General features: G+C 53.0%; 47 protein-coding genes and 1 other annotated feature (2 of these 48 running past the window's edge). Of the genes, 27 read left to right on the forward strand and 20 right to left on the reverse strand.

Translation table 11 applies throughout. From position 1 onward, the window contains the following. Nucleotides 1-338: the 5' portion of an inosine/xanthosine triphosphatase gene (gene yjjX, locus V2154_RS02555; RefSeq protein WP_034786997.1), read on the reverse strand. It extends 196 nt beyond the left edge of the window; only the first 338 of its 534 coding nucleotides appear in the window; its start codon is at nt 336-338; its stop codon lies beyond the left edge, outside the window. A gap of 51 nt (nt 339-389) precedes the next feature. Between yjjX and gpmB the strand changes: the two genes are divergently transcribed. Beyond that, a complete protein-coding gene (gene gpmB / locus V2154_RS02560; protein ID WP_353500939.1) occupies nt 390-1,037 on the forward strand; it encodes a 2,3-diphosphoglycerate-dependent phosphoglycerate mutase GpmB in 648 nt (215 codons plus the stop codon). A 22-nt stretch (nt 1,038-1,059) separates the two neighbouring features. Here gpmB and robA read toward each other — a convergent pair whose 3' ends face one another. Continuing rightward, the gene (gene robA, locus V2154_RS02565; protein ID WP_353500940.1) at nt 1,060-1,926 is read right to left on the reverse strand and encodes an MDR efflux pump AcrAB transcriptional activator RobA; all 867 of its coding nucleotides are present in this window, start codon (nt 1,924-1,926) and stop codon (nt 1,060-1,062) included. A gap of 211 nt (nt 1,927-2,137) precedes the next feature. Between robA and creA the strand changes: the two genes are divergently transcribed. Next, nucleotides 2,138-2,614, forward strand: coding sequence for a protein CreA (gene creA / locus V2154_RS02570; RefSeq protein WP_353500941.1), 477 nt, complete (start codon nt 2,138-2,140; stop codon nt 2,612-2,614). Nucleotides 2,615-2,698: 84 nt separating this feature from the next. On the opposite strand, the gene arcA is transcribed toward creA, so the two are convergent. Continuing rightward, nucleotides 2,699-3,415, reverse strand: coding sequence for a two-component system response regulator ArcA (gene arcA / locus V2154_RS02575; protein ID WP_034787008.1), 717 nt, complete (start codon nt 3,413-3,415; stop codon nt 2,699-2,701). A gap of 664 nt (nt 3,416-4,079) precedes the next feature. Here arcA and V2154_RS02580 point away from each other — a divergent pair. From V2154_RS02580 to thrC, 5 genes are all read left to right on the forward strand, one after another. Beyond that, on the forward strand, nt 4,080-4,766 hold the full coding sequence (locus V2154_RS02580; RefSeq protein ID WP_353500942.1) for a tRNA/rRNA methyltransferase: 687 nt from the start codon (nt 4,080-4,082) through the stop codon (nt 4,764-4,766). A gap of 232 nt (nt 4,767-4,998) precedes the next feature. Beyond that, nucleotides 4,999-5,061 carry a thr operon leader peptide gene (thrL, locus tag V2154_RS02585; RefSeq protein ID WP_229333726.1) on the forward strand — a complete coding sequence of 21 codons (63 nt, stop codon included), beginning with the start codon at nt 4,999-5,001 and terminating at the stop codon, nt 5,059-5,061. Further along, nucleotides 5,000-5,117, forward strand: a sequence feature (Thr leader region). (Overlaps the previous gene by 62 nt.) 55 nt (nt 5,118-5,172) lie before the next feature. After that, complete coding sequence (thrA, locus tag V2154_RS02590) at nt 5,173-7,632, forward strand: bifunctional aspartate kinase/homoserine dehydrogenase I (RefSeq protein WP_353500943.1); 2,460 nt, start codon at nt 5,173-5,175, stop codon at nt 7,630-7,632. Between the two features lies 1 nt (nt 7,633). After that, complete coding sequence (gene thrB, locus V2154_RS02595) at nt 7,634-8,563, forward strand: homoserine kinase (protein ID WP_353500944.1); 930 nt, start codon at nt 7,634-7,636, stop codon at nt 8,561-8,563. A 3-nt stretch (nt 8,564-8,566) separates the two neighbouring features. Next, entirely contained in the window at nt 8,567-9,856 is a 1,290-nt protein-coding gene (gene thrC, locus V2154_RS02600; RefSeq protein WP_353503894.1) for a threonine synthase, read from the forward strand. A gap of 68 nt (nt 9,857-9,924) precedes the next feature. Here the strand turns inward: thrC and yaaA are convergent, their stop codons facing one another. Further along, nucleotides 9,925-10,698, reverse strand: a complete 774-nt coding sequence (gene yaaA / locus V2154_RS02605; RefSeq protein ID WP_353500945.1) for a peroxide stress protein YaaA — start codon at nt 10,696-10,698, stop codon at nt 9,925-9,927. A 137-nt stretch (nt 10,699-10,835) separates the two neighbouring features. Next, on the reverse strand, nt 10,836-12,281 hold the full coding sequence (locus V2154_RS02610; protein WP_353500946.1) for an alanine/glycine:cation symporter family protein: 1,446 nt from the start codon (nt 12,279-12,281) through the stop codon (nt 10,836-10,838). A gap of 282 nt (nt 12,282-12,563) precedes the next feature. Here V2154_RS02610 and tal point away from each other — a divergent pair, with 282 nt between their 5' ends. From tal to V2154_RS02625, 3 genes are all read left to right on the forward strand, one after another. After that, nucleotides 12,564-13,517 carry a transaldolase gene (gene tal / locus V2154_RS02615; protein WP_353500947.1) on the forward strand — a complete coding sequence of 318 codons (954 nt, stop codon included), beginning with the start codon at nt 12,564-12,566 and terminating at the stop codon, nt 13,515-13,517. 148 nt (nt 13,518-13,665) lie between these two features. Then, on the forward strand, nt 13,666-14,253 hold the full coding sequence (gene mog, locus V2154_RS02620) for a molybdopterin adenylyltransferase (protein ID WP_353500948.1): 588 nt from the start codon (nt 13,666-13,668) through the stop codon (nt 14,251-14,253). A gap of 127 nt (nt 14,254-14,380) precedes the next feature. Continuing rightward, nucleotides 14,381-15,697 carry an MFS transporter gene (locus tag V2154_RS02625; protein WP_353500949.1) on the forward strand — a complete coding sequence of 439 codons (1,317 nt, stop codon included), beginning with the start codon at nt 14,381-14,383 and terminating at the stop codon, nt 15,695-15,697. Between the two features lie 72 nt (nt 15,698-15,769). Here V2154_RS02625 and satP read toward each other — a convergent pair whose 3' ends face one another. Continuing rightward, nucleotides 15,770-16,342 carry an acetate uptake transporter gene (satP, locus tag V2154_RS02630; RefSeq protein WP_353500950.1) on the reverse strand — a complete coding sequence of 191 codons (573 nt, stop codon included), beginning with the start codon at nt 16,340-16,342 and terminating at the stop codon, nt 15,770-15,772. A 318-nt stretch (nt 16,343-16,660) separates the two neighbouring features. Between satP and dnaK the strand changes: the two genes are divergently transcribed. From dnaK to nhaR, 4 genes are all read left to right on the forward strand, one after another. Continuing rightward, complete coding sequence (gene dnaK / locus V2154_RS02635; RefSeq protein ID WP_353500951.1) at nt 16,661-18,562, forward strand: molecular chaperone DnaK; 1,902 nt, start codon at nt 16,661-16,663, stop codon at nt 18,560-18,562. Nucleotides 18,563-18,674: 112 nt separating this feature from the next. Next, nucleotides 18,675-19,808, forward strand: a complete 1,134-nt coding sequence (gene dnaJ, locus V2154_RS02640) for a molecular chaperone DnaJ (protein ID WP_353500952.1) — start codon at nt 18,675-18,677, stop codon at nt 19,806-19,808. 225 nt (nt 19,809-20,033) lie between these two features. After that, nucleotides 20,034-21,215: a Na+/H+ antiporter NhaA gene (gene nhaA / locus V2154_RS02645; protein WP_353500953.1), complete on the forward strand. Its 1,182-nt coding sequence runs from the start codon at nt 20,034-20,036 to the stop codon at nt 21,213-21,215. A 47-nt stretch (nt 21,216-21,262) separates the two neighbouring features. Then, the gene (gene nhaR / locus V2154_RS02650) at nt 21,263-22,153 is read left to right on the forward strand and encodes a transcriptional activator NhaR (RefSeq protein ID WP_353500954.1); all 891 of its coding nucleotides are present in this window, start codon (nt 21,263-21,265) and stop codon (nt 22,151-22,153) included. 97 nt (nt 22,154-22,250) lie between these two features. On the opposite strand, the gene rpsT is transcribed toward nhaR, so the two are convergent. Continuing rightward, nucleotides 22,251-22,514 carry a 30S ribosomal protein S20 gene (gene rpsT, locus V2154_RS02655; RefSeq protein WP_034787052.1) on the reverse strand — a complete coding sequence of 88 codons (264 nt, stop codon included), beginning with the start codon at nt 22,512-22,514 and terminating at the stop codon, nt 22,251-22,253. 509 nt (nt 22,515-23,023) lie between these two features. Between rpsT and ribF the strand changes: the two genes are divergently transcribed. The 5 genes from ribF to ispH all read left to right on the forward strand — a co-directional run bounded on the left by ribF (nt 23,024) and on the right by ispH (nt 28,764). Beyond that, nucleotides 23,024-23,962: a bifunctional riboflavin kinase/FAD synthetase gene (ribF, locus tag V2154_RS02660; RefSeq protein ID WP_353500955.1), complete on the forward strand. Its 939-nt coding sequence runs from the start codon at nt 23,024-23,026 to the stop codon at nt 23,960-23,962. Nucleotides 23,963-24,033: 71 nt separating this feature from the next. Then, nucleotides 24,034-26,850, forward strand: a complete 2,817-nt coding sequence (ileS, locus tag V2154_RS02665; protein WP_353500956.1) for an isoleucine--tRNA ligase — start codon at nt 24,034-24,036, stop codon at nt 26,848-26,850. Next, nucleotides 26,850-27,356 (forward strand): signal peptidase II, encoded by a 507-nt coding sequence (gene lspA / locus V2154_RS02670; RefSeq protein ID WP_353500957.1) that lies wholly within the window; start codon nt 26,850-26,852, stop codon nt 27,354-27,356. Before ileS ends, lspA begins: the two co-directional genes overlap by 1 nt. A gap of 3 nt (nt 27,357-27,359) precedes the next feature. Beyond that, nucleotides 27,360-27,830, forward strand: a complete 471-nt coding sequence (gene fkpB / locus V2154_RS02675; RefSeq protein WP_034787062.1) for an FKBP-type peptidyl-prolyl cis-trans isomerase — start codon at nt 27,360-27,362, stop codon at nt 27,828-27,830. Beyond that, complete coding sequence (gene ispH / locus V2154_RS02680; RefSeq protein WP_154145902.1) at nt 27,811-28,764, forward strand: 4-hydroxy-3-methylbut-2-enyl diphosphate reductase; 954 nt, start codon at nt 27,811-27,813, stop codon at nt 28,762-28,764. The genes fkpB and ispH overlap by 20 nt, the downstream gene beginning before the upstream one ends. A 76-nt stretch (nt 28,765-28,840) precedes the next feature. Here ispH and V2154_RS02685 read toward each other — a convergent pair whose 3' ends face one another. Beyond that, entirely contained in the window at nt 28,841-29,710 is an 870-nt protein-coding gene (locus V2154_RS02685; RefSeq protein ID WP_353500958.1) for an SMP-30/gluconolactonase/LRE family protein, read from the reverse strand. Nucleotides 29,711-29,850: 140 nt separating this feature from the next. Beyond that, nucleotides 29,851-31,002 carry a porin gene (locus tag V2154_RS02690; RefSeq protein ID WP_353500959.1) on the reverse strand — a complete coding sequence of 384 codons (1,152 nt, stop codon included), beginning with the start codon at nt 31,000-31,002 and terminating at the stop codon, nt 29,851-29,853. 608 nt (nt 31,003-31,610) lie between these two features. Between V2154_RS02690 and dapB the strand changes: the two genes are divergently transcribed. The 5 genes from dapB to kefC all read left to right on the forward strand — a co-directional run bounded on the left by dapB (nt 31,611) and on the right by kefC (nt 39,858). After that, nucleotides 31,611-32,432, forward strand: coding sequence for a 4-hydroxy-tetrahydrodipicolinate reductase (dapB, locus tag V2154_RS02695; RefSeq protein ID WP_353500960.1), 822 nt, complete (start codon nt 31,611-31,613; stop codon nt 32,430-32,432). Between the two features lie 477 nt (nt 32,433-32,909). Beyond that, the gene (carA, locus tag V2154_RS02700; protein WP_353500961.1) at nt 32,910-34,070 is read left to right on the forward strand and encodes a glutamine-hydrolyzing carbamoyl-phosphate synthase small subunit; all 1,161 of its coding nucleotides are present in this window, start codon (nt 32,910-32,912) and stop codon (nt 34,068-34,070) included. A gap of 17 nt (nt 34,071-34,087) precedes the next feature. Continuing rightward, a complete protein-coding gene (gene carB / locus V2154_RS02705) occupies nt 34,088-37,312 on the forward strand; it encodes a carbamoyl-phosphate synthase large subunit (protein WP_353500962.1) in 3,225 nt (1,074 codons plus the stop codon). Nucleotides 37,313-37,457: 145 nt separating this feature from the next. Then, nucleotides 37,458-38,018 carry a glutathione-regulated potassium-efflux system oxidoreductase KefF gene (gene kefF / locus V2154_RS02710; protein ID WP_353500963.1) on the forward strand — a complete coding sequence of 187 codons (561 nt, stop codon included), beginning with the start codon at nt 37,458-37,460 and terminating at the stop codon, nt 38,016-38,018. Then, nucleotides 38,005-39,858, forward strand: coding sequence for a glutathione-regulated potassium-efflux system protein KefC (kefC, locus tag V2154_RS02715; protein WP_353500964.1), 1,854 nt, complete (start codon nt 38,005-38,007; stop codon nt 39,856-39,858). The genes kefF and kefC overlap by 14 nt, the downstream gene beginning before the upstream one ends. An 82-nt stretch (nt 39,859-39,940) precedes the next feature. Here kefC and V2154_RS02720 read toward each other — a convergent pair whose 3' ends face one another. Beyond that, on the reverse strand, nt 39,941-40,555 hold the full coding sequence (locus tag V2154_RS02720; protein WP_353500965.1) for a LysE family translocator: 615 nt from the start codon (nt 40,553-40,555) through the stop codon (nt 39,941-39,943). Between the two features lie 421 nt (nt 40,556-40,976). On the opposite strand from V2154_RS02720, the gene folA reads away from it, so the two are divergent. Then, nucleotides 40,977-41,465: a type 3 dihydrofolate reductase gene (gene folA / locus V2154_RS02725; protein WP_353500966.1), complete on the forward strand. Its 489-nt coding sequence runs from the start codon at nt 40,977-40,979 to the stop codon at nt 41,463-41,465. A 66-nt stretch (nt 41,466-41,531) separates the two neighbouring features. Here the strand turns inward: folA and apaH are convergent, their stop codons facing one another. The 6 genes from apaH to lptD all read right to left on the reverse strand — a co-directional run bounded on the left by apaH (nt 41,532) and on the right by lptD (nt 48,438). After that, on the reverse strand, nt 41,532-42,386 hold the full coding sequence (gene apaH, locus V2154_RS02730; RefSeq protein ID WP_353500967.1) for a bis(5'-nucleosyl)-tetraphosphatase (symmetrical) ApaH: 855 nt from the start codon (nt 42,384-42,386) through the stop codon (nt 41,532-41,534). 5 nt (nt 42,387-42,391) lie between these two features. After that, nucleotides 42,392-42,769: a Co2+/Mg2+ efflux facilitator ApaG/CorD gene (apaG, locus tag V2154_RS02735; protein ID WP_353500968.1), complete on the reverse strand. Its 378-nt coding sequence runs from the start codon at nt 42,767-42,769 to the stop codon at nt 42,392-42,394. 80 nt (nt 42,770-42,849) lie between these two features. Then, on the reverse strand, nt 42,850-43,683 hold the full coding sequence (gene rsmA, locus V2154_RS02740; RefSeq protein ID WP_353500969.1) for a 16S rRNA (adenine(1518)-N(6)/adenine(1519)-N(6))-dimethyltransferase RsmA: 834 nt from the start codon (nt 43,681-43,683) through the stop codon (nt 42,850-42,852). Between the two features lie 20 nt (nt 43,684-43,703). Next, on the reverse strand, nt 43,704-44,711 hold the full coding sequence (gene pdxA / locus V2154_RS02745; protein WP_353500970.1) for a 4-hydroxythreonine-4-phosphate dehydrogenase PdxA: 1,008 nt from the start codon (nt 44,709-44,711) through the stop codon (nt 43,704-43,706). After that, the gene (gene surA / locus V2154_RS02750; RefSeq protein ID WP_353500971.1) at nt 44,701-45,996 is read right to left on the reverse strand and encodes a peptidylprolyl isomerase SurA; all 1,296 of its coding nucleotides are present in this window, start codon (nt 45,994-45,996) and stop codon (nt 44,701-44,703) included. Before surA ends, pdxA begins: the two co-directional genes overlap by 11 nt. A gap of 66 nt (nt 45,997-46,062) precedes the next feature. Continuing rightward, on the reverse strand, nt 46,063-48,438 hold the full coding sequence (lptD, locus tag V2154_RS02755; protein WP_353500972.1) for an LPS assembly protein LptD: 2,376 nt from the start codon (nt 48,436-48,438) through the stop codon (nt 46,063-46,065). Between the two features lie 182 nt (nt 48,439-48,620). Between lptD and djlA the strand changes: the two genes are divergently transcribed. After that, nucleotides 48,621-49,436: a co-chaperone DjlA gene (djlA, locus tag V2154_RS02760; protein WP_353500973.1), complete on the forward strand. Its 816-nt coding sequence runs from the start codon at nt 48,621-48,623 to the stop codon at nt 49,434-49,436. 58 nt (nt 49,437-49,494) lie between these two features. Here djlA and V2154_RS02765 read toward each other — a convergent pair whose 3' ends face one another. After that, complete coding sequence (locus V2154_RS02765) at nt 49,495-53,055, reverse strand: S6 family peptidase (protein WP_353500974.1); 3,561 nt, start codon at nt 53,053-53,055, stop codon at nt 49,495-49,497. A 16-nt stretch (nt 53,056-53,071) separates the two neighbouring features. Between V2154_RS02765 and V2154_RS02770 the strand changes: the two genes are divergently transcribed. Then, nucleotides 53,072-54,171 (forward strand): IS3 family transposase gene (locus tag V2154_RS02770; protein WP_088732386.1). Its coding sequence is split into 2 segments (ribosomal slippage): nt 53,072-53,333 and nt 53,333-54,171, totalling 1,101 coding nucleotides; the frame shifts between segments, so codons are not numbered across the junction. Here the strand turns inward: V2154_RS02770 and V2154_RS02775 are convergent. The 3 genes from V2154_RS02775 to rapA all read right to left on the reverse strand — a co-directional run. Beyond that, nucleotides 54,112-54,447 carry a S6 family peptidase gene (locus tag V2154_RS02775; RefSeq protein WP_353500975.1) on the reverse strand — a complete coding sequence of 112 codons (336 nt, stop codon included), beginning with the start codon at nt 54,445-54,447 and terminating at the stop codon, nt 54,112-54,114. The genes V2154_RS02770 and V2154_RS02775 overlap by 60 nt on opposite strands. Before the next feature lie 231 nt (nt 54,448-54,678). Further along, nucleotides 54,679-55,380, reverse strand: a complete 702-nt coding sequence (rluA, locus tag V2154_RS02780; protein WP_353500976.1) for a bifunctional tRNA pseudouridine(32) synthase/23S rRNA pseudouridine(746) synthase RluA — start codon at nt 55,378-55,380, stop codon at nt 54,679-54,681. A 66-nt stretch (nt 55,381-55,446) separates the two neighbouring features. Then, nucleotides 55,447-57,671: the 3' portion of an RNA polymerase-associated protein RapA gene (gene rapA, locus V2154_RS02785; RefSeq protein ID WP_353500977.1), read on the reverse strand. The gene runs 673 nt beyond the window's last position; only the last 2,225 of its 2,898 coding nucleotides appear in the window; the start codon falls outside the window, past its right edge; it ends in the stop codon at nt 55,447-55,449.

Consider the following 57,671-nt stretch of genomic DNA (forward strand, 5'->3'; position numbering starts at 1 on the left):
TCTTGTAATATAATTTCAGGCAACATCAGGCTGGCTGAACGGGATTCGCCGCGTTGATGCATGTTTTCGATGACCATCCAGGCGAAGGTCATGTTGTCTTCAATTCCGGCTTCAATGCCAACCCAAAAATCCGCTTCGGGACGCACTTGTCGTGCGCTGATGACGCGGTGTCGGGCACCAGTACGGGTTTCGCTGCTGCCAATAGGTTGGTTAGACACGCCGCTGTCGACATCTACGCCTTCGATACGGAACGAGTCAGTACCAAAAATGTCCTCAAATGCCAGAGCAATAGCTTTAATTTTTGCCGGGTTAGTGGTTGCAGCGACAACGTGGTACATAGAGTTTGAGCATCCTTTAGCAAATTTCACGCAGTATAACGGAAAACACTCATGTTACAGGTATATCTCGTCCGTCATGGCGAAACCGAATGGAATGCAGCACGCAAGATTCAGGGACAGTCAGACAGTCCGTTGACCCAAAAGGGCATTTTTCAGGCACAGCAGGTGGCCGAGCGCGTGCGCCGCGAAGGCATCACGCACGTCATCACCAGCGATCTGGGGCGTACTCGCGCCACGGCGCAAATCATCGCTGACGCCTGTGGTTGCGCTGTCACCGAGGAGCCGCGTCTGCGCGAGCTGCACATGGGCGTGCTGGAAACCCGCAATTTGGATGGCCTGAGTGCTGACGAAGAAACCTGGCGTAAGCAGATGGTTGATGGCACGCCGGATGGCCGCATTCCACAGGGCGAGAGTATGATTGAGCTGGCCGAGCGTATGCGCTCTGCACTCGACAGCTGCCTTGATTTACCGGCGGGCAGTAAACCGCTGCTGGTGAGCCACGGCATCGCGCTGGGTTGCCTTATCAGCACGATTTTAGGGCTTGAGCCTTATGCCGAGCGCCGCCTGCGCCTGCGCAACTGTTCCATTTCGCGTGTGGATCATCAGGAAAGTGCGTGGCTGGCGTCTGGCTGGATTGTGGAGACGGCGGGCGATATTTCGCATCTGGATCAGCCCGCATTAGATGAGCTGCAGCGTTAAACGCGGCAGCCTTACAGCAGAATTAACGGCGAATAGGGATAAGATAATCGCATTCTATTTCGGTCGGCGGCGTGGCGCTCGGCACTTTATGTTTGGTATAGAATCGCTCAATGTCTTGTCCCTTTCTGCGCGTCATTTTCAGCGACGGCAGACAGGTTCCGTACAGCGTCAGGATGAATTCCTGCAACAGTTCCGGTGAACCTTTGTAGTGGAACATCGCGTATTCACCTTCCTGCACGACAATCGGTTGACCTTCCACATTCTCTGGCAGATGCTTCGGTTCGATGGCCGTGGTGTACAACACTTCCTGCTCGTCATCTTTCTCCTGACTCGGGCGAGAGTGGTGCAAACCGTAGAGTACCGGCGGCAAGGTTTTAGCTTCACCAATGTACTGACGCCAGAAATGCAGGCGCATTTCATTACGGTAAGTGGTGATCTGTTCCAGCGTACAGGAGTAGCTCTGCGTAATGCCGATCAGATTTTGCTCCGGCAGCGAGACGAACTCTGGCTGTGGCAAAATGAAGGCGCCAAGGCGAATCGGCGGGCAGATCCCGAAAGAGTGCCAATCTTCTGAACGACGGTATAGCGCGGGCGTCTGTGCGAACTGTTTTTTGAATGCGCGAGTAAACGTCTGCTGAGAATCAAAACGGTATTGCAGGGCAATATCCAAAATTGGTCGGCTGGTCAATCGCAGAGCGACGGCAGCTTTTGACAGGCGACGAGCACGAATGTAAGCACCAATTGCGTTACTCGTGACATCCTTAAACATACGTTGCAGGTGCCATTTCGAATATCCGGCTTTGGCTGCGACGTTGTCGAGTGATAACGGCTGGTCTAAATGGGTTTCTAACCAGCTGAGAAGATCACGAATGATTCCTGCTTGATCCATAGATCGTCCTCGTTGAACTAAGATAAATGCACAGAATGTTGACGCCGCATAATAGCAACTTTTTCTGCTTAAAACTTCTTAAGATTTTTTTAGCTAAACGTGCTTTTTGCTCAGCTAACCGAATATTCCTACTACAAATTGTGAGCAAGGGCTTTGTTTAATATCGTCTTTGCTTGATCTCACCATTAGCAGCGTGCTGCGGAGTAACCTAATGAAAAAGTGTTGTATTTTTGTTTTTGGACTGTTCTTGATTTGTTCCAATTCGGCGTATGCGGAGCAGGTGGGCTCGGTGGATACCGTGTTCAAATTCCTAGGTCCAGACCACAAAATTGTGGTTGAAGCCTTTGATGATCCTGATATTAAAAATGTAACCTGTTATATCAGTCGGGCCAAAACGGGCGGGATAAAAGGCGGCTTAGGGCTGGCCGAAGACACCTCTGACGCGGCAATCTCTTGCCAGCAGGTTGGGCCAATCGAACTCAGCGATAAGATTAAGCAGGGTAAAGATAAGGGGACGGTGGTGTTCCAGAAACGCACCTCGCTGATATTCAAAAAGCTGCAGGTGGTACGTTTTTATGATGCTACCCGCAATGCGCTTATTTACCTGAGCTATTCCGACAAAGTGGTCGACGGCTCGCCAAAAAATGCCCTTAGCGCGGTGCCAATCATCCCTTGGGGTTCTCGCTAGTCGCCTGATTCCCAAAAGAAAAGGCCAGCATATGCTGGCCTTTTTCATTGACGATGACTGACAACAGGGTTGGCAACCTGCCGCTTAGTCTTCTAAATCACCACAGAAACGATAGCCTTCACCATGAATGGTGGCGATGATTTCTGGGGTATCCGGCGTGGCTTCGAAGTGTTTACGAATGCGACGGATAGTGACGTCAACGGTACGGTCATGAGGCTTAAGCTCACGGCCGGTCATTTTCTTCAGTAAGTCACCACGGGTTTGAATTTTGCCCGGATTCTCACAGAAATGCAGCATCGCGCGGAATTCACTGCGCGGCAGCTTGTATTGCTCGCCAGCCGGGCTCACCAGCGAACGGCTGTTGATGTCCAGTTCCCAACCGTTGAATTTGTAGCTTTCTACCAGACGGCGTTCTTCACCGGTGGTGCTCAGATTCATGGTGCGGGAGAGCAGGTTACGTGCGCGGATGGTCAGCTCACGCGGATTGAAAGGTTTGGTGATGTAATCATCAGCACCAATTTCCAAACCAAGAATTTTGTCGACTTCATTGTCGCGGCCGGTCAGGAACATCAGGGCAACGCTTGCTTGTTCGCGCAGTTCACGGGCCAGCAGCAAGCCATTTTTACCTGGCAGGTTGATGTCCATGATGACCAGATTGATGTCATGTTCCGACAAGATGTTGTGCATTTCTGCACCATCATTGGCTTCATGCACCATGTAGCCTTCTGCTTCAAAAATACTTTTTAGCGTATTACGGGTCACTAACTCGTCTTCGACGATCAGGATATGAGGAGTCTGCATGTTTGCTACCTAAGATTGCCAACAAATTGAAAATAGGAGTACAGAAGTCCTTGTTATTCCGATGAATTTTGACAGCGAATGCGCTATCTCACTCGTTACATGACTAAAGTACGTAAATGCGTTTCTGATGCGCTTTACATCAACACCAATGTCGTCGCCAGCTCTGTCGCGAAGCCCACTTTGTGACTTCCTATTGGGTGCTGGAATGGCGCTTATCCTAACCCTATTAACAGCAATATAACAGCGAGTGCCGACATTACCACCCAACAAAACTACGCTTTGTTGACATATATCAAATTCAATTGTAGCACGGTAACACTTTAGTGAAAAACACTTATAGGAATGCACGGTTAAGTCACATTTTGCGCAAAATTGGTCACGATTCAGCAGGTTATAATTTCCGCCCACTATATTGAGAGAATTGATTCTAATCATTCAATATATCAATATGATTAGTAAGGCTTATTTAATTTTATAAGTCATGTAGTAGTGGTTCATTTCTATTTTCTGGCTAATGGCAGATTTTACGGCATTTAGTTATTAGCCCATATTTGACTGTTAAGTTTATGTGAAAAGTTGATCATTTTGAGAAGTCACTTTTACTCAATTAAAAGCTCACTTAAGATCGACCGCAGATATTCCAATACGAACATTCAGAGGACTGATGCAACTTCATATTATTTTGGTTTCCCCGGCGCGGCCTGAAAATGTCGGCGCAGCGGCACGAGCAATGAAAACCATGGGGTTCGCGTCATTGCGTATTGTTGACAGTCAGGCTCATCTGCAACCCGAGGCGGGGTGGGTGGCGCACGCGTCCAATGAGATTCTGCATAATGCGCAACATTTCGAGACGCTTGAGGCGGCGCTGGCCGATATCGATTTCACCGTGGCGACCACAGCGCGCAGCCGCGCCCGTTTCCACTACTACAGCACGCCTGTGGAGCTGCTCGGCCAGTTAGAGGAGAAGCGTGGATGGATAAGCAACGCCGCGCTGGTCTTCGGGCGGGAAGATTCTGGGTTGACCAATGAAGAGCTGGATCTGGCCGATATTCTCACCGGCGTGCCGATGGTGGCGGATTATCCTTCGCTGAATCTTGGCCAGGCCGTAATGGTGTTCTGCTATCAGTTGTCGGCGCTAAACCAAATTTCGGCACCCGTGGCGGTTCAACCCGATGCCGGACAGTTGGGTGCGTTGCGCTCAAGAATTAACCGTTTATTGGACGCGGTAGAAGCCAGCAACGACCAAAAATTGTCAGATTGGGTGCAGCAGCGCGTAGGACTTTTACAGCAAAGAGATGCTGCAATGTTGCACACTTTGCTGCATGACATCGAAAAAAAGCTGACGAAGTGATCTGAGGCGCAGCGTGGTTTGTATGGGGAAATGCTCGGGCCTGTGCCTCACGACCTCTCTTTTTCACTGATTTAGGCCGTTTTGGCAGAGAATAATCTGTTTGTATTTCATTGCGACGCTTGGCGCAAAATCAGAAAAAAATTGACTTGTTGTGCCTGATGCTTTAGCTAATAGGGGCAGACAGAGTAAAAAACACAACATATAAACAGACAGACAGAAAATAAAAATGCGAATGATCAGCCTGAACACAACAATTATTACCACCACCGAAACCACTGGTTACGGGGCGGGCTGACGCGTACAGGAAAAACAGAAAAAAGCCCGCACCTAAACAGTGCGGGCTTTTTTTTTAGCGACTTTTTTAACGAATCGTCATCTACGAATGAGCTTCAGGAGAGTACCAGAAATGCGAGTGTTGAAATTTGGCGGGACTTCAGTAGCAAACGCGGAACGCTTCTTGCGCGTCGCGGACATCATGGAAAGCAATGCACGTCAGGGACAGGTTGCCACGGTACTTTCTGCGCCGGCCAAAATTACCAACCACCTCGTCGCGATGATTGAGCGAACGGTTGCTGGGCAAGAGATCCAGCCAATCATGAGCGATGCAGAACGCATTTTCTCCGAATTAATCACCGGCCTTGCTGAGAAAGTACCGGGCTTCGACTTGCCGAAAGTGAAAACCTTTATCGAGCAAGAGTTCGGCCAGCTTAAGCAATTACTGCATGGAATCAGTCTGTTAGGACAGTGTCCTGATAGCGTCAACGCGTCCATCATCTGCCGCGGTGAAAAGCTCTCTATCGCCATCATGGAAGCCCTATTCGTCGCCAAAGGCTATGGCGTCACTGTGATCAACCCAGTGGAAAAATTGCTGGCTCAGGGTAGCTATCTGGAATCCACCGTTGATATCAACGAATCGACTCTGCGCATCGCCGCCAGCGGTATTCCTGCTGATAATATCGTGCTGATGGCGGGCTTCACCGCCGGTAATGACAAAGGCGAGCTGGTGGTGCTGGGCCGTAATGGCTCCGACTACTCGGCGGCGGTATTGGCGGCCTGTCTGCGCGCCGACTGTTGTGAAATCTGGACTGATGTCGATGGTGTCTACACCTGCGATCCGCGCACCGTGCCCGATGCTCGCTTGCTGAAATCGATGTCCTATCAAGAGGCGATGGAGCTTTCTTACTTCGGCGCCAAAGTCCTTCACCCTCGCACTATCCTGCCCATCGCCCAATTCCAAATCCCTTGCCTGATTAAAAATACCACCAACCCGCAGGCGCCGGGCACCCTGATTGGCAGCGAAAGCCTTGATGACAATACGCCGGTCAAAGGCATCACCAACCTGAACAACATGGCGATGATCAATGTCTCCGGGCCGGGCATGAAAGGCATGGTCGGCATGGCGGCGCGGGTGTTCGCGGTGATGTCACGCTCGGGCATTTCGGTGGTGCTGATCACCCAGTCCTCCTCTGAATACAGCATCAGCTTCTGCGTGCCTCAGGGCGAACTGGAGCGCGCGCGTCGCGCACTGGAAGACGAATTCTATCTGGAGCTGAAAGACGGCCTGCTCGAGCCGCTGGACGTGATGGAGAAGCTGGCGGTTATCTCGGTCGTCGGCGACGGCATGCGCACGCTCCGCGGCATCTCGGCCAAGTTCTTCTCGGCACTGGCTCGCGCCAACATCAATATCGTGGCAATTGCCCAAGGCTCTTCCGAACGCTCAATCTCAGTGGTCGTCAATAACGAAGAGGCCACCACCGGCGTGCGCGTCAGCCACCAGATGCTGTTCAACACCGATCAGGTTATCGAAGTGTTCCTGATTGGCGTCGGCGGCGTCGGTGGGGCGCTTATCGAGCAGGTTCGCCGCCAGCAGGCGTGGCTTAAGGCCAAGCATATCGACCTGCGGGTGTGCGGCATCGCCAACTCGCGCGCTATGCTGACCAACATTCACGGCATCTCTTTGGACAACTGGAGTGACGAGCTGGGCGCGGCGAAAGAGCCGTTCAACCTTGGCCGCCTGATTCGTTTAGTTAAAGAGTATCACTTGCTTAACCCGGTGATTGTTGACTGTACCTCCAGCCAAGAAGTGGCTGATCAATATGCGGATTTCCTGGCTGACGGCTTCCATGTCGTGACGCCAAACAAGAAAGCCAACACCTCGTCGATGAACTATTACTATCAGTTGCGTAAAGCGGCTGAGCATTCACGCCGCAAATTCCTTTATGACACAAACGTCGGCGCGGGCCTGCCGGTGATTGAAAATCTGCAAAACCTGCTCAACGCGGGTGACGAGCTGGTGCGCTTCTCCGGCATCCTTTCTGGCTCGCTGTCCTACATTTTCGGCAAGCTGGATGAGGGAATGTCGCTGTCCGAGGCCACGCTTCAGGCGCGCGACATGGGTTATACCGAGCCAGACCCGCGTGATGACCTGTCGGGCATGGACGTTGCTCGCAAGCTATTGATTCTGGCCCGTGAAGCCGGTTACAAACTGGAACTCTCTGACATTGAAGTTGAATCCGTTCTGCCGTTATCCTTCGATTCTGAAGGCAGCGTGACCGACTTTGTGAGCCGCCTGCCGACGGTGGACGCTGATTTCGCCCAGCGCGTGGCCGATGCCACGGCACAGGATAAGGTTTTGCGCTACGTTGGTGCTATCGAAGAGGGGCGCTGCACGGTGAAGATCGAGGCCGTCGATGGTAACGATCCACTGTATAAAGTGAAAAATGGCGAGAATGCGTTGGCGTTCTACAGCCGTTATTATCAGCCTCTGCCATTAGTCTTACGCGGTTATGGCGCGGGCAATGACGTTACTGCTGCCGGCGTATTTGCCGATCTTTTGCGAACGCTGTCATGGAAGTTAGGAGTTTAATATGGTTAAGGTGTATGCCCCTGCCTCAATTGGCAATGTCAGCGTCGGTTTTGACGTGCTGGGCGCCGCGGTTTCTCCGGTTGACGGCACGCTGCTCGGCGACTGCGTGAGCGTAGAGGCAGCGTCAGAGTTCAGTTTGAAAAGCGAAGGTCGCTTCGTCTCCAAGTTACCGGATCGCATGGAAGACAATATCGTCTTCCAGTGCTGGCAGCGTTTCTGTCAGGAAATCGGTAAAGAGATCCCAGTCGCCATGACGCTGGAAAAGAATATGCCCATTGGCTCCGGCCTGGGTTCTAGCGCCTGTTCGGTGGTCGCTGGCTTGATGGCGATGAACGAGTTCTGCGGCAAGCCGCTGGATGAAAACACCATGCTTTCCCTGATGGGCGAGCTGGAAGGGCGCATTTCCGGCAGCGTGCACTTCGACAACGTCGCGCCATGCTATCTCGGCGGCATCCAGCTGATGCTGGAAGAGCTGGGTGTGATCAGCCAAAACGTGCCGAGCTTTGATGATTGGCTGTGGGTGATGGCGTATCCGGGCATCAAAGTGTCGACCGCCGAAGCGCGCGCGATTCTACCGGCCCAGTACCGCCGTCAGGACTGCATCAGCCACGGTCGCTATCTTGCTGGCTTCATTCACGCCTGCCATACGCAACAACCGGCGCTGGCTGCTAAATTAATGAAAGACGTAATTGCCGAGCCTTATCGCACGCGCCTGCTTCCGGGCTTTGCCGAAGCGCGCACCGCCGCTGAAGAAATTGGCGCTCTGGCTTGTGGTATTTCAGGCTCCGGCCCGACGCTGTTTGCCGTGTGCAACGACAGCGCAACCGCCAAACGTATGGCGGACTGGTTGCAGAATCACTATCTGCAAAATGATGAAGGCTTTGTTCATATTTGTCGTCTGGATACCGCAGGCGCGAGACTATTGGGATAAATGATGAAACTGTACAACCTGAAGGACCACAATGAGCAGGTCAGCTTTGCTCAGGCCGTTAAGCAAGGTTTAGGAAAGCAGCAGGGCCTGTTCTTTCCTCTCGAGTTGCCTGAGTTTGCGCTGAGTGACATCGACGGCCTGCTGGATCAAGACTTTGTTACCCGCAGCAGCCGCATTCTGTCCGCGTTCATTGGCGATGAAATTCCAGAAGACCAGCTCTACCAGCGCGTAAAAAGTGCTTTTGCTTTCCCAGCGCCGGTTGCCAAAGTGTCCGACGATATTGCCTGTCTGGAGCTGTTCCACGGCCCAACTCTGGCGTTCAAAGACTTCGGCGGCCGCTTTATGGCGCAGGTGCTGACACAGGTTTCTGGCGACCAGCCGGTGACCATTCTGACTGCGACTTCGGGTGACACCGGCGCGGCCGTTGCTCACGCTTTCCACGGCATGAAAAACGTTCGCGTAGTGATCCTCTATCCGAAAGGCAAAATCAGCCCGTTGCAGGAGAAGCTGTTCTGTACGCTGGGCGACAACATTCACACCGTGGCGATCGACGGCGACTTTGACCAGTGTCAGGCACTGGTGAAGCAGGCATTTGATGATGAAGAGCTGAAGCATGAGCTGAAACTGAACTCAGCAAACTCGATTAACATCAGTCGCTTGCTGGCGCAAATCTGCTACTACTTTGAAGCCGTGGCGCAACTGCCACAGGAAGCGCGCAACCAGCTGGTTATCTCCGTGCCGAGCGGCAACTTTGGTGATCTGACGGCTGGTCTGCTGGCGAAATCACTGGGCCTGCCGGTCAAACGCTTTATCGCAGCAACCAACGCCAATGACACCGTGCCGCGCTTTCTCGCCAATGGCGAATGGGCGCCGAAAACTACGGTGGCGACATTATCCAACGCGATGGACGTCAGCCAGCCAAACAACTGGCCGCGCGTGGAAGAGCTTTACCGCCGCAAAATTTGGAAGCTGAAAGACCTGGGCTTCGGCGCGGTGAGCGATGACACCACTGAAGACGCGATGCGCGAGCTGGCGGACATTGGCTACATCTCTGAACCTCACGCCGCGATTGCCTACCGCGTGCTGCGCGACCAACTTCAACCGGGCGAATTCGGCCTGTTCATCGGCACCGCGCATCCGGCCAAGTTCAAGGAGAGCGTGGAGGCGATTCTGGGTCAGGACATTGATTTGCCGAAAGAGCTGGCGGAGCGCGCGGATCTTCCGCTGCTGTCGCACGACTTGCCGGCTGATTTCAGCGAAATGCGTCGTTTCCTGATGGCGCTGCCAAAGTAACGATCTGCTGACTTTTAGAGACTAAAAAGCCCTCTTGCGAGGGCTTTTTTTATGGTTTGAAGCGCGGCTTACTGCTCTGGGCGGGTGAACACCAGCTCATTACCTTCTGAGCGGGCTGGGTCATACTCATAGCCTTCCAGATTGAAATCTCGCAGCTGACTGACCTTGCTCAGACGCTCTTTGATGATGAAACGACTCATCAGGCCACGGGCCTTTTTAGCGTAGAAGCTAATGACCTTGTAATTCCCCTTTTTCTGGTCGAGGAACACCGGCTTGATGATTTCACCGTCAAGCTTAGCCGGTTTCACGGCTTTGAAATACTCATCAGATGCCAGGTTAATCAAGACCTTATCGCCTTGTTCAGCCAATAATTTATTGAGCTTCTCCGTCAATAAATCGCCCCAGAAAGTATACAGATTCGACCCCTGCGGGTTCTCCAGGCGGATCCCCATCTCCAGACGATAAGGCATCATTAAGTCCAGCGGGCGCAGCAGGCCGTACAGACCAGAGAGCATGCGCAGATGGTCTTGGGCGAACTCGAAATCTTTCTCGCTGAAATCTTCCGCCTGCAAGCCGGTATACACATCACCTTTAAACGCCAAGATTGCCTGACGCGCGTTGTCCGGGCTGAAATCCGGCTGCCAATCGTTAAAGCGTTCGGCATTGAGCAGCGCCAGCTTGTCGCTGATGCCCATCAGGCTGGAGATCTGGGCTGGCGTCAGTTTGCGGGCAATGCTGATTAGCTGGCTCGACTTATCCAGTAATTCAGGTTGGGTAAAGCGTTTTGTGGCGAGCGGGCTTTCGTAGTCGAGCGTTTTAGCAGGAGAAATAATGGTCAGCATAGTCGCATCCGTTGGTCGGCTATCGGTTCATCGTGAGATCTTGGTTTCGTCTCTATTTTAGCAAAAATCTGCCCTGAGCCGGCCATAAAAATGGCGCAAAGGCCGGGCAGAACGGAAATTGCTGCAATAGGAAAAACTTAATGTTTCGCCTGAGGTGGGGTTTTCTGCCACACGTCGGGAGTGAGCTGTTCGCGGAATTCCGGGAAGTGGTCGGGGTTGAACACCGGCGTTCGCCCCATGCGGCGCTGGCGCTCGTAGTCCTTGATGACTTTCAGCGCAATGCCCGAAAGCAGCATCAGCGCGGTGAGGTTGATGATAGTCATGAGTGCCATGCTGATATCGGCCATTTTCCACACTGTTGGCAGTTTTGCCAGGCAGCCGAAAGCCACCATGCCCAGAACTAGCAGGCGGAAAACGTAGAGTTTGGCTTTCTCGCCACTGCGCAGGAATACCAAATTGTTCTCGGCATAAACATAGTTGGCGGAGATAGAGGAGAAGGCGAAAATAAACACAAAGGTCGCCACCAGATAATGGCCCAGCTCATTGCCGGTCGCGGTCGAGACGGCCTGCTGAATCAGCGCGATGCCCTTGAGCTGCTGGTCAGGGGCATCCAACAGGCCTGAGATGAGGATAATCAACGCCGTGGCGCTACAAATCACGATGGTATCGATAAATACGCCGAGCATTTGCGAGAAGCCCACCGCCGCCGGATGAGCGGGCTCGGGAGCGGCAAGGGCAGCGGCGTTGGGGGAAGAGCCCATGCCCGCCTCGTTGGAGAACAGACCGCGCTGCACCCCTTGGGTCAGCGCCTGTGTAATAGCAAAACCGACCGCGCCCGCGGCGACTTCCTGCAAGCCAAAGGCACTTTTAACTATCAGAACAAAGACTTGCGGCAGGCGTTCAACATTATGCCCAATCACCCAGGTAGCCATCAGCAGATAGCCCACCGCCATGACAGGCACCATCCATTGCGACAGTTTAGAGAAGCGTTTTAGGCCGCCAAACAGGGTGACGGCGGTCAGTAACACCAGACCTGCGGCGACGTAATGAGGATTACTGTCAAAAGAGAGGGCGGCCACCTGAGCAATCGCATTGGCCTGTAGCGCATTGAAAATTAAACCAAAAGAGAGCACCAGCATGATGGAAAACAGCACGCCCATCCAGCGCATGCCGAGGCCTTTCTCCATGTAATCCGCCGGACCGCCGCGATAATGACCTTTTAAATCACGCCCTTTAAACAGCTGGGCCAAGGTGTTTTCGAACAGTGCGGTCACCATGCTAATGAAGGCAACGACCCACATCCAGAAGATGGCTCCCGGCCCGCCTGCGGCAATAGCCAAGGCCACGCCCGCCACGTTGCCTGTACCAATACGGGCAGCAAGGCTGATACACAGGGCCTGAAAGGTTGAAATGCCGCGCGGGTTGGCGCTGTTTTTATGCAGATGTGAGGAGAAAATATGGCCAAACAGGCGGAACTGAATAAAACGCGTGCGCAGGCTAAAGTAAATGCCCGTCCCCAGCAGCAGGTAAATCAGGATTGAGCCCCAAAGAATGTTGTCGAAAAAATTCAGCATTTCGCTCATTGGGCGCCTTTGTTAATCAAGGTATTGATAGTTGACCCCTGCATGGGTGGTTGTATTTTAGCCATTTTGTATAGAGTGCTGGTTAACATAGCCTTTTTGCCCCCATGGGGACACTGTCATTTTGACTGAAAAATTAAGATTCTGCAGACGATAAACCCATTTTCGTCATGCCTATCGCACCGCCATATCTGCCTTGCGCGTGGCTTTTTGCATGTTATCATCAGGCAAAGGCAAGGCATGAAAATGCCTCAACGAAAATGTACAAACGATGAGATATGCCAAATGACCGATAAACTGACTTCCCTACGCCAACTCACTAAAGTTGTTGCAGACACCGGGGATATTGCGGCAATGAAACTGTACCAGCCGCAAGATGCTACGACCAACCCGTCTCTGATCCTCAACGCTGCACAAATTCCTGAATACCGTAAATTGATCGACGAAGCCATTGCATGGGCTAAAGATCAAAGCAGCGATCGTGACCAGCAGGTTACTGACGCGGCTGACAAACTGGCGGTAAACATTGGTCTGGAGATCCTGAAACTGGTCCCAGGCCGCATTTCTACCGAAGTCGACGCGCGTCTGTCCTATGACACTGAAGCGAGCGTGGCTAAAGCCCACCGTCTGATCAAACTTTATAACGATGCTGGCATCAGCAACGACCGTATCCTGATCAAACTGGCTTCAACCTGGCAGGGTATCCGTGCCGCAGAGCGTCTGGAAAAAGAAGGCATCAACTGTAACCTGACTCTGCTGTTCTCCTTCGCTCAGGCTCGTGCTTGTGCCGAAGCTGGCGTTTACCTGATTTCTCCGTTCGTTGGCCGTATCCTCGACTGGTACAAAGCTAACGGCGACAAAAAAGAGTTCGCGCCGCATGAAGATCCAGGCGTTATCTCTGTGACCGAAATCTACGAATACTACAAACAGCACGGCTACGAGACTGTGGTTATGGGCGCAAGCTTCCGTAACATCGGCGAAATCATCGAGTTGGCTGGTTGTGACCGTCTGACTATCGCACCTGCTCTGTTGAAAGAACTGGCAGAAAGCGAAGGTCCGCTGGAGCGTAAACTGTCCTACACTGGCGAAACCAAAGCACGTCCAGAGCCATTGACTGAAGCTCAGTTCTACTGGGATCACAGCCAAGACCCAATGGCTATCGACAAACTGGCGGATGGTATCCGTAAGTTTGCTATCGACCAGGGTAAACTGGAAAAAATGATCGCTGACCTGCTGTAATCACGGCACTCGGTATCAGAAAGGCGACTCATTGAGTCGCCTTTTTTAATGTCTGAAGAAAAAAATCTCGCCCCGACTTACCGATATACTTATCCTTTATCCCACTAACGGCTGGGTTGCCGAACAAATGCTTGGGGAGAAGAAAAGCATGGATAACTTACGAATTGGTTTGGTGTCGGTTTCGGACCGCGCTTCAAACGGCATTTATCAGGATAAAGGCATTCCGGCATTAGAAGCCTGGCTGGAAAAGGCGCTGATCACGCCCTTCAAGGTGGAGAAGCGATTGATCCCCGACGAGCAGCCGCTGATTGAGCAGGCGATTAGCGAATTGGTGGATGAAAGTGGCTGCCATTTGGTGCTGACCACCGGCGGTACAGGCCCCGCACGTCGCGACGTCACGCCGGATGCCACGCTGGCCGTTGCCGACCGCGAAATGCCAGGCTTTGGCGAGCAGATGCGTCAAATCAGCCTGCACTTTGTGCCCACAGCTATCCTTTCTCGTCAGGTTGGGGTTATCCGCAAACAGGCGCTGATTTTGAACCTGCCGGGCCAGCCAAAATCGATTCAGGAAACGCTTGAAGGCCTGAAAGATGAGTCGGGTAAGGTAATTGTTTCCGGCATTTTTGCCAGCGTGCCTTACTGCATTCAACTGCTCGACGGCCCGTATATTGAAACGCACGAGGACGTGGTAGCAGCTTTTCGTCCCAAAAGTGCCCGCCGCGATACAAAAAACTAAAGTTAGACTTTTTCTGACATAAGATTCAGCCCATCTGGTGCGCGAAACGTTTGCCGTTATAGTAATCATTCCTTTACAGGTAGCGGCTCGTTTTTTACACCTTCCACTTTGTGCTATACGGTATCTTATGCAACAGGCTAATAATCGTCGGCTTAACCGGCAAGATTTCAAGACACTGTCCCTTGCTGCACTAGGCGGCGCCCTCGAGTTCTACGACTTCATCATTTTTGTTTTCTTTGCTGCGGTCATCGGCGATCTGTTCTTTCCGGCGGATATGCCTGATTGGGTTCGGCAGGTGCAAACCTTCGGGATCTTCGCCGCTGGCTATCTGGCGCGCCCGCTGGGTGGTGTCATCATGGCGCACTTTGGCGATCTGATTGGCCGTAAGCGAATGTTTAGCTTCAGTATTCTCTTGATGGCGCTACCGACGCTGGCGATGGGCCTGCTGCCAACCTATTCCTCCATTGGTATTGCCGCACCTCTGTTACTGCTGCTGATGCGCCTGTTGCAAGGCGCGGCGGTGGGCGGGGAAGTGCCGGGAGCCTGGGTGTTTGTGGCCGAACACGTGCCGCGCAGGCACATCGGTTTTGCCTGCGGTACGCTGACGGCGGGCCTGACCGTCGGTATCCTGCTCGGCTCGCTGGTGGCGACCGTACTGCACAGCACGCTGTCAGCAGAGGCCGTGCGTGACTACGGCTGGCGCATTCCTTTCTTCATCGGCGGGATTTTCGGCCTGATTGCCATGTACCTGCGCCGCTGGCTGCAAGAGACGCCGATTTTCCTTGAGATGAAAGCCAAGAAAGCCCTGGCGGAAGTGCTGCCGCTGAAGTCAGTGGTGGTCAATCACAAAAAAGAAATTGTGATTTCAATGCTCTTGACCTGGCTGCTGTCGGCCTGTCTGGTGGTGGTTATTCTGATGACGCCAACCTATTTGCAAAAGCAGTTTGCTATCCCGGCGGCTCAGGCTTTGCAGGCTAACAGCATGGCGACCATTGCTCTGACCTTTGGCTGCATCGTGGCGGGCTGGATTATCGACCGCATCGGCGCCAGCAGGATGTTTATCTTCGGTAGCCTGTTCTTGGGCGTTTGTACTTGGGCCTTCTACCACGTGGTTGCCACTGACCCATCAAAACTGATGGTGATGTATGCGCTGGCGGGCTTTAGCGTCGGGCTGGTGGGGACGGTGCCTTATGTCATGGTTCGCGCCTTCCCGGCGGAGGTGCGTTTCACCGGCATCTCTTTCTCTTATAACGTCTCTTACGCCATTTTTGGCGGGCTGACGCCAATCTTCATCTCCTTTATTACGCACATTACGCCGATGGCACCGGCCTATTATATTCTCGCCATGGCGGTGGTTGGGGTGCTGATTGGTTTCTACCTGACGCGTGATTTGAACAGCGATGAGAAGAGTGAGTTTACTCGGCAGGCGGCCTCAGGCCGTTAATCGAAGCAGGTAGCGTGAAAGCAAAAAGCCCCGACGAAGATGCCGGGGCTTTTATTTTTGGAGCAAGCCCAATTAGGCTTTTTGCATCTCGCCAATCGGGAGCACGGTTCGGCCATACTGCTCGTTCAGCACTTCTGCCATCGCCAAATAAATGGCGCTCGCGCCGCAGAAGATCCCTTCGAATCCGGCGATATGCAGCACGTCCGCGTTACCGGTGATATTGCCCACGGCCAGCAAAGCGAACAGTACAGTCAGGCTGCCGAAAACCACCTGTAATCCGCGGTTTGCTTTCAAGGTGCCGAAAAACATGAAAAGGGTGAAGACGCCCCACAGACCAAGATAAACCCCTAAGAAGCTTTCGCTACTGGCATCTGCCACGCCCATGCGCGGCAGCATCAGAATGCCGACCAAGCTCAGCCAGAATGCGCCATAAGAGGTGAAGGCCGTGGTGCCAAAGGTATTGCCCTTTTTAAACTCCATGATGCCCGCAAATATCTGAATCAGGCCACCATAGAAAATCCCCATGCTGACGATGACGGCAGTCAGGGGGAAGAAACCGGCATTGTGTAAATTCAACAAGATAGTTGTCATGCCAAAACCCATCAGACCCAAGGGGCAGGGGTTGGCCATCATTTTGCTTTGCATAATTCCTCTGGACTATAAATGTCGCGAATAAATAACCGGGCTAGATTCACTTGTGAAAGGGGCAAAAAGGCCACATATCGTCACCAGCGCGCGGCATCATAAGGAGGTGTCAGCGAGCAAACATTGATCTGGCGTAACCGCAGTTGAAGATTTTTTTTCATTGAACCCCTTGATGCTGGCTCGCATGGCCCCATCTTATTCTCAACCGCAGTTGTTACCGCCAGTAAAAGGCAATATTGGGCAGTTGAAATTAAACAATTCGTCCACATATACAGTAACAACCTGACCGAATATGAATTTTTAGTGGAGACGTTTTAGATGGGTAAAATTATTGGGATCGACCTGGGTACCACCAACTCTTGTGTGGCTATTATGGATGGCACAACTGCACGTGTGCTGGAGAACGCAGAGGGTGATCGCACCACTCCTTCCATCATCGCTTATGCAGCAGATGGCGAAACTCTGGTGGGCTCACCAGCTAAGCGTCAGGCTGTCACTAACCCGCAAAACACCCTGTTTGCGATTAAGCGCCTGATTGGCCGTCGCTTCCAGGACGAAGAAGTACAGCGTGACAAAGGCATCATGCCTTACCAGATCGTTGGCGCAGATAACGGCGACGCATGGATCGACGTTAAAGGCCAAAAAATCGCACCTCCGCAGATTTCTGCAGAAGTGTTGAAGAAAATGAAGAAAACGGCTGAAGATTATCTGGGCGAACCAGTAACTGAAGCGGTTATCACTGTACCTGCTTACTTCAACGATGCTCAGCGTCAGGCAACCAAAGACGCCGGCCGTATCGCAGGTCTGGAAGTAAAACGTATCATCAACGAACCAACCGCTGCTGCTCTAGCATACGGTCTGGATCGTGAAGTCGGCAACCGCACCATCGCGGTATACGACTTGGGTGGTGGTACTTTCGATATTTCAATCATCGAAATCGATGAAGTTGATGGCGAGAAAACCTTCGAAGTTCTGGCAACCAACGGTGATACCCACCTGGGTGGTGAAGACTTCGATAGCCGTCTGATCAACTATCTGGTTGAAGAGTTCAAGAAAGAGCAAGGCATGGACCTGCGTAACGATCCGCTGGCTATGCAACGTCTGAAAGAAGCGGCTGAGAAAGCGAAAATCGAACTTTCTTCTGCACAACAGACTGACGTTAACCTGCCGTACATCACTGCTGATGCGACAGGTCCAAAACACATGAACATCAAAGTGACCCGTGCAAAACTGGAATCACTGGTTGAAGACTTGGTAGGTCGTTCTATCGAGCCACTGAAAGTAGCTCTGAAAGACGCTGGCCTGTCAGTTTCTGACATTCAAGACGTTATCTTGGTAGGCGGTCAGACCCGTATGCCAATGGTTCAGAAGAAAGTCGCAGACTTCTTCGGTAAAGAACCACGTAAAGACGTTAACCCGGACGAAGCGGTAGCTATCGGTGCTGCAGTTCAGGGCGGCGTGTTGTCTGGTGATGTTAAAGACGTTCTGTTGCTGGACGTGACTCCACTGTCTCTGGGTATCGAAACCATGGGCGGCGTGATGACTCCACTGATCACCAAGAACACCACCATCCCAACTAAGCACAGCCAGGTGTTCTCTACTGCGGAAGACAACCAGTCTGCAGTAACCATCCACGTGGTGCAGGGTGAGCGTAAACGTTCTAGCGATAACAAGTCTCTGGGTCAGTTCAACCTGGACGGCATCCAAGCTGCACCACGCGGTATGGCGCAGATCGAAGTCACCTTCGACCTGGATGCTGATGGTATCTTGCACGTTTCTGCTAAAGACAAAAATACCGGTCGCGAGCAGAAAATCACCATCAAGGCTTCTTCTGGTCTGAGCGAAGAAGAAATCCAGAAAATGGTGAACGATGCCGAAGCTAACGCCGAGTCTGACCGTAAGTTCGAAGAACTGGTCCAGACCCGTAACCAAGCGGATCACCTGATCCACGGTACGCGTAAGCAACTGGAAGAGTCTGGCGACAAGCTGCCAGCTGAAGATAAAACCGCGATTGAAGAAGCCCTGAAAGCACTGGAAGTTTCTGCTAAAGGCGAAGATAAAGCGGATATCGAAGCTAAGCTGCAGGCGCTGGTGCAGGTTTCTGGCAAGTTAGCAGAAATGGCACAGCCACAAGGCCAGGCCGAAGGCGGCGACGACAGCGCGAAGAAAGATGATGACGTTGTTGACGCTGAATTCGAAGAAGTTAAAGACAAGAAATAATCGCCCTTAAGCGGGCACAGTAAGAGTTCTTAACAAGACCTTTTATTGAAAACCAGCACGGGCGTCGAGGAAACTCTGCGCCCGTGCACGCATGTTGAGGGCAGGAAAAAGCATGGCGAAGCAAGATTATTACGAGCTGTTGGGCGTTTCCAAAACGGCCGACGAGCGCGAAATCAAAAAAGCCTATAAGCGGCTAGCGATGAAGCACCATCCTGATAGAAATCAGGGTGATAAAGAATCCGAAACCAAATTTAAAGAAATCAAAGAAGCTTACGAAATTCTGACTGACGCACAGAAACGTGCTGCTTACGACCAATATGGTCATGCTGCCTTCGAACAAGGCGGAATGGGCGGTGGCGGCGGCTACGGTGGCGGCGGTGCAGACTTTAGCGACATCTTTGGTGACGTCTTTGGCGACATCTTCGGTGGTGGACGCCGTCAGCGTGCCAGCCGAGGTTCAGATCTGCGTTACAACATGGATCTGACTTTGGAAGAGGCCGTTCGTGGTGTCACCAAAGAGATCCGCATTCCGACACTGGCCGAGTGTGACGTTTGCCACGGCAGCGGCGCGAAAGCCGGAAGCTCTCCGGTAACCTGTCCGACCTGTCACGGTGCCGGTCAAGTGCAGATGCGTCAGGGCTTCTTTACTGTGCAGCAGGCTTGTCCTACCTGCCAGGGCCGCGGCCAAATCATTAAAGATCCGTGCAACAAGTGTCACGGCCATGGTCGCGTAGAACGCTCGAAAACCCTGTCAGTGAAAATCCCTGCGGGTGTGGACACTGGCGACCGTATTCGTCTGGAAGGTGAAGGCGAAGCGGGCGAGCACGGTGCTCCGGCGGGCGACCTGTACGTTCAGGTTCAAGTCAAAGCGCACAAAATCTTTGAGCGCGAAGGCAACAACCTGTACTGCGAAGTGCCAATCAACTTCGCGATGGCGGCTTTGGGTGGCGAGATTGAAGTGCCAACCCTCGATGGCCGCGTGAAGCTGAAAGTGCCAGCAGAGACTCAGACCGGCAAGCTGTTCCGCATGCGCGGTCGCGGTGTGAAATCCGTGCGCGGTGGTGCTCAGGGCGACCTGCTGTGCCGCGTAGTGGTTGAGACGCCGGTTAGCCTTAACGAGAAACAGAAGCAGTTGCTGCGCGATCTGGAAGAGAGCTTCGGTGGCGCATCGGGCGAGAAAAACAGCCCGCGTTCTAAAAGCTTCTTAGATGGCGTGAAAAAGTTCTTTGATGATCTGACGCGTTAATCCCTTCAGACTCAAGACGTTAGTTAACACTTTTAATCCCCGTCAGCCTGTTCAGGCGGCGGGGATTTTTTTATGGCGGAGCTATAGGGCGTCTTGGCGTATAATTCGGTTAAACCGAGCTATGAAGCAGCAATAATCGATTTTTTCCGAGCTTTGCTATTGGCTATAATTTGCCGCAACTGCGCAGGAAATGGCTGCGTTAACGCATTTAACAGGAGTCTGAAAGTGTCGAATATTATTCGTCAGTTTTTACGTATGGAAGCCGCGGGCGGCATTGTATTGATTGTGGCCGCAATCATTGCACTGGTTATGGCCAACACGCCAATGCAGGGGCTTTACCAAGCCTTTCTCGACATTCCCGTCACGCTGCGCTTTGCTGACCTATTAATTGATAAACCGCTGCTGCTGTGGATAAACGACGGCCTGATGGCGGTGTTCTTCCTGATGATTGGCCTTGAGGTTAAGCGCGAACTGCGCGAAGGCAATCTGGCAAATCGCGAGCAGGCGCTGTTCCCGGCCATTGCGGCAGTGGGCGGTATGGTCGCCCCGGCGGTGATTTACCTGATGTTTAACGGAGCGGATGAGGTCGCGCGCCAAGGCTGGGCTATTCCGGCGGCGACTGATATCGCTTTCGCACTGGGCGTAATGGCGCTGCTGGGTTCGCGCGTGCCGACCGGGCTAAAGGTGTTCTTGCTGGCGCTCGCTATTATTGATGACCTTGGCGCTATCGTGATTATCGCGCTGTTCTACAGCCACGATATCTCGGGCATGGCGTTAGGGCTGGCGGCGTTGTCCATTGCCGTACTGGCATGGCTGAACTGGCGCGGCGTCGGCAAACTCACGCCGTATCTGCTGGTGGGTGCGGTGCTGTGGGTCTGCGTGCTGAAATCGGGTATCCATGCCACTCTGGCGGGCGTGATCCTCGGTTTCTTCATTCCGCTAGAGACAAGACAGAAAGTCTCTCCGGCTCGCCGTTTAGAGCATGGCATTCACCCTTACGTGGCTTGGTTTATCCTGCCGATATTTGCCTTTGCTAATGCCGGTGTCTCGCTGCAGGGCGTGTCGACGGAGAGTGTCTTCTCTCTGTTGCCGATGGGTATCGCGGCCGGTTTGTTACTTGGCAAGCCAATCGGCATCATGATTTTCAGCGGCATAGCGGTAAAACTTGGCATTGCGCGCTTGCCGGAAGGGATTAATTTCAAACAGATTGCCGGGGTATCCGTGCTCTGCGGTATTGGTTTTACGATGTCGATTTTCATCGCCTCGCTGGCCTTTGCCAAAGCCGATCCAGAGCTACTGACTTACTCGAAAATCGGTATTTTGCTCGGCTCCACCGTTTCGGCAGTTTTAGGTTATCTGTTACTGAATAAGTTATTGCCGAAGAGAGGCCATCGCCACGGCGCGTAGGCCAATGCTCACCTTGTGTGAACCTCGAATAGCCAGAAGGAGCAGGTATGTCGCATATCAATTTCAACCACCTGTACTACTTTTGGCAGGTTTGCAAAACCGGATCGATGGTGGGGGCGGCAGAGGCATTGTTTCTGACGCCGCAAACCATCACCGGTCAGATTAAGTCATTGGAAGAGCGTCTTGGCGGCAAGCTGTTTAAGCGTCAAGGGCGCGGGCTAGTGCCTTCTGAACTGGGGCAACTGGTCTTTCGCTACGCCGACAAGATGTTTGCCATGAGCCAGGAGATGCTGGATATCGTCAACTATCGCAAAGAGTCCAGCCTGCTGTTTGATGTCGGCGTGGCCGATGCGTTGTCGAAAAGATTGGTCAGCCGGGTGCTGGATGCCGCCGTGGTGGATAACCAAGATATCCATCTGCGCTGCTTCGAATCGACTCACGAGATGCTGCTGGAGCAGCTTAGCCAGCACAAGCTCGACATCATTCTGTCGGATTGTCCGGTGGACTCCACCCAGCAGGAAGGGCTGTTTTCAGTCAAGCTGGGGGAAAGCCCTATCAGCTTTTATTGCCGCCAGCCGGCAGAAAGTGAGGCTTTCCCCGAGTGCCTTGAGAAGCGCCCATTGCTGATCCCCGGCAGGCGCTCAATGCTTGGCCGCAAGCTGCTCAATTGGTTTAACACTCAGGGGCTGAAGGTGAAAATCTTGGGCGAGTTTGATGATGCCGCGCTGATGAAGGCTTTTGCCCAGAATCACAATGCGATCTTTGTCGCGCCGTCGGTGTATCTGACCGAGGTGTTTCACGGGGATGATATTGTCGAGGTAGGGCGGGTAGAGGGCTTACAGGAAGAGTACTACGTGATTTTCGCCGAGAGGATGATTCAGCACCCTTCGGTACAGCGGGTGTGTAACACCGACTTCTCAGGGCTGTTCACTGGCTGAGGGGGATTTGCGAAGTAATGAGCCGGGAAGCTCAAAAAACAGATATAAAAAAACCGGCAGAAGCCGGTTTTTTTATCAAGCAGACAACGAAATGCGATTATTGCATTGCGTTGATTTGCGCAGTCAAGTTTGACTTATGACGCGCTGCTTTGTTTTTGTGGATCAGGCCTTTGCAAGACTGACGGTCCACAATTGGTTGCATTTCGTTAAATGCATTTTGTGCAGCAGCTTTGTCGCCTGCTGCAATAGCCGCGTATACCTTCTTGATAAAGGTACGCACCATAGAACGACGGCTCGCGTTATGCTTACGACGTTTCTCTGACTGTACGGCGCGTTTCTTAGCTGATTTGATATTAGCCAAGGTCCAACTCCCAAATATTTTTCTATTGAGGACAATTCGAAGGCCGAGGAATATGCCTTTTCGGTCTTCTTTTGTCAATGGATTTGTGCAAATAAGCGCCGTTTCTATATTCAAATCGGATTCAAACTACAATCGGCGCTTGTTACGTTGTGATGGCGCAGGATTTTAACAGCTTCCCACCTTGGAATACAGTCTTTCGCAAGAAAATTCGACAGGAGAGTGGTTATTTAGCCAACGGGGGGCATTAACGCTTTGTTTCTACGAAAAGTCACGCTTTCCGTACATATATAGCCAAAATAATTCGAGCTACGGCTATCGCACCTGCAACTCGCACTCTGAAGGAGAGAAAGTAAGATTTTCCTCGGTGATGCCGTAATTGCGCCGTCAGATCTGCCGTATGGCGAAGAGATTGCGCTGATCCAGTGAATCGCTGGTTAACCTTGGAGGCTGTACAAGGTATAATCCGCCGATTTCCACCGTTATGAGTCAGCTATGGATTTGAGCCAGCTATGGAGCTAATTCGCGGGATACACAATATTCGGGCGCGCCATCATGGCTGCGTCCTTACTATTGGTAATTTTGATGGCGTGCATCGCGGCCATCAAGCACTGATTGAACAACTAAAGCTGGAAGGGCAGAAGCTTGGCGTTCCGGTAATGGTGATGATTTTTGAACCGCAACCTCTTGAGCTGTTTGCGGGCGATAAAGCGCCTGCTCGACTGACCAGTTTGCGAGATAAGGCCAAGTATCTTGCCGAATGCGGCGTTGATTACTTGCTATGTGTGCGCTTTGAACCGCGTTTTGCGGCTAACATTGCTCAGGCATTTATCTCCCAGCTATTGGTGGAGAAACTAGGCGTCAAATTCCTGACCGTGGGCGATGATTTTCGCTTTGGTGCTGGTCGTCTGGGCGATTTCGAATTGCTACAGAAAGCCGGCGCTGAATATGGTTTTGAAGTCATAAGCACCCAGACTTTCCGCGAAGGCGGCAGTCGCATTAGCAGTACGGCGATTCGTGACGCGCTGCGTGATGACGACTTAGCATTAGCCGAAACGCTGCTCGGCCACCCGTTCAGCATCTCCGGGCGCGTGGTTCATGGCGACAAACTAGGCCGCACCATCGGCTTCCCGACGGCCAACGTGCCGTTGAAGCGTTTGGTGTCTCCGGTGCGCGGCGTGTATGCCGTGGACGTGCTGGGTCTGGGCGATGAGCCTATTCCTGGCATTGCCAACATTGGTATTCGTCCGACGGTTGGCGGCGTGCGCAAGCAGCTTGAAGTGCACCTGCTCGATACCAATATCAATTTATATGGGCGCCACATAGACGTGGTGCTACGCGCAAAATTGCGCAATGAACAGCGTTTTTCGTCGCTTGATGCCTTAAAGCAACAAATTGCGAACGATGAGGTGACCGCCCGGGAGTTCTTTGGGCTGACAGCACCACGCTAATTATTTATGACAGGTTTACTGGCAGCCGCCATGGGCCTGACATCCAGCAGAAAAACGGAACCGAGAATCTAATGAGTGACTATAAGAACACCCTGAACTTGCCGGAAACAGGGTTCCCGATGCGTGGCGATTTGGCCAAGCGAGAACCTGACATGCTGAAAAACTGGTATGAACAGGATCTGTACGGGATTATTCGCGCAGCCAAAAAGGGCAAAAAGTCCTTTATTTTGCATGACGGCCCTCCGTATGCGAACGGCAGCATTCATATTGGTCACTCAGTTAACAAAATTCTCAAAGACATTATTGTTAAGTCCAAGGGCATGGCCGGTTTTGACTCGCCTTATGTGCCGGGCTGGGACTGCCACGGTCTGCCAATCGAGCTGAAAGTAGAACAGCTGATCGGCAAGCCGGGTGAGAAAGTCTCCGCTGCTGAATTCCGCGCAGCATGTCGCAAATACGCCGCTGAGCAGGTTGAAGGTCAGAAGAAAGACTTCATCCGCCTTGGCGTGCTGGGCGATTGGGACCACCCATACCTGACGATGGATTTCAAAACCGAAGCCAACATCATCCGTGCTTTGGGCAAAATCATCGGCAATGGCCATCTGCACAAAGGCGCTAAGCCTGTCCACTGGTGTGCGGACTGCGGCTCTTCTCTGGCTGAAGCCGAAGTGGAGTATTACGACAAAGTGTCGCCATCCATCGACGTGACCTTTAACGCCGTCGACCCAGCCGCCGTGGCGGCAAAATTTGGCGCGACCGCCTTCAATGGCCCGGTTTCTCTGGTTATCTGGACCACCACGCCGTGGACCATGCCAGCTAACCGCGCGATCTCATTGAATGCCGAGTTTGCTTACCAGTTGGTGCAGGTTGAAGGCCAGTGCCTGATTCTGGCAACCGACTTGGTGGAAAGCGTTATGAAGCGCGCGGGTATCGCTGAGTGGACCGTGCTGGGTGAGTGCAAAGGCGCTGACCTCGAGCTGCTGCGCTTCAAGCATCCGTTCCTCGACTTCGACGTGCCAGCGATTCTTGGCGACCACGTCACGCTGGATGCCGGTACGGGTGCTGTTCATACCGCGCCGGGCCACGGCCCAGATGACTTTGTTATCGGCCAGAAATACGGTTTGGAAGTGGCTAACCCGGTTGGCCCGAACGGCTGCTACCTGCCGGGCACCTATCCTTCACTGGATGGTAAATTCGTCTTCAAAGCCAACGACCTGATCGTTGAACTGCTGCGCGAGAAAGGCGCACTGCTGCACGTTGAGAAGCTGAATCATAGCTATCCGTGCTGCTGGCGTCACAAAACGCCAATTATCTTCCGCGCTACGCCGCAGTGGTTCGTCAGCATGGACCAGAAAGGTCTGCGCGCGAAATCTCTGGAAGAGATCAAAGGCGTGCAGTGGATCCCAGATTGGGGTCAGGCGCGTATCGAAAACATGGTCGCTAACCGTCCGGACTGGTGTATCTCCCGTCAGCGTACCTGGGGCGTGCCGATGTCTCTGTTCGTGCATAAAGATACTGAACAGCTACACCCGCGCACTCTGGAACTGATGGAAGAAGTGGCGAAACGCGTTGAAGTTGACGGTATTCAGGCTTGGTGGGATCTCGATCCTGCCGACATTCTGGGTGCTGACGCCGCAGATTACGTGAAAGTGCCTGACACGCTGGACGTGTGGTTCGACTCCGGTTCAACCAGCGCCTCGGTGGTTGCCGTGCGCCCTGAGTTCAACGGCCACGAAGCTGACATGTATCTGGAAGGCTCCGACCAACACCGTGGCTGGTTCATGTCATCTCTGATGATCTCAACCGCCATGAAAGGCAAAGCGCCATACAAACAAGTTCTGACTCACGGCTTCACCGTTGATGGTCAGGGCCGCAAAATGTCCAAGTCCATCGGCAACACCGTCAGTCCTCAGGACGTGATGAACAAGCTGGGCGGCGACATTCTGCGTCTGTGGGTTGCGTCAACTGACTACACCGGCGAAATCGCCGTGTCAGACGAGATCCTCAAGCGTTCCGCCGACTCTTATCGTCGTATCCGTAACACCGCGCGCTTCTTGCTGGCTAACCTGAATGGGTTTGATCCTGCGCTGCACTGCGTGAAGCCGGAAGAGATGGTGGTGCTGGATCGCTGGGCCGTCGGCCGTGCCAAAGCCGCTCAAGAAGAGATCATTGCCGCTTACGAGCGCTATGACTTCCACGAAGTGGTACAGCGCCTGATGCAGTTCTGCTCGGTTGAAATGGGGTCGTTCTATCTCGACATCATTAAAGACCGTCAGTACACCGCGAAAAGCGACAGCGTGGCTCGCCGCAGCTGCCAGACCGCGCTGTATTACATCTCTGAAGCCTTGGTGCGCTGGATGGCGCCAATCATGTCCTTCACCGCCGACGAAATCTGGGCCTTCCTGCCGGGTTCTCGCGAGAAGTTCGTCTTCACCGAAGAGTGGTTCGACGGCCTGTTTGGCCTGGCTGGCGACGAATCGATGAATGATGACTTCTGGGACGAGCTGCTGAAAGTGCGTGGCGAAGTGAACAAAGTTATCGAGCAGGCGCGTGCTGATAAGCGCGTGGGAGGATCGTTGGAAGCTGCGGTAACGCTGTACGCTGACGATAAACTGGCTGCTGACCTGCGTTCTCTGGGTAACGAGCTACGCTTTGTGTTACTGACGTCCGGCGCTCGCGTGGCGCCATTGGCGGATGCTGATGACAGCGCGCAGGCCAGTGAGTTGCTCAAGGGCCTGAAAATCGGTCTGGAAAAAGCAGAAGGCGACAAGTGCCCACGCTGCTGGCACTACACCACTGACGTCGGCCAGGACGCGGAACACAGCGAAATCTGTGGCCGTTGTGTGACTAACATTGCCGGCGACGGCGAAGAGCGTAAGTTTGCATAATGAGTAAACCTATTTGTTCTACCGGACTCCGCTGGCTTTGGCTGGCGGTTTTGGTTGTCATCCTTGATCTCGGCAGCAAGTTCTTGGTCATGGGGCATTTTCAGCTTGGCGAATCCATGCCGCTGATCCCGTTCTTTAACCTGACTTACGCCCATAATCCGGGGGCGGCGTTTAGCTTCCTGGCGGATAAAGGCGGCTGGCAGCGTTGGTTCTTTGCCCTGATTGCTCTGGCTATCGTGATTATTCTGCTGGTGCTGATGTACCGCAGCAGCGCCACTCAGCGCATGAATAACATCGCTTTTGCGATGATTATCGGCGGCGCGCTGGGCAACCTATTCGATCGCATGGTGCACGGTTTTGTCATCGACTTTATCGACTTCTACGTCAATGACTGGCATTACCCGATATTCAATCTGGCAGACAGCTTTATCTGTGTGGGTGCCGTGCTGGTGGTGCTGGAAGGCTTCTTAGCCAAACCCAATGCTGCCGCGAAGAGCAAAGGATAAAACATGTCTGAACAGGTAAAACACGACAGCGCGGTGCTGGTGCATTTCACCCTGAAGCTGGAAGATGGCTCAACGGCGGAATCCACCCGTGGTAATGGCAAACCGGCCCTGTTTCGACTGGGAGACGGCAGCCTGTCCGACGCGCTGGAGAATGAACTGCTCGGGTTAAAAGTGGGCGATAAGCACGCTTTTACGCTGGCACCTGAATCTGCTTTCGGCTCGAAAAGCCCTGATCTGGTTCAATATTTCTCGCGTCGAGATTTCCAAGAAACGGGCATTCCTGACGTGGGCACCATCATGTTATTTACTACCCGTGACGGCAGCGAAATGCCTGGCGTGGTGCGTGACGTGACCGAAGATTCCATCACCGTTGATTTCAATCATCCACTGGCGGGCCAGCATATCGATTTCGATATCGAAGTGCTGGAGATTGATCCGCAACTGGAGGAGAAAGATGCAAATACTGCTGGCTAACCCACGCGGGTTCTGCGCAGGCGTGGATCGTGCGATCAGCATCGTCGAGCGCGCCCTCGAGCTGTATGGCGCGCCGATCTATGTGCGTCATGAGGTGGTTCACAACCGTTACGTGGTTGATAGCCTGCGCCAGCGCGGCGCGGTGTTTATCGAGCAAATCAGCGAAGTGCCGGACGGCTCAATCCTGATTTTCTCAGCACACGGCGTTTCTCAGGCCGTGCGTGCCGAAGCCAAGGCGCGTGAGCTGACCATGCTGTTTGACGCCACCTGCCCATTAGTGACGAAGGTCCATATGGAAGTCGCACGTGCCAGCCGTAAGGGCACCGAGGCGATTTTGATTGGTCACGCCGGTCACCCAGAAGTGGAAGGCACCATGGGGCAGTACAGCAACCCTAATGGCGGCATGTACTTGGTCGAATCGCCAGCGGACGTCTATAAGCTGCAGGTGAAAGATGAAAGTAACCTGTGCTTCATGACGCAAACCACGCTGTCGGTGGATGATACTTCAGAAGTGATCGACGCCCTGCGCGACCGTTTCCCGAAAATCATTGGCCCACGCAAAGACGACATTTGCTACGCCACCACTAACCGTCAGGAGGCCGTGCGCCATCTGGCCGACGGGGCTGACGTGGTGCTGGTGGTCGGCTCGAAGAACTCGTCAAACTCTAACCGCCTGGCCGAACTGGCGCAGCGCGTTGGTGTGCCTTCTTACCTGATCGACTCCGCCGCTGATATCCAAGAGTCTTGGCTGAAAGACGCCAAGAGCATTGGCGTCACCGCCGGTGCTTCTGCTCCAGACATTCTGGTGCAGGACGTGATCAGCAAGCTGAAAGCCTTTGGCTGCGCGGATGTGATTAACGTGGAAGGGCGCGAAGAGAATATCGTTTTCGAAGTGCCGAAAGAGCTGCGGGTTGATGTGCGTCAGGTTGACTAAGTTCATCAGCTAATCGAGCAAGACGCGCAAGAGTAGAAAGCGGTCAGTGAAAACTGGCCGCTTTTTTTTATGATAATCAGTTGAGACGGAACAGGTTCTGCGGCGTACCCGTGGTGCCGGTCTGCACGTGGAGCAGGGCGCCGTCCAGTTCGCTTGGGTTCTCCAAGCCTTTGCGCGCCGAGGTGATGAACAGCTCGCTCATGTCCGGCCCGCCAAAGGTACAGCAGCTTGGCTGAGCGACGGGAAGGGCAATGGTGTCGAGGGTCAGCAACTCGCCCTGATTGATTTGCTGGCGTAACAGGCAGCTGCTGCCCCAGCAGGCAGTGAGCAGCAGGCCGTCCAAGGAGACTGCCGAGCCATCCGGCGTTTTATCCCCAGACGAGAAGCAGGCGATTTTCAGCGGATTGATGTGGCGGGCGTTGGCAGAGTAAAAACGCTTCTTCATGCTGTCGGCAAACCACACTTTGCTTTCATGCCACGCCAGCGTGTTGGGAATGCCCACGTTGTCCATCATCAGCTCGGGATGTGGCGCACCGCTCTCATAGCGATACCACCCGCCCAGCGTCTGCTCTTCCTTCACATCCATAGTGCTGAACCACAGGGAGCCGTCTGGCGCGATAGCGGCTTCATTGGTTCTGGTGCCTTCTCTGCCGACATAATCACAGATTTTCTCTGTCTTGCTGAAGGCATAGTCATACAGGTGCAGGCCATCTTGCGAGACCAGCAAAAAGCGATTCAGCGCGCTGGTTAACAGCACGGCGCTGGTTAACGAGGGCAGCTTGCGTACCTCGGTTTTGTGCTGGGACGGCCAGTAGCGCAGCAGTTTTAAGTTGAGAATATCGACCCACAGTAATGACTGCGTGCGTTGACACCATACCGGCGTCTCTCCCAGCTCGGCACGGTAGTCGTCTATCGCAGTGATGGCGGATCGTAAAAATGCTGACATCGTAAAGCTCTCCTTCATGGCAGTGTCTTTACATAGTCTAGTCTGGCTTTGCTGATGGAGGATAGAATAAAAGGCGTAAAAAGAAGGGGCCGGCCCGTTAATAAAACGTAAAGCCAGCCCCTGAGGTGAGTTAATGAGGGTTAGAAATCGTATCTCAGACGAACCAGGTTCATGTCGCCACGGTCGTCGGTGGTGGAGCTAAATACGTGTTCATAATCAACGCGGAAGCCGTAATCGAGTTGAACCGATACGCCTAAGCCATTATCGATACGCTGATAATCACGGCCGGAGACGTAGGTTAGTCGGTCACCCATGAAGTATGGCTGAACGGTTTTCACCGCGTACTGGTTGATTGGGAAGGCGTAGCCCAGGAAGTATTCCAGACCGTAGGCGTCGCCAGCAAAGTAGTTATTATCCGCTTTCTGCTTAGTCGTCAGGAAGTTGTTGTAATAACCGCCGCCGAAAGAGGCCGTCCAGTTGCCCGGTTTCCAGCTTAATGCGGTACCAATGATATTTTGGTCATAGTTGGTGGAGCTGTTGCCGCCCGGGTTTTTCATCTCAGCGTTGGTGTAGTTGTACGCCGTGCCCCAAGTCAGTTCTTTGGTGATGTGGTAATCCACGCCGATAGAGCCGCCGCCTTTACGTTTATAACGCAGGCCATCGCCGGTCAGCAGATCGGTATCGGCGAACAGGTAAGAGGCGTAGACATCAGCATCGCCGAAGGTGTTCTTGTATTTCAACATCTTGCGCGAACGATAAGAGCCGTCGTAGTCGCCATTCACGCCGTTCCCCGGCGCCTGAGCGAGCATGTCGTAGTCCCAGATGTCAGTTTTCACGCCAACCACGTCGTAATACACGCTGTTTTGCTGGCCGAAGGTCAACTGTCCGTAGGTTTTGCTTTTCAGGCCGGTGTAGAGTTGGCGGCGAGAGGTATTGCGCGCGCCGTCGGCATAGTGATTATCCCAGTCGAACAGGGCAGGGAAGTTGACACCCAGTTCGTAGTAGCTGACCCAGCTGATATCATCAAACAGGTAGTAATCCGCCGTGAAGCGAAAACGCGAGCCGCCGTCAAAGCCGTTGTTTTTGTAAGAGCCTTTATCTTTATTGCCCGTTTCCATATTCCACTGTGGGCGAATACTGCCGCCAACCTTGAAGTCGAGACGACTCAGCAGGTCATTTGGCTGCGGATCTTGCTTAATAAGGGTGATTTCAGCCTGTGAAGCGAAAGACGTCAGGCCAAAGAGTAGCCCGGCAGAAGCCACCTGTGTGACTCTGTTTAGTTTGAATTTCATCGTTGCCCCTGCGCCAACTCGATGATTTTAAGAGAATCATCAATGATGTTGGCTCATTATTATTTTATATTCCCTTTACCGGTGACTATCTGGCAAAGGTGAAAACGCGCCGAATTATTAACGCAACGAAATCAAGTTTCGCGGGTTAAAATTAGCGGGCTATTTATTACCATATTTATTGGTTTTATCAATATCATTTCGTTACATATAATGAAAAATTGATGTTTTAGATCGTTAAAAGTGCGCGTTTGTTGCTTTATGTAGCAATTAGCGAGGGGGATTGTGCTGCGTAAAGACAAATCGGGGATACGCCAACGGTGCTGTATGCCGCAGCCAAACTCTGTGCAACCCTATGCATAAAATTGAATGATTATGCGCGAGTGGGGAATGGCTATTTTCAGAAACGCGCCTTGCTTGCCCTGACGATTTTCATTGATGAGTAACATAAAATCATCAAATGGATAACTTTTGAGCTGATATGTTTTACTGATGTTAGCTGGGCTATATCATAATTTTCTAATTATGCCGCAATTTTGCTGGCTCCTCTCCTGAGGGGCCGATAACCTGCTGCTGTTATAAAGCAGAACACATTTATAAAGAGAGAGATTATGAGTAATGCTGAACTGCGCATGGCCATTGTGGGCGCGGGTGGAAGAATGGGACGCCAGCTTATTCAGGCGGTTTGCGAAGCTGATGGCGTAGTGCTGGGCGCCGCCATTCAGCGCCAAGGCTCCTCGCTGGTGGGAACTGACGCGGGCGAGCTGGCGGGCGTCGGCCGTTTGAATATCAAGGTGAGCGATAGCCTCGATGACGTGGTGAACGACTTCGACGTCTTGATCGACTTCACGCGTCCAGAAGCTTCTCTGGCTTATCTCGACTTCTGCGTGAAACACCGCAAAGGTATTGTTATCGGCACTACCGGCTTTGATGACGCCGGTAAGGCGGCAATCCAGCAGGCAGCCGAGTCTATTCCGGTCGTTTTCGCCGCGAACTTTAGCGTGGGTGTCAATCTGGTCCTCAAGCTGTTGGAAAAAGCCGCCGAGGTGATGGGCGACTACACGGATATCGAAATTATTGAAGCTCACCATCGCCATAAAGTTGACGCGCCTTCGGGCACGGCGTTAGCGATGGGTGAGGCGATTGCCGACACATTGGGTCGCAATCTCAAGGAGCACGGGGTGTTTTCCCGCGTCGGCCATACCGGCGAGCGTGATCCTAAGAGCATCGGTTTTGCGACCGTGCGTGCAGGAGACATCGTGGGTGAGCATACGGCGATTTTTGCCGATATCGGCGAACGCGTTGAGATTACCCATAAGGCGTCTAGCCGAATGACCTTTGCAAAAGGCGCGGTTCGTGCAGGAAAGTGGCTGGAAGGCGTTAAAGTTGGCTTATTCGATATGCGTGATGTGCTGAAATTAGATGATATTTAAGTTTTACACCATTGTGATGTGGTTGTTTTAATCATAGTTCTTTGATTATAGGGCAGTTCCTTGACTGCCCTTTTCTTTTTTATAAAAAAAATGAAGCTTGGCTCCTTTTTCTTGATTTGATGCCTATTTAAATGTGTTTTGTGAGTTTTTAAGCTCTTCGCTGACTACAAAACGACCTCCTCAACAGATCCGATGTGTAACATTTGCCGATTTCCCGCCTTTTTTCAGACAACCGCCCTCGCAAACGTTTACTATAGTGACTTAGCCCGTGCTTTTATGGCTGTGAGGTCGCTATTTCACTGAGTTCTGTATAAAACAGAGAAATATTGGTGCTTTTGGTAGACAAAGCGAGCGCCCATCATTAGAATGCGCGCAATTTGCCGAAAATTGGCTTCGAGGGCGATTTTTGCATTGATTTAGATCGGCTTATCTGAATTAATATGCAAATAATGTGATTGATTATTCCTGGAGGATGCTTTGATAAAGTCAGCGCTATTGGTTCTGGAAGACGGAACCCAATTCCACGGTCGGGCCATCGGGGCAGAAGGTACGGCAGTGGGGGAAGTGGTCTTCAATACGTCGATGACCGGTTATCAAGAAATCCTTACTGATCCTTCCTATTCCCGCCAAATTGTTACTCTTACTTATCCCCATATTGGTAATGTCGGCACTAACGCCGCTGATGAAGAATCCTCTGCAGTACACGCTCAAGGTTTGGTTATCCGCGATTTACCTCTTATTGCCAGCAACTACCGCAGTACCGAAAACCTTTCTGACTATCTCAAACGCCACAACATCGTCGCTATCGCCGACATTGATACCCGTAAACTGACTCGCGTGCTGCGTGAAAAAGGCGCACAAAACGGCTGCATCATCGCTGGCGACTCCGTGGACGCAGTGCTGGCACTTGAGAAAGCTAAAGCCTTCCCGGGCCTGAAAGGGATGGACTTGGCGAAAGAAGTGACCACCAAAGAGTCTTACAGCTGGCAGCAGGGCAGCTGGACATTAGAAGGCGAACTGCCTGAAGCGAAACCGGCTGAAGAGCTGAAATTCCACGTGGTGGCTTATGACTACGGCGCAAAACGCAACATCCTGCGCATGCTGGTTGACCGCGGCTGCCGCCTGACCGTGGTGCCGGCACAAACGCCAGCCGAAGACGTGTTAAAGCTCAATCCAGACGGCATCTTCCTGTCCAACGGACCGGGCGACCCGGAGCCATGCGACTACGCCATCGACGCCATCAAGGCCTTCCTCGAGACTGACATTCCGGTCTTCGGCATCTGTCTGGGCCACCAGTTACTGGCACTGGCCAGCGGCGCGAAAACGCTGAAAATGAAGCTTGGCCATCACGGTGGTAACCACCCGGTGAAAGATCTCGACAACAATGTGGTGATGATCACCGCGCAGAACCACGGCTTTGCGGTAGATGAAAATGGCCTGCCAGCCAACCTGCGCGTGACCCACAAGTCGCTGTTCGACCACACGGTTCAGGGGATTCATCGCACGGATAAAGCCGCGTTCAGCTTCCAGGGGCACCCAGAAGCCAGCCCGGGCCCGCACGACGCGGCACCGCTGTTCGACCACTTTATCGAGCTGATTGAGCAATACCGTTCTCACGCCACTCAGACTGGCAAATAAATCAGGAGCACTAAAACATGCCAAAACGTACAGACATAAAAAGCATCCTGATCCTCGGCGCTGGCCCGATTGTTATCGGTCAGGCTTGTGAGTTTGACTATTCCGGCGCGCAGGCCTGTAAAGCCCTGCGCGAAGAGGGTTACCGCGTCATTCTGGTGAACTCCAACCCGGCGACCATCATGACCGACCCGGAAATGGCCGATGCAACCTACATCGAGCCAATTCACTGGGAAGTGGTGCGTAAAATCATCGAGAAAGAGCGTCCAGATGCCGTGCTGCCAACCATGGGCGGCCAGACAGCACTGAACTGCGCACTCGAGCTGGAACGTCAGGGCGTGCTGGCGGAATTTGGCGTCACCATGATTGGTGCCACCGCCGACGCTATCGACAAAGCCGAAGACCGCCGCCGTTTCGACGTGGCGATGAAGAAGATTGGCCTCGACACCGCGCGTTCCGGCATTGCTCACAATATGGAAGAAGCGCTGGCGGTTGCCGCTGACGTTGGCTTCCCATGCATCATCCGCCCATCATTCACTATGGGCGGCACCGGCGGCGGTATCGCCTACAACCGCGAAGAGTTCGAAGAGATTTGCGAGCGCGGTCTGGACCTTTCCCCAACTAAAGAGCTGCTGATTGATGAGTCGCTGATTGGCTGGAAAGAGTACGAAATGGAAGTGGTGCGCGATAAGAACGACAACTGCATCATCGTCTGTTCAATCGAAAACTTCGACGCCATGGGCATCCACACCGGTGACTCCATCACCGTGGCTCCGGCGCAGACCCTGACCGACAAAGAATACCAAATCATGCGTAACGCCTCGATGGCGGTACTGCGTGAAATCGGCGTGGAAACCGGCGGTTCTAACGTGCAGTTCTCCGTGAACCCGAAAAACGGCCGCCTGATTGTTATCGAAATGAACCCGCGCGTGTCGCGCTCTTCTGCTCTGGCTTCTAAAGCAACCGGCTTCCCGATTGCCAAAGTGGCCGCCAAGCTGGCGGTAGGTTATACGCTGGACGAGCTGATGAACGACATCACCGGCGGCAAAACGCCGGCATCGTTCGAGCCATCAATCGACTACGTTGTCACCAAAATTCCTCGCTTCAACTTCGAGAAGTTTGCCGGTGCCAACGACCGTCTGACCACGCAGATGAAATCTGTCGGCGAAGTGATGGCGATTGGCCGCACCCAGCAAGAATCTCTGCAAAAAGCCCTGCGCGGCTTGGAAGTGGGCGCTAGCGGCTTCGACCCGAAAGTGAGTCTGGATGACCCAGAAGCCCTGACCAAGATCCGCCGCGAACTGAAAGAAGCCGGTTCAGACCGTATCTGGTACATCGCCGACGCCTTCCGCGCTGGCCTGTCTGTCGACGGTATCTTCAACCTGACCAACATCGACCGCTGGTTCCTGGTGCAGATTGAAGAGCTGGTGAAGCTGGAAAACGAAGTGGCCGAAGGCGGCTTCAACATCCTGACCCACGACTACCTGCGCATGTTGAAGCGCAAAGGCTTTGCCGACCTGCGCTTGGCGAAGTTGGTTGGCGTGTCAGAGAGCGAAGTGCGCAAACTGCGTCACAAATACAACCTGCACCCGGTCTACAAACGTGTTGATACCTGTGCGGCAGAATTCTCCACCGACACTGCCTACATGTACTCCACTTATGAAGAAGAGTGCGAGTCCAACCCGACTAACGATAAGCCAAAAATCATGGTGTTAGGCGGCGGGCCAAACCGTATCGGTCAGGGCATCGAGTTCGACTACTGCTGCGTTCACGCCTCGCTGGCGCTGCGCGAAGACGGTTACGAAACCATCATGGTGAACTGTAACCCTGAAACGGTTTCCACCGACTACGACACCTCTGATCGCCTGTACTTCGAGTCAGTGACGCTGGAAGACGTGCTGGAAATCGTGCGTATTGAGCAGCCAAAAGGCGTGATCGTGCAATACGGCGGGCAAACTCCGCTGAAACTGGCTCGCGAACTCGAAGCAGCGGGCGTGCCAATTATCGGCACCAGCCCTGACGCCATCGACCGCGCCGAAGACCGCGAGCGTTTCCAGCAGGCGGTTAACCGCCTGGGCCTGAAACAGCCCGCTAACGCCACGGTCGCGACCATTGAGCAAGCGGTAGAAAAAGCCAGCGGCATTGGTTATCCGCTGGTGGTGCGCCCGTCTTACGTGCTGGGCGGCCGTGCGATGGAAATCGTGTATGACGAAATCGACCTGCGTCGCTACTTCCAGAACGCGGTTAGCGTCTCTAACGACGCGCCGGTGCTGCTCGACCGTTTCCTTGATGACGCGGTAGAAGTGGACGTCGATGCTATCTGCGACGGTGAGCGCGTACTGATTGGCGGCATCATGGAGCACATCGAGCAAGCTGGCGTGCACTCCGGCGACTCCGCCTGTTCTCTGCCAGCCTACACGCTGAGCAAAGAGATTCAGGACGTGATGCGCCAACAGGTTGAGAAACTGGCCTTTGAGCTGAGCGTTCGCGGCCTGATGAACGTGCAGTTCGCGGTGAAAAACAATGAGGTTTACCTGATTGAGGTTAACCCACGCGCCGCGCGTACCGTGCCGTTCGTCTCTAAAGCCACGGGCATTCCGCTGGCGAAAGTGGCGGCTCGTGTGATGGCGGGGCAGACGCTGGCTCAGCAAGGCGTGACCGAAGAGATCATTCCACCGTACTACTCGGTGAAAGAAGTGGTGCTACCGTTCAACAAGTTCCCGGGCGTTGACCCAATCTTAGGGCCAGAAATGCGCTCAACCGGTGAAGTGATGGGCGTCGGTCGCACCTTCGCCGAAGCCTTCGCCAAGGCGCAGCTCGGCAGTAACTCCGGCATGAAGAAAGCCGGACGTGCACTGCTGTCAGTGCGCGAAGGGGATAAAGGTCGCGTGGTGGATTTGGCCGCCAAGCTGCTTAAACGCGGCTTCGAGCTGGACGCTACTCACGGTACTGCTGTGGTGCTGGGCGAAGCGGGGATTAACCCACGCCTGGTCAACAAGGTGCATGAAGGCCGCCCGCACATTCAGGACCGCATCAAAAACGGCGAGTATGTGTATATCGTGAACACCACGGCGGGTCGTCAGGCGATTGAGGATTCCAAGCTGATTCGCCGCAGCGCGCTGCAATACAAAGTGCACTATGACACCACCCTGAACGGCGGTTTCGCGACCGCAATGGCGCTCTCTTCCGACCCAACCGAGCAGGTGATTTCGGTTCAGGAAATGCACGCTAAAATTAAAAAGTAACCTTAAGACTTTAGTGTCTGGTACTGCGACGCCCGCAACCGAAAGGAAGCGGGCGTTTTTATTACTTTCGCTTGGCACTGGCGGCAGTTATAAACCGCAGAAATACTTTATGATTAATCTATGTTTTGACGATATGAGCTGACTGATGATTTTAATTGTTTACGCCCACCCTTATCCACGCCACTCCCGGGCCAATCAGCGCTTGCTGTCGGCAATCGCTGATCTTCCTGATGTCGAAGTCCGCTCTCTTTACGATCTCTATCCCGATTTCAGCATTGATATCAGCGCTGAGCAGGCGGCGGTCGAGCGCGCCGATCTGGTGGTTTTCCAACATCCTCTTCAGTGGTACAGCATGCCGCCGCTGCTAAAACTGTGGATTGATAAAGTGCTGGAGCACGGTTGGGCCTATGGCCATGAAGGCAATGCCTTGAATGGTAAACACTGTCTGTGGGCGGTGACCACCGGCGGCAATGAGCATCACTTTGAGCTGGGCGACCATCCTGATTTCGACGTTCTAGCCCAGCCGCTGCAGGCCACGGCAGTTTACTGCGGGATGAACTGGTTGCCGTATTTTGCCGTACATAACACCTTTATTTGCGACGAGGTGGCGCTGAAAGCCTCCGGCGAAGAGTATCGCCGCCGCCTGTCGGCTTGTCTGAGTTTGAAAGAAACCGCGCCAGTGGGAGGCAGCGATGGAAAACCATAATTTGCTGCTTGAAGGGCTGCTCTACCTCGGCTCCGCCGCGCTATTTGTGCCGATTGCCGTGCGCCTTGGCTTAGGCTCGGTGCTGGGCTATCTGATTGCGGGCTGCATCATCGGCCCGTGGGGGCTAAAACTGGTTTCCGACCCTGAGTCGATTCTGACCTTTGCGGAGATCGGCGTGGTGCTGATGCTGTTTATCATCGGCCTTGAGCTGGACCCGAAACGCCTCTGGACCCTGCGCGCCTCGGTATTCGGCGGTGGCAGTATCCAGATGGGCGGCTGTGGTTTACTGCTCAGCCTGTTCTGTTATTTGCTGGGTCTGGACTGGAAAGTCGCTTTGCTGATTGGCCTGACGTTGGCGCTTTCCTCCACCGCCATCGCCATGCAGGCCATGAGCGAGCGCAGCCTGACCACTTCTCCCATTGGCCGTAGCGCCTTTGCCGTGCTGCTGTTTCAGGATATCGCGGCCATTCCGCTGGTTGCCATGATCCCTTTATTGGCGAGCACCGGAGAAGCCACTACGCTGGCAAGCTTTGGGCTATCCGCCGCGAAAGTGATTGGCGCACTGGCAGCGGTTATTCTGCTCGGGCGCTACGTGGCGCGGCCCTTGCTGCACTTTGTTGCCCGTTCGGGTATGCGCGAAGTGTTCAGCGCCGTGGCGCTTTTTCTGGTATTCGGCTTTGGTATTTTGCTCGAAACGGCGGGCCTGTCGATGGCGATGGGGGCGTTTTTGGCAGGTGTGATGCTGGCGAGTTCGGAATACCGCCACGCGCTGGAAAGCGATATTCAGCCCTTTAAAGGCTTGCTGCTTGGGCTGTTCTTCATCGGCGTCGGCATGTCTATCGACTTCGGCACGCTGGTGCATCAGCCGCTGTTAATTGCCACTTTGCTGGTGGGCTTCATGCTGCTGAAAGCCGCGCTGCTGTGGCTTATTGGGCCGATGCTCGGCGTGCCAAAACGCCAGCGCGGCCTGTTTGCCATTCTTATCGGGCAGGGCAGTGAATTCGCTTTCGTGATTTTCAGCACCGCGCAGATGGCCGGTGTGCTGCCAGTAGAGTGGGCGAAAGCCCTGACGCTGGCGGTGGCGCTTTCCATGGCGGTCACGCCGCTGCTGCTGGTGCTGGCGAGCCGTCTGGAGCGCAACGCGCCGAAAGACAATCGCCCTGACGATACCATTGATGATGAAAATGCCACGGTGATCATTGCCGGATTTGGGCGTTTCGGGCAGATCGCCGGCCGTCTGTTGCTGGCCAATAACGTGCATACTGTGGTTTTGGATCACGACCCGGACCATATCGAAACGCTGCGCAAGTTCGGCACAAAAGTGTTTTACGGCGACGCCACCCGCGTTGACCTGCTGGAGTCCGCTGGTGCGGGGCAGGCCAAGGTGCTGATCAACGCGATTGACGACGTTGAGGCCAATCTCCAGCTCACCGAGCTGGCAAAAGAGCATTTCCCGAACCTGAAAATTATCGCCCGCGCTCGCGACGTCGACCACTGGTATCAGCTGCGTCGCCTTGGCGTTGAGGCGCCTGAGCGTGAGCTGTTTGAAGGCTCGCTGCGCGTCGGGCGTGAGACGCTGGAGTTCCTGGGATTAGATGCATACGAGGCGCGGGAAAAAGCCGATCTGTTCCGTCGCTACAACCTTAAAATGCTCGAAGCCACTATCGAGAATTATGAGGATACCGAGTTCCGCGTTGCCAGTATGCAGCGTGCCAAAGATATGCTGACGGACGCCATCGAGCAGGATCAGAAGCGTCTGGCCTCAGGGCAGCAGCAGGGCTGGCGTGGAAGTATTGACGGTAAAGCGCCGGAAGATGAGGTGATTGAAGCCAAGGGATAAGGCGAACTTGAAGAGATAAGAAGTTTATTATTAAACGGGCGGTGCGCAGGCATCGCCCGTTTTGCGTTAAGGCCGCGGGGTATTAGCTCAGCGCGACTTTAATCCCTAAACCAATCAGCACGCCACCGAGCAGCTTATCGACAATCTTCTGTGCTTTTGCCAGACCACGGCGCACCGGCGCGCTTTGGATCAGCAGGGAGAGCAGCGGCCACCAAATGGCTGACAGCCCAATGATAATCGAGGCATACCACAGCTTTTCGCCCACGCTGGAGTTCACTTGCAGCACCTGAGTGAACATCGCCAGGAAGAACAGAGTGGCCTTAGGGTTGAGCAAATTGCACAAGTAGCCCTGAATGAAAGCTTTGTGCAGCTTGATTTGTTGCTGCTCTAAGCCGTCCAGATTCATTTTGCTATTGGAGCGCGAGAACAGCGCCTGAATGCCGACCCAAATCAGGTAAGCCGCGCCGACATACTTCAGCATGTCGAACAGCCACGGCGTGGTGGTGATCACTACCGCCAGCCCGGCCACGCAGTAAGACATATGGGTTATCACCCCGCAAATTACACCCAGAGACGTCATCAGCGCCGCCACTTTCGGATAGCGCGCCGCATTCTTTATCACCAGAAAGAAATCTGGGCCGGGGGAGAGCATGCCGAGCAGGGAGATGCTGGCGACAAATAGGGAGGTTTCAAGCATGGTAATAACCGTCGTTGATTCAATAGCAGATAGGGCGGCATCATACGCCAATCCTGAAAGTCATAAACTACGGGCGACGCTTTTTTTTTGTGTTTCGTATAAAGTCGCGTCGGCGGAGTGGTGAGGGCTGTACGGCCCTGTACGCGAATGACGCCAGCATGTAAGCCGCACTGTACAAGCTCTGAAGAGTCTGGAATTCGTATAAGTGATATATACCGTTTTAAGATAATTATCCGTTATATATGACGTGGATTAAGGTGCCGAATTGGAACTTTTATAATGATAAATCGCGCATGACTAAGAGCCATCTTATATCTGTAGGTTGGGCAGTTATCGCTATCGACGGCTTGAGGGGCTTTCCGTATAGTGTCTGCACTTTTTTGAGTCACCGTAAATATCCTCTTCTACACAGGGTTTCATAATGATTATCAGCCTGATCGCCGCACTGGCGGCGGATCGCGTTATTGGCATGGAAAACGCCATGCCTTGGCATTTACCGGCTGACCTGGCTTGGTTTAAGCATAATACGCTGAACAAACCGGTCATCATGGGACGCAAAACGTTCGAGTCTATTGGTCGTCCTTTGCCTGGTCGCTTAAATATCGTGATCAGTTCACAACCGGGCACGCACGACGGCGTCACCTGGGTTACCTCCATTGATGCTGCTATTGCTGCGGCGGGCGATGTTGAGGAAGTGATGGTCATGGGTGGTGGTCACGTATACGACCAGTTCCTGGCGCGCGCTGACCGTTTATACCTGACGCACATTGATGCCGAAGTAGAAGGGGACACGCACTTCCCCGACTACGAGCCGGATGAGTGGGAAAGCACCTTCAGCGAATTCCACGACGCTGACGATCAGAACTCTCACGGCTTCTGCTTTGAAATTCTGGACAGAAACCGCGGCTAAGCCCCAACGCCGGCTAAATAAAAAAGGCACCTGAAAAGGTGCCTTTTTTGATCTGCCCAAGGGTACTCAGGACGCGGTAGGTGCCGCAACCTGCTCTTTGTCGCTGCGGCGATTAGAGCGTTGGGTGAAATATTGCTTATCTTCCCAACGAATCATGGTCAATACGCCACCCCAGCAGCAGCCGGTATCCAGCGCATAAACGCCTTCCGGCGCGCCTTTACCTTCCAGAGAAGCCCAGTGCCCAAAGGCGATACTGTATCCGGCCTGGCGGATCGGGCTTTCAATATCAAACCAAGGTTTAAGTGGGCGCGGCGCGTTCTCCGGCGTGTCCTTGCACATCATGTCCAACTGACCATTCGGGAAGCAGTAGCGCATGCGGGTAAGGGCATTGGTGCTAAAACGCAGGCGGGCTAAGCCGCTCAGTTCTGGCGACCAGTTGTTCGGCATATCGCCATACATGGCGTCGAGGAACAGTGGGTAGGTGTCGCTGCTCAGCACGGCTTCCACTTCACGGGCGCACATCTGCGCGGTTTCCAAGTCCCACTGCGGCGTGATGCCCGCATGAGCCATCACCAGCTTCAGCTCTTCATCAACCTGCAATACCGGTTGACGACGCAGCCAGTTGATCAGCTCATCGGCGTCTTCGGCTTCCAACAGCGGATTGAGACGATCTTTGGGTTTGTTAAAGCTGATCCCCGCATAGATCGCCAGCAAGTGCAGGTCATGATTTCCCAGCACCATGCGCACTGACTCACCCAAGGCGCTGACATAGCGCAGCACTTCGAGCGAGTTGGGACCGCGCGCCACGAGGTCGCCCGTCAGCCATAATCGGTCTTGTTCAGGATTGAAATTGACTTGCGCCAATAGCGCTTTGAGTTCATCGATACAGCCGTGAACATCACCAATAAGATATGTCGACATGAGAGTTAATTTATCAGCGTTGGGATTGCGAGGCGAAAAACAGGGATAGGGACACGGAATAATTCACCGTCCTCTGCGACCATTTCGTAATGCCCTTCCATGGTACCCAGTGGCGTTTCAAGCACGGCGCCACTGGTGTAATGGAATTCGTTACCAGGAAGAATAAGCGGTTGTTCACCGACCACACCTTCACCCTGAACTTCTATCTGCCGGGCATTACTGTCAGTAATCAACCAGTAACGGCGGAGTAACTGTACGTTGAAGCGGCCAAGATTACGGATGGTCACGGTGTAGGAGAAGACATAGCGCTCTTCTTCAGGTATCGACTGCGATTCAATGTAGACACTTTGCACCTGAACACATACGCGTGGTGAATCAAGCATAGCGTTACTCCTCGCTTCCTTTATGTTTCGAGGCGCAGTGCTTTGGCACTTGCGCCCCTTATCATATTGGCTCAGTACGATTATTGTTCTGGCTGCGGCTGGCCGTTTTTTGGCCGGGTAGATAAGCGATTAGCCAGTTTGCAGTACATCTCAACAGAAATATTCTCTGCGCGCATCTGTAAATCCAGACCCAGCTCTACCATCTCTTCAACGGTGAACAAATGGCCGAGGCTGTTACGCACGGTTTTGCGACGCTGGTTAAAGGCATCGGTGGTCAAACGACTCAGAATACGGATGTCGTCAACCGGATAAGGGATTTCAGCGTGCGGAATTAAACGCACCACTGCAGATTCCACTTTTGGCGCTGGCGTAAAGGATTCCGGCGGAACTTCCAGCACGGGAATAATATGGCAGTAGTACTGCGCCATCACGCTCAGGCGGCCGTAAGCTTTGCTGTTCGGCCCGGCAACCAGACGGTTAACCACTTCTTTTTGCAACATAAAGTGCATGTCGCGAATAGCATTCGTATAGAGGAACAGGTGGAACATCAGCGGCGTGGAGATGTTATACGGCAAGTTGCCGAACACGCGCAGCGGCTGGCCCAGCTCTTTCGACAGCTCGCCGAAGTCGACTTTCATGGCGTCAGACTGGATCACACGCAGCTTGCCGGCCATCTTCGGATTGGTCTCCAGACGGGCGGCCAAATCGCGGTCAAGCTCGACCACGGTCATACTATTAAGGCGCGAGGCAACCGGCTCTGTTAAAGCAGCCAGGCCGGGACCGATTTCGACAACGGCCTGATCGGGCAATGGATGGATAGCCGATACGATGCTGTCGATAACAAACTGATCGGTTAAAAAGTTTTGCCCGAAACGTTTACGAGCAAAGTGGCCTTGGTGTACACGATTATTCATTGTAGTTGTTTTACTTTTCTTTATAGAACAGCAGAATTGGTTGCCATGCGAATGGCGAGATTTATTGCAGTCTTGAAGCTGCCTGCATCGGCAGTGCCGGTGGCGGCCAGTTCAAGTGCGGTACCGTGATCAACGGAGGTCCGGATAAAGGGCAGGCCGAGTGTGATATTCACTGCGCGGCCGAATCCTTGGTATTTTAGCACCGGAAGGCCCTGATCGTGATACATCGATAACACCGCGTCGGCGTGTTGCAGATATTTCGGCTGGAACAGCGTATCTGCTGGCAGCGGACCAATCAGACTCATTCCCTTTTCGCGCAGTTCATTCAGCGCAGGAATGATGGTATCAATCTCTTCATGCCCCATGTGACCGCCTTCCCCCGCGTGCGGGTTGAGACCACAGACATAAATTTGCGGATCGACAATACCAAATTTGGTCTGCAAGTCATGATGCAAAATGGTGATCACTTCATGCAAGCTTTGACGAGTGATCGCTGCGGGGACGTCCATCAGCGGCAGATGCGTCGTCGCCAGAGCAACGCGCAGCTCTTCCGTCGCCAACATCATCACCACGCGATTGCATTGGCTGCGATCGGCGAAGAACTCGGTATGGCCGATAAACGGAATTCCGGCATCATTGATAATGCTTTTCTGCACCGGACCGGTCACTAAGCCGGCGAATTCGCCGTTGATAGCGCCGTCACAGGCGCGAGCCAGCGTTTCCACCACGTAACCTGCATTAGCTACGTTAAGCTGACCAGCGATCACTGGAACCGCGGTTTTCACCGGCAAAACGGTCAGCGTGCCCGCAGCCTGAGGCTGAGGCGCCGCGCCCGGCTGGTAATCACGTAACTCGATTTTCAATCCCAAAATCTGGGCGCGCTCAAGTAACAAAGCCGGATCGGCACAAACCACTAATTCAACAGGCCACGCCTGTTGAGCCAGAGCAAGTACCAGATCCGGCCCAACCCCGGCTGGCTCGCCGGGGGTGATGACCAAACTTTTTGTCGCTAAAGAATTATTGTCCATTACCGTCCAGAATCTTCACGTACGCATTGGCACGTTGTTCCTGCATCCAGGTCTGAGCTTCTTCAGAGAATTTACGGTTGAACAGCATGCGATACGCGCGCTCTTTCTGCGCTGCGTCGGTTTTATCCACCTGACGGGTATCGAGTAACTGAATCAAGTGCCAGCCGAATGAGGAGTGAACTGGTGCGCTGAGTTCGCCTTTTTTCAGGTTCATCAGGGCGTCACGGAACGCCGGATCGTACATATCAGGAGATGCCCAGCCTAAGTCGCCGCCCTGATTCGCTGAACCTGGGTCCTGAGAAAGCTGCTTCGCTTCATCAGCAAACTTGGCTTTACCGCTGCGAATATCCGCCGCGACCTGCTCAAGCTTCGCGCGAGCCTGATCGTCAGTCATGACCACCGACGGCTTCAGCAAGATGTGACGTGCGTGAACTTCGGTAACAGAAACGGTTTTGTTGTCGCCACGGATATCGTTAACTTTCAGGATATGGAAGCCGACGCCGGAACGGATTGGACCGATGATTTGGCCTTTCTGCGCGGTGCTCAGTGCCTGAGCAAACAGCGTTGGCAGCTCCTGCAATTTGCCCCAACCCATGTTGCCGCCTTTCAGCGCCTGGGAGTCAGCAGAGTAGGCGATCGCCATTTTGCCGAAGTCGCCACCGTTGTTCAGTTCAGCTACCAGTTTCTTGGCTAAAGCTTCAGCCGTATCGACCTGGTCCTGCGTTGGGTTTTCCGGCAGAGGGAGCAAAATGTGGCTCAGGTTGAACTCAGCGTCGCCGCCGTTTTGTGCGCCAACCTGTTTGGCCAGTGCATCAACTTCCTGTGGCAGAACGGTAACGCGACGACGAACTTCGCTGTTACGCACTTCGCTGATCATCATCTCTTTACGGATCTGGGCACGGTAAGTGCTGTAGTTCAGACCGTCGTAGGCCAGGCGGCTACGCAGTTGGTCAACCGTCAGTTTGTTCTGTGCGGCAATCCCCGCGATGGCTTTATCAACGTCTTCATCAGTTAGTTTGATGCCCATTTTATCGGCCATCTGTAACTGGATCTTGTCCATGATCAGGCGATCAAGGATTTGGTGGCGCAGCGTTGCGTCATCAGGTAATTGCTGATTTGCCTCTTTAGCCTGCTGTTTAACAGATTGCATCAGGCTGTTGACATCACTGTCCAGGACCACGCCGTTATCCACCACGGCGGCCACTTTATCAACCTCTTGAGGGGCTGCAAACGCGGTGCTGGCACAAAGCGTTACGCCGAGGAGAAGTGTTCTCCAGTTCTTCATACATTTTCCATTTGTTTAATCCGCAATTGCGGATGCAAGTTCACTGAGTTCAACATGTCGTCGGTCTTAGAATGCACGTTGATAAGGCAATATACCGCGGCCCAGCATTTCTGCGGTTCCGAGGGTATGACTATTACTCAGGCCACGAAGTTCAAGAGTGAGTGAAATCTTGTTGTCATACTTACTTTCTGCGTTGACGTTATCAAAGTTGGTGATTTTACGCTCGTAGCCAAAGCCAACCGCCCAACAGCAGGTATTGTATTGCAGACCGAGCAATTGATCAGCCGGTTGCTGTGCTTTGGTGTCGTAATAATAGGCACCCACGATGGCCCAACGATCGGCGATTGGCCAGCTGGCGATGCCGCCCACTTGCGAAATACCTTGCTGATAACCCGGGTTTTGCACGTTTGGCAGCGTAGCCTGAATATACTCTGGGCTGGCATAACGGTAGCTCAACTGAACCATTTTGTCCGAATCAGCACGGTATTCAAGCACCGCATCACCCAGCGCTAAGGCATCAAGGCGTGTGTCATACTGCGCACCGCCGCGAACACCCCAGAAGTCGTTGATTTTATAGTAAGTGTCACCCGCCCACACCAGGCTGCCAGTATCATCATTCTTGTCCAGAACGCTGTTCTGATCGCCAGTGCGCGGAGGGGTGAAGTAGTAAATCTGCCCCAATGACGCGTTAAAGCGTTCAACCAAACCATCATCGTAAATACGGGTGGTTAAACCACTCGCCACTTGGTTAGCTGAAGCAATGCGGTCAAGGCCACTGTAACTCTTATCGCGGAACAGGCCGGTGTAGTCGGACTGTAGCAGCGTGGAGTCATAGGTGTTGATCCCACTCTGGTCTCGGTAAGGAATATAAAGATACTGGGCGCGTGGTTCGAGGGTTTGGGTATAGCCCGCGTTCCAATCCATGGTGCGTTCAAACACCATCTTGCCGTCAGATTTAAACTCAGGCAGCGTGCGGTTTACCGAGCTTTGCAGCTTAGAGTTAGGGTTAGCAGCAAAGAACGAGTCAGGAATATCCTGCTGATAATGGGTCGTCATTAATTTGACTTCATTATCCAGGCTACCCAGCCTGTTACTCAGCGGCAGGCTTAATGTTGGCTCTAAGTGCAGTCGCGTGGCTTCCGGGTTATCCGGATTCACGCTGGTGAACTTGGCGGCCTGGCCGTAAACATGAAGGTCAAACGGACCGAGATCGTTTTTGTAGTAGTTGACGTCAAACTGCGGCATTGCGCGGTATGCGTTGGTGTTACCTGCGCCGTTAAAGATTTGGAACTGCTTACTGGCTAAGGTCGCGTCCCAGTTCTGATTGGCATAGCCGACGCTGAATTTCTGCGCCGCATAGCCGTCGGTGGTTGAGCCATACTTGGAGTCAAAGTCGGTGAAGTAGTACGGATCGCTGACCTTGGTATAGTCAACGTTGAAACGCCAGACTTGATCCACGACGCCTGAGTGCGCCCAGTAGTACATCCAGCGCTTGGTTTTATCGCTGGTACGCGCCTGACTCTTCACATAATCGTCGTCAATTTTTTTGTCATTGCCCAAATAATCGAACTCCATCATACCCGCGCCGAGGCCGGTCAGATAACGGAACTCGTTCTGCAATTGCAGTCCACGGTTGCTCATGTAGTTTGGGGTGATGGTGGCGTCGTAGTTAGGCGCGATATTCCAGTAATAAGGAATAGTAACGCCGAAGCCATTAGTGTTGCTGTAGTTGGCGTTCGGGATTAAGAAACCAGAACGGCGGCGGTCGCCGATAGGCAACTGCATATAGGGACTGTAGAACACCGGCACCGGGCCAATATGGAAGCGCGCATTCCAGATTTCAGCCACTTCTTCCTGACGATCTTCAATGATGGTCGAACCCACCACGCTCCAGCTATTATCGCCGGGCAGACAGGAAGTAAAGGTACCGTTATCCAAGATGGTGTAGCGGTTGCTGTCACGCTGCTTCATCTTATCTGCCGTACCGCGACCTTGGCGGCCTACCATCTGGTAGTCACCTTTTTCCAGATCGGTATCTTTGGTGGTTAGATTCGAGAAACCTTTAGGGCCGTTCAGTTTGATCTGCGGATCGCTATATCTCACGTCACCGGTTGCGGTCACGGTGCGAAGTGGCGTGGCTTCGCCAGGGGTTGTCACCTGGTTAAGCTGCACCTGATCGGCAGTAAGAGAGCTGTTACCCTGCTCGACATTAACGCTACCGCTAAACAGCGCGTTGTCGGGATAGTTGCCGGTGGCCTGATCCGCCTGAATATTAACAGGAAGCTTATTCGGATCACCGGTTACCAGAGGTTTATCATAAGTAGGCACGCCGAGCATACACTGCGCAGCGAGATCAGCTAAAGCGCCATGGCTGTACAGGGCCGTCCAAATAGTGGTGGCCAGCAGCGTGGGGAAGCGTGTTTTCAGACGTCTGTTTTTCATACGTAAAATGGTGTTCCGTCATCAGAGGCATCATGCCGGCAAACGGTCAGAGACTATATTACTCATCATCGTTGCGCTAGTGTTAAATCCAACCGGTAAACGTCGTCGCCGTTAGGCACAACGATAAATGCCAGTTATGATAAAGCAATTTTTCGACGACGCCATGGTGAATTGAGGAGTATATGCAGTATTGGGGAAAGCTGCTCGGGCTTGTGCTGGGTTTAATGTCCGGCGTGGGATTCTGGGGAATCGTTATAGGACTGTTGATTGGGCATATGTTCGACAAGGCGCGCTCGGCTAAAAGCCGCGGCTATTTTGCCGATCAACAGACAAGACAAACACTATTTTTCCGCACCACCTTTGAGGTGATGGGGCATTTAACGAAATCAAAGGGGCGTGTTACCGAGGCTGATATTCAGATTGCCAGCCTTTATATGGACAGAATGCAGCTGCACGGCGAGAACCGAAATGCGGCACAGCGCGCATTCCAGAGTGGTAAAGAGTCGAGTTATCCACTGCGTGAGAAGATGCGCGAACTGCGCAGCGTCTGTTTTGGGCGTTTCGACCTAATCCGGACTTTTCTGGAAATTCAGATCCAGGCCGCCTTTGCCGATGGCTCGCTGCATCCTAATGAACGGCAGGTGCTGTACGTCATCGCCGAAGAGTTAGGCATCTCCCGCCAGCAGTTCGACCAGTTCCTCAGCATGATGGAGGGCGGTCAGCAATTTGGCGGGCAGCAGGGGCATTACTCACAGGGCGGATTCCGGCGGGCTCCGCAAGGGCCGACGCTGGCCGATGCTTGTAAAGTGCTGGGTGTCAGTCCGTCAGACGATAGCGCCGTCATTAAGCGCGCCTATCGCAAGCTGATGAGCGAACATCATCCCGACAAGCTGGTGGCGAAAGGCCTGCCGCCGGAAATGATGGAGATGGCGAAAGAGAAGGCGCAGGCGATTCAGGCGGCTTATGACCTGATTAAACGCGAGAAAGGTTTTAAATAAGCATCCATGCAAAAGGCACCTAAAAAGGTGCCTTTTTTACTTCCCAGCTTTCTAATTATTAGAAGCTAATCTTAACCCCCGCAACCCCTTGCCAGTAATTCACACCTTCGTTATCCAATCTGCGCTGATACTGCACACCGGCATTCAGTGAGATGTTGGCGACAGGATTATTAATAATCCCCACATCGATCATCCCAGAGCTACCGGTTGAGCCGCTGATGAAGCTATTAGTGCGACTATTGAAGGTACTGCCGATATCCAGCGTTGCATCACTACTGAGATCCTTAATAAAGGTGGTATTAGCTATCAACGCCCATTTTCCGGTTTTTGAGGTATCCCAGTTGTAACGATAACGTAGCCCAGTGCGAATGGTAGGGCGATTTATGTCGTTATAATCCACCTTAGTGTTATCGACGTCAGTCACATCATCGATTTGCAGATGCTGGATACCCACGCCGACCAGAGGAGTGAGCTGATGATTACCAAGCTTAAATTTACGACCTACATCCAGCGTAGCGCCGATTGATTTTGCATGAATATCAGCTACGTCACCACCGCGTAGATCGGTAGAAACATTACCGTCGTACTTCGCAATATCAGCACTGAGGTCAACCGTGATGCCACTGTTGTGTTCATAAGAAGCCAAAGATGAGATACCCCAAGCTGTGTACTGGATTTTGCTATTTCCGTCAGCAGCCTGCGGTGTGACATCAAGCTGGGTGTTGGAGAGACCGAGATTAATGTCCAACGAGTGAGTATCATTTGCTAAGTGCAGGGCTTTTCCACCCAGCAGCCAACCACTCTGTTTCTGCGTATAGTCGTAGCCATAATTCATAAAGCCTAGCGAAGAATGATATTTGTCTTCTCCGTTAAGATACTGGAAGAAAATGTTCAGCTTAGTATCTTGAGTCGCCAGAACCTGATTGCGGAAGGTTTCATTCAGCCGCGAACTGTAGTTCAAAATGGCAGATGACAGTGAAAGATATGATGGGATCTGCGGCGTCACGGCTTTCCGAGAGGCTTTTGATGAATTTTGTTTTGCTAGCCTGCTGCCATCGTTGCCAGATTTTAGAGCTAGTTCCTCAATCAAACCGTTACTTGGTTCCGGCGCAGGCCTCTCATCCCAATAAGCCTCGTTCTGAGGGATCGCATTTTCTCCTTCGCTCAGCAGGGTGTTTTGCAGACGATAATCCCAATACTGGTTACCGAAACCTTCAACTTCACGTTGCTTTGCTGAACTCTTCCCAGGTGCAAACGCGTATAGACCATAGGCATAGGCTCCGCGTGCGACATAGCCTTGAGCCAGTTTAAAGCTGTTTTTCGATGCCTGGCCAGCTACCTGGATAAGCGACAAGCCTTCATCATTATCCGCATGACCCAGATTATGAAAGTCAGTCAGCAGCCCGTTTCCCGATAGCGAAATTCGCACTGAAATAGGCTCTTTGGTGATCACATCGCCTTTTATCAGCAGTTTGTCGGTTTGTGCAGACTGTCTATCTAAATGGGTACGTAGGCTGAGAAGCGTATTATTGCCTGTAGTGAGATTGCCGTTAATTCTCTGCACCGCAGGGTTGAAGTTATAACCATCACTCGTGGCCGTCCTGCTAGGTGCCCATCGCACATTGTCTTTAAAGATAAGGTCAGAGAATAAGGTGCCACTACCGTAGAGTTGGGTGTTATCTCCCATCGTCAAAGTAGAGTGCAGCGAACCATTGAGTACGAGCGAACCGCCGTTGATGTCCGTGGAGCCAGTAAAGGGACTAAAGCTGTTGAAATACAGGGTGCCTGGCCCGCCTTTCACCAGTTTCCCATCACCGCGGATTTCAGCATCAATAACTACATCATTCCCGCCGTCAGTACTGGTTGTGCTCTCAACTTTTTGGTCAACACTAATCAAACTACCTGATGTTAAATCCACTTCGCCTTTCAGGTGTGATTTGCTGTTAAGCACCATGCGGGCGCGTTCATTAAGTTTTACCTTCGCAGTTAATGACGCATGTTCACTCACCCGAAGCGTTGAAAAACTTGCCACATCGATGTTGTTAAAGCTGTAGGTTTCATCGATCCAGTCATTATCGACTACCACACCTCCGGCATGGGGTGTCGGTCTGCCACTCAGAATAAAGGTGCCTCGATTGACAGATAATTTATTTAGCTCTGCGCCGCCCGCAAGTTCCCAGCTATGGAGAGCTGACTCAGGTGAATAGTCGATATCTAGATTAAAGCGTGTTTCTTCACTACCGAGGTGACCGATAAACCTCTGATTATTCGAATTGTTAAAACGCAGAGTGCTGAGTTTGTTTGGATGACTGTTAAGGATTTTAGCGCCATTATCATTATGATTAATGGTTTTAAAGGCAAAGTCATGCCCGTTAACATCCAGTGTGCCGCCGCGATAACCGAAATTGATTCTGTTGCTTTCAATTTGATTCTGGCCTTCAATACGCACAGTCGGGCGGCCACTGACTAGCGTCACACTGGAAAAAGCCTGCTGCTGCCCCCGAGCATTTACCCGCTGGTTCAGAATAACCAAGCCATCGCCGACGTTTAACCCACCCTCGTTATTTCCAATACCATTAACGTGCAGGGTGCCTTTACCAATTTTATGCAGGTTATCGCCTAGTAGGCCATTGACTCGCCAATCGACCGTTTTTTCAGCGTCGATTTCAATCCCCCCGCCGACCCAGGTACTATTTTTTCCTGGAGCAGAGTCGACTTGGTAGTTGTTGGAGAACCTTAATTTTGCTGCGCCATGGTTGATAGAGTCTTCCAGAACGATCCGGCCTCCATCCCCTGCAAATCTCAGGTCTTTACTGGCATCAAGTTGAGCATTGCTAGCCAGATAGGGCAGGATCGCGTCGACGCCATGCCATTGCCAACTATTATTGCCTTGACTGATGCTTGCCTTAGTCCAGTGGATATCACCCATGCCAGCACTGTCAGTGACATCTGGATCTGTATTTTTGGCAAGTACACTGTTCATGAATGATTGCTGCATATAGAGTGTGTAACTTTCTAAGTTATAGGGGCCATTGCCACCTACCCAAGGCGACACACCGATTAACTTCCAGATTTTTTCTTTATTATCGTAGACATAGAGCGGGCTTCCGCTGTCCCCAGGCTGAATACCACTACTAAAAGGTTCGACCCGAGGATCGTTTGGACCATAGTTTTTCCAAGTTAAATGACCATTTTGGAAAGTCGGATTGGTTATGGTGCCGCCGGTTTTCCAGCTATAAGCTCCTGAAAGCCATTTTTTCTCTTTTGTCACCGGGTCGATTTGATATTGAGTACCCGTACCCGCTCGTGCGAAATATTGGTATCGCTCGCTGTCGTTTTTAACATCGTTAGGGTCGGCAATTGGCATCGGTGCAGTTTCGGTAACTACTTTATTAAGACGTGGAAGATGAAAATCCTTATTATTTGTTTTATATGCCGGGTCATCGTTGCGGTTAATTATCTGATACTCAGTATTGTACTTGGCCTTATTACCGAAATTAACACTTTGATATCCCCCATTATGCGCCACGCTGGCAATATAAGAAGGGTGCGTCAGTGATCTCTTCCCTTCTTTCAGTACCGTTGTAAAGTAGAGTTTTGGCCCTTCTTTTCCGTCCAAAAAGAGGTCATTCGTTATGAAAAAGACGCGTTATACCGAGGAACAAATTGCTTTTGCACTCAAACAGGCTGAAACCGGCACTCGTGTCGAGGAAGTCTGCAGAAAGATGGGGATTTCTGAGGCGACATTTTACAATTGGAAGAAGAAATTTGGCGGCATGGGCGTCACGGAATTACGCCGTCTTCGCCAGCTTGAGGAAGAGAATCAGCGCCTCAAACGTCTCGTCGCCGATCTGAGTCTGGACAAGGAGATGCTGCAGGATGTCATTCGAAAAAAGTTCTGAGGCCGCCGCAGAAGCGGGAAGCAGTTGAATATCTGCTGGCGGCCTACCGTATCGGTGTACGCAGAGGATGCCGTCTGATAATGCAGAGTCGCACGGTTTATCATTACTGTAGTCATCGTGACGACAGGGCTATTACCCAACGGATACGGGAAATTGCAGAAACGCGTATCCGTTATGGCTGCCAGCGCATTCATATTCTTTTGCGCCGTGAGGGCTGGCTGGTTAACCATAAGAAAACACACCGTATTTACTGCCTTGAGGGGCTCAACCTGCGTTCGAAACGCCCACGCCGGCATGTGACCGCCAGACACCGGAAAGGACGGCCTCAGGTGCTTGTTGCAGATCAGTGCTGGAGCATGGATTTCGTTGCTGATAACCTGTTCAACGGGCGTCGGATCAGGGCGCTAACTATAGTCGATAATTTTAGTCGGGAATGTCTGGCGATCGAAGTCGGTCAGGGGTTACGGGGCGAGAATGTTGTGGCTGTTCTGGAGCGGTTGAAGCTGTCGTGGGGGCGTGTTCCGCAAAGGCTGCAGACAGACAACGGCAGCGAGTTTATCTCTAAATCGATGGACCGTTGGGCCTATGAAAATCAGGTGACGATGGACTTCTCACGGCCCGGAAAGCCTACGGATAATGCCTTTATAGAGTCATTTAATGGCAGCCTGAGGGATGAATGTCTGAACGTACACTGGTTCCTTTCTTTGGAAGATGCTCAAGAGAAAATTGAATGCTGGCGGCAGGAATATAATCACTTTCGCCCACATTCTTCGTTAAATAATCTGACTCCGGCAGAATTTGCCCGAAGTCATCAAAAAGGTCCGGATCTCTAGTTTAGCCTGGTACGGATATTGGGAGGAGGTCATCAGTGTGGCTATCCCATTACTATCAATGGCGCTAAAATCGGGAATAGGGAAGTTTAGCTTTCCCGCCGGCGTGCCATCCTTATTTAAAACTTCAACGCCTTCCTTCCCTGGACTGTACTTGCCAAGATTTTCAGCAAAATCGCGGTAATCCTGTACCGAGACATCTTCTCGCATGACGGCCGCGTCAACATCAAAAAGAGCCAAGGCAATTAAGCTACTTAGTAACTTTGGTTTCCATGTCATATTCATATTTCCCTAAATACTTATAATTCCGGTCAATGTTTAATTTGAAACTATCTAATTAATATAGAGATAATCCAGATTCTATTGCCGGTTGCTTAGAGAGAATATATTGATTTACATCCCCAAACACGGGGTTGTTTATTATGGGAGTAGAATGATTAATTAGTTAAATATAAAATACAGAATCACACATTACTTATTCTGTTTCTGAGTAATGTGTTCTTCATCTTATTAGAAATCCGGCTCGCAGTTGAAGACCAGCGGCGCATCGGTGATGGGATGGTAAAACGACAACTCCTGCGCGTGCAGCTGCAGGCGATTGACCACGGCCATTGCCTCGGGCGGCGCATAGAACTTATCGCCAAGGATCGGATGACCAATAGCCAGCAGGTGAACGCGCAACTGGTGCGAGCGGCCGGTGATCGGGCGTAGCTTAACGCGCGTGGTGCCGTCATCGTCCCAGGACATCACTTCATACTGGGTGAGGGCTTTTTTTCCGGTTTCGTGACACACCTTCTGTTTCGGGCGATTCGGGTAATCACAAATCAGCGGCAAATCGATAATGCCGTAATCCTCTTCCACCCGGCCCCAGACGCGGGCGATATAGACTTTTTTGGTCTCGCGCTCGCGGAACTGGCGTTTCAGCTCGCGCTCGGCTTCCTTGGTTAACGCCACCACAATCACGCCGCTGGTGGACATATCCAGGCGATGCACCGACTCGGCTTCGGGAAACTCTTGCTGAATGCGGGTCATCAGGCTGTCGTGATGCTCAGCCAGCTTGCCGGGAACGGACAGCAGGCCGCTTGGCTTATTGACCACCATGATGTGCTTATCCTGAAAAATCACCTGTAACCAAGGATCCTTCGGCGGGTGGTAATCCTCCAGCGGCTTGGTATTGGAAGGGATGTAGGATGTGGATTGATTTTCACTCATCGCGGTTTCAATTATCTACTGTCATGAAAAGGGAAGAGGCAGGGGGCACCTGCCTCTTGGCTGGCATTACTGATGGCTAACCACCACCAGTCGAATAGCATCCAGACGCCAGCTGGCATCGTTCAGGTTAGCCAGAACCTGTTGGCGGTTCGATTCTATCGCTTCCAGCTCGTCATCACGAATGTTTGGGTTAACCTCTTTCAGCGACTTCAGGCGCGCCAGCTCTTGGTTCAGCTGCACGTCGGCTTCGACCTTGGCGGCTTCAATCAGCGTGCGGGCTTCTTCGGCAATCTGCGGCTCGGCCTGTTGCAGCATGGCGTGGACATCAGCCTGTACCGCGTTGACCAGCTTGCTGGAGTTGTGACGGTTAATGGCATTTAACTGGCGGTTGAAGCTTTCGAATTCAACCTGAGCCGCCAGATTGGTGCCTTTACGGTCCATCAACATGCGAACCGGCGTCGGTGGCAAGAAGCGGGTTAATTGCAGGTGCTTCGGTGCCTGACACTCCACCACATACACCAGCTCGGCCAGCAGCGTGCCGACCGGCAGCGCCTTATTCTTCAGGATAGACACCGCGCAGCTGCCGGTATCGCCTGACAGGATAAGATCCAGACCATTGCGAATGATCGGATGTTCCCAACTGATGAACTGCGTGTCTTCGCGGGACAGCGCCTGCTCACGGTCGAAGGTCACGGTGCAGCCATCTTCCGGCAGGCCAGGGAAGTCCGGCACCAGCATGTGATCCGACGGCGTCAGCACGATCAGGTTATCGCTGCGGTCTTCCTGATTGATCCCCACGATGTCGAACAGGTTCAGCGCGAAGTTCACCAGATTGACGTCGTTATCCTGCTCGCCGATCTCTTTTGCCAGCTGCTGCGCCGGTTCGCCGCCGTTGGAGTGCATCTCCAGCAGGCGGTCGCGACCGTTTTCCAGCGCCAGCTTCAGCGCGTCGTGCTTACTGCGGCATTCAGCAATAAACTCGTTCAACCCTTCTTGCTCGTTTGGCGTCGCCAGGAAAGCAATCAGCTGCTCATAGGCGCTGTCGTAAATGGTGCGGCCGGTCGGGCAGGTGTGCTCGAAAGCGTCCAGACCTTCATGGAACCAACGCACTAGCACCGACTGCGCGGTCTGCTCGAGGTAAGGCACCATGATGTCGATGTTATTCTGCTGACCGATACGGTCCAGACGGCCAATACGCTGCTCCAGCAGGTCCGGGTTAAAGGGCAGATCGAACATCACCATTTTGCTGGCGAACTGGAAGTTACGCCCTTCGGAGCCGATTTCAGAACAGAGCAGCACCTGTGCGCCATCTTCCTGAGAAGCGAAGTAGGCCGCCGCGCGGTCACGCTCAATAATCGACAAACCTTCGTGGAACACGGCGGCGCGAATGGCTTCGCGCTCGCGCAGCACCTGCTCCAGTTGCAGCGCGGTGGCGGCTTTGGCGCAGATCACCAGCACTTTTTCGTCACGGTTGGCCGTCAGGTAGCCCAACAGCCACTCCACGCGCGGGTCGAAGTTCCACCAGGTGGCGTTGTCGCCTTCGAACTCCTGATAAATCTGCTCCGGGTAGAGCATGTCGTAAGCGCGCGCTTCTACCGTTTTCTTGGCGCCCATGATGCCGGACACCTTAATTGCGGTCTGGTACTGGGTTGGCAGAGGCAATTTCACCGCGTGCAGGTGGCGCTCGGGGAAGCCTTTCACGCCATTACGGGTGTTACGGAACAGCACGCGGCTGGTGCCGTGGCGGTCCATCAGCATCGCGACTAGCTTCTTGGCGGCGGCTTCATCACCGGCGTTGGCGGCGGCCAGCAGGGTGTCGACGTCGGCATTGCCCACGCGTTCGCCCAGCAGCGCCAGCGCTTCCGGCGTTAATTGTTCTTGGTTGAGCAGCAGGGTCACGGCGTCAGCCACCGGCTGATACTGCTGCTGCTCTTCGATGAATTCTTCGTAATCGTGGAAACGATCCGGGTCGAGCAGGCGCAGGCGGGCAAAGTGGCTCTGCTGGCCCAGCTGCTCTGGGGTTGCGGTCAGCAACAGCACGCTTGGGATCTGCTGAGAAAGCTGCTCGATCACCTGATATTCGCGGCTCGGCGCGTCTTCGCTCCACACCAAGTGGTGCGCTTCGTCGACCACCAGCATGTCCCACTCGGCTTCGGACAACTGCTCGAGACGAGACTTATTGCGGCGTACGAAGTCCAGCGAACAGATAACCAACTGCTCGGTTTCAAACGGGTTAGTGGCTTCATGGACCGACTCGGCGTAGCGGTCGTCATCAAACAGCGAGAAGCGCA

The sequence above is a fragment of the Ewingella sp. CoE-038-23 genome (genome assembly GCF_040419245.1).
Classification (GTDB): Bacteria; Pseudomonadota; Gammaproteobacteria; order Enterobacterales; family Enterobacteriaceae; genus Ewingella; species Ewingella allii.

Coding starts and splice junctions, on each gene's coding strand:
- gpmB (WP_353500939.1), top strand. CDS start 390: ATGTTACAGGTATATCTCGTCCGTCATGGCGAAACCGAATGGAATGCA.
- robA (WP_353500940.1), bottom strand. CDS start 1,926: ATGGATCAAGCAGGAATCATTCGTGATCTTCTCAGCTGGTTAGAAACC.
- creA (WP_353500941.1), top strand. CDS start 2,138: ATGAAAAAGTGTTGTATTTTTGTTTTTGGACTGTTCTTGATTTGTTCC.
- arcA (WP_034787008.1), bottom strand. CDS start 3,415: ATGCAGACTCCTCATATCCTGATCGTCGAAGACGAGTTAGTGACCCGT.
- V2154_RS02580 (WP_353500942.1), top strand. CDS start 4,080: ATGCAACTTCATATTATTTTGGTTTCCCCGGCGCGGCCTGAAAATGTC.
- thrA (WP_353500943.1), top strand. CDS start 5,173: ATGCGAGTGTTGAAATTTGGCGGGACTTCAGTAGCAAACGCGGAACGC.
- thrB (WP_353500944.1), top strand. CDS start 7,634: ATGGTTAAGGTGTATGCCCCTGCCTCAATTGGCAATGTCAGCGTCGGT.
- thrC (WP_353503894.1), top strand. CDS start 8,567: ATGAAACTGTACAACCTGAAGGACCACAATGAGCAGGTCAGCTTTGCT.
- yaaA (WP_353500945.1), bottom strand. CDS start 10,698: ATGCTGACCATTATTTCTCCTGCTAAAACGCTCGACTACGAAAGCCCG.
- V2154_RS02610 (WP_353500946.1), bottom strand. CDS start 12,281: ATGAGCGAAATGCTGAATTTTTTCGACAACATTCTTTGGGGCTCAATC.
- tal (WP_353500947.1), top strand. CDS start 12,564: ATGACCGATAAACTGACTTCCCTACGCCAACTCACTAAAGTTGTTGCA.
- mog (WP_353500948.1), top strand. CDS start 13,666: ATGGATAACTTACGAATTGGTTTGGTGTCGGTTTCGGACCGCGCTTCA.
- V2154_RS02625 (WP_353500949.1), top strand. CDS start 14,381: ATGCAACAGGCTAATAATCGTCGGCTTAACCGGCAAGATTTCAAGACA.
- satP (WP_353500950.1), bottom strand. CDS start 16,342: ATGCAAAGCAAAATGATGGCCAACCCCTGCCCCTTGGGTCTGATGGGT.
- dnaK (WP_353500951.1), top strand. CDS start 16,661: ATGGGTAAAATTATTGGGATCGACCTGGGTACCACCAACTCTTGTGTG.
- dnaJ (WP_353500952.1), top strand. CDS start 18,675: ATGGCGAAGCAAGATTATTACGAGCTGTTGGGCGTTTCCAAAACGGCC.
- nhaR (WP_353500954.1), top strand. CDS start 21,263: ATGTCGCATATCAATTTCAACCACCTGTACTACTTTTGGCAGGTTTGC.
- ribF (WP_353500955.1), top strand. CDS start 23,024: ATGGAGCTAATTCGCGGGATACACAATATTCGGGCGCGCCATCATGGC.
- ileS (WP_353500956.1), top strand. CDS start 24,034: ATGAGTGACTATAAGAACACCCTGAACTTGCCGGAAACAGGGTTCCCG.
- lspA (WP_353500957.1), top strand. CDS start 26,850: ATGAGTAAACCTATTTGTTCTACCGGACTCCGCTGGCTTTGGCTGGCG.
- fkpB (WP_034787062.1), top strand. CDS start 27,360: ATGTCTGAACAGGTAAAACACGACAGCGCGGTGCTGGTGCATTTCACC.
- ispH (WP_154145902.1), top strand. CDS start 27,811: ATGCAAATACTGCTGGCTAACCCACGCGGGTTCTGCGCAGGCGTGGAT.
- V2154_RS02685 (WP_353500958.1), bottom strand. CDS start 29,710: ATGTCAGCATTTTTACGATCCGCCATCACTGCGATAGACGACTACCGT.
- V2154_RS02690 (WP_353500959.1), bottom strand. CDS start 31,002: ATGAAATTCAAACTAAACAGAGTCACACAGGTGGCTTCTGCCGGGCTA.
- dapB (WP_353500960.1), top strand. CDS start 31,611: ATGAGTAATGCTGAACTGCGCATGGCCATTGTGGGCGCGGGTGGAAGA.
- carB (WP_353500962.1), top strand. CDS start 34,088: ATGCCAAAACGTACAGACATAAAAAGCATCCTGATCCTCGGCGCTGGC.
- kefF (WP_353500963.1), top strand. CDS start 37,458: ATGATTTTAATTGTTTACGCCCACCCTTATCCACGCCACTCCCGGGCC.
- kefC (WP_353500964.1), top strand. CDS start 38,005: ATGGAAAACCATAATTTGCTGCTTGAAGGGCTGCTCTACCTCGGCTCC.
- V2154_RS02720 (WP_353500965.1), bottom strand. CDS start 40,555: ATGCTTGAAACCTCCCTATTTGTCGCCAGCATCTCCCTGCTCGGCATG.
- folA (WP_353500966.1), top strand. CDS start 40,977: ATGATTATCAGCCTGATCGCCGCACTGGCGGCGGATCGCGTTATTGGC.
- apaH (WP_353500967.1), bottom strand. CDS start 42,386: ATGTCGACATATCTTATTGGTGATGTTCACGGCTGTATCGATGAACTC.
- apaG (WP_353500968.1), bottom strand. CDS start 42,769: ATGCTTGATTCACCACGCGTATGTGTTCAGGTGCAAAGTGTCTACATT.
- rsmA (WP_353500969.1), bottom strand. CDS start 43,683: ATGAATAATCGTGTACACCAAGGCCACTTTGCTCGTAAACGTTTCGGG.
- pdxA (WP_353500970.1), bottom strand. CDS start 44,711: ATGGACAATAATTCTTTAGCGACAAAAAGTTTGGTCATCACCCCCGGC.
- surA (WP_353500971.1), bottom strand. CDS start 45,996: ATGAAGAACTGGAGAACACTTCTCCTCGGCGTAACGCTTTGTGCCAGC.
- lptD (WP_353500972.1), bottom strand. CDS start 48,438: ATGAAAAACAGACGTCTGAAAACACGCTTCCCCACGCTGCTGGCCACC.
- djlA (WP_353500973.1), top strand. CDS start 48,621: ATGCAGTATTGGGGAAAGCTGCTCGGGCTTGTGCTGGGTTTAATGTCC.
- V2154_RS02775 (WP_353500975.1), bottom strand. CDS start 54,447: ATGACATGGAAACCAAAGTTACTAAGTAGCTTAATTGCCTTGGCTCTT.
- rluA (WP_353500976.1), bottom strand. CDS start 55,380: ATGAGTGAAAATCAATCCACATCCTACATCCCTTCCAATACCAAGCCG.